Genomic DNA, 54,317 nt, shown 5'->3' on the forward strand with positions numbered 1-54,317 from the left:
AAGACACCACTTTGACCCTCGGTTTCTCGAACCAAAAGGACAAAACCAACTATTTCTGGGGTTCTTCGATGGTCGGCCAGGACGGCCATCACTTGAACCTGCCGCGCTCCTACAACCCAGGGACCAGCTGGGAGAACAAGGACCAGGAGATCAACACGGTGTTTGCCGAGCTGCGTCAGCGCCTGGCCAACGACTGGAAACTGCAGATCAACGCCAACTACGCTGAGCAGGACGCGCTGTTTTCGGGCTCCTATCAGTCGCGCTGGGTCAATAACACCCTGGCGCGCACGGTCTACCAGGCCTCTTACGATGAAGACCAGGCCGGCGTCGACGCCTTCGCCAGCGGCCCCTTTCAGGCCTTCGGGCGTACCCACGAATTGGTGGTCGGCGCCAGCCGCCGCATCTATGACATGACCACCCACAACTACAGCCCGTACAACTTGAACTGGCCGCTGACGGCGGGCAAACCGGATTTCGTCCACACCACCAACGACCGCGACGTCACCACCCAGGACGGCGTCTACCTCACCACACGCCTGAGCCTGGCCGACCCGTTGAAGCTGATCCTCGGCGCCCGTCTGGACTGGTATGACTACGATGCCCATGGCAGCAACGATGGCGATTACCATGTAACGCGCAACCTCACCCGCTACGCCGGACTTATCTACGATCTGGACGACCACCACTCGGTGTATGTCAGCTACAGCGACATCTTTACCCCGCAGAGTGACAAGGACAGCACCGGCACACCGCTCAAACCGATTGTCGGCAAGAATTATGAGGTCGGTATCAAGGGCGAATACCTGGGCGGCGCATTGAATGCGAGCGTCGCGCTGTTTCGTGTAGACCAGGAAAACCGTGCCGTGGCGGTGGTGGTACCGAACTGCCCGCAGGCATCCTGCGCGATAGCCTCAGGCGAAATTCGCAGCCAGGGTATCGACATGGAACTGCAGGGCGCATTGACCCCCAATTGGCAGGTTGGCGGCGGCTACACCTATGCGCGCACCCACACCATCAAGGATGACGCCAACCCGCAAAATGTTAACAAACAGTTCGACACCGACATCCCGGAACACTTGTTCAAACTGACCACCAACTACCACTTCCAGGGCGCTCTGGAAAAACTCCGCATAGGCGGCAACGTCTACTGGCAAAGCCGTTTGTACAACGACTTCAAAGTCGCGGACGGCAGCACCTACCGCCTCAAGCAAGGCGCCTATGCCGTGACCGACCTGATGGCTGGCTACCAGGTCAACCAGCATCTGGACCTGCAGCTCAATGCCAACAACATCTTTGATCGCACCTATTACCAGTCCATCTCCAACTCCGTGAGCTACGGCGGTGACTCCTACGGCGCCCCGCGCAATATGATGGTGACCGCCAAATATAGCTTCTGATCCTGTTTGTATTTTCGGTCGCCCACTCGGGCGACCGCTCTTAAGTCTTCCTGTCCACTGCCGATAACGATTTGTTACAGCTGATCCGGCAAAAAAACCCTGATACCTGCTTTGCTTTTTACCGGCGGCCCATCGTGGCACGCCGCATGCTTTGTTCCTGGCTCGACCACATGGAGTAAAAGTGAATGCCCGCACGCGCACGCTTCCTGGAGCACTACCGCAAAGCCGACCGCATCATGCTGGCGTTGATCTGGCTGATGTTTCTATTCTCCCTGGGCCTGGCCTTCTGGCACGACACCTGGCTGCAAGCCGTGCTCGTCGGCGGCGGCGCCAGTGTGGTGCTTACCCTGCTCTATCGCGCCCTCAGTGGCACCCGTTTGATGCGCTGTTTGCTCGGCGCCGGCCTGATGGTCATGGCCGCGCTGCAGATCAACCAGGCGCAGGGCCTGATCGAAGCGCACTTCGGTATCTTCGCGCTGCTGGCGGTGTTGACGTTTTACCGCGACTGGCTGCCGATCCTGGTGGCCGCAGTGACCATCGCCGTCCACCACGTGGTGTTTCACGCGTTGCAGCACCAGGGTTTCCCGGTGTTTGTGATGGACCATCATGGCGGCTGGAACATGGTGTTCGTGCACGCCTTTTACGTAGTGATGGAGACGGTCGCCCTGCTCTACCTCGCCATTCATAGCCAGGCCGAGGCGGTCGAAAGCCAGGAGATGCTGGAAAAAATGCTCGCCGTGACCTCCCAGCTCACCGTTGAAACCGCCCAGGGTGAAGGCAAGGCGCATGTGTCCCTGGCCAAGCGTTTCGACCACTTCCTGCAGCAGATCACCCACCTGATCGATGGCGTGACCCGTGACTCCCAGGGTCTCGGCCAACTCGGACAGGCGTTGGCCAGCGCCAGCGGCACCCTGGAAACCGGTGCCCGCCATCAGTTGGCGCAAATCAACCAGATGACCGGCTCCATGCAGCGCATGGAAGACGCCACCGGCCACATTACCCTGCACGTGGAACAAGCCGTGGAACATGCGGGCAAGGCCAGCCAACAGATTGCACGAGGCCAGGACAGTGTCGGTCGCGCCCAGCATGAAATCACCCAATTGGCCTCACGTATCAACGGCACCAATGAGACGGTGCAAGGCCTGGCCACGCAAGCCGAACAGATCGGCTCGGTACTCGAAGTGATCAGCAGCATCGCCAATCAGACCAACCTGTTGGCGCTCAACGCCGCCATCGAAGCCGCTCGCGCCGGCGAGCAAGGCCGAGGTTTTGCGGTGGTCGCCGACGAGGTCCGCAGCCTGGCGCAACGCACCGCCGTCTCCACCCAGGAAATCAAACAGATCATCGAGGGCCTGCAACACGGCAGCCGCCAGGCCGTCGAGGCGATGCACGACAGTCAGGCCGGCGTGGCGCGCTGTGTGCAGGACAGCCAACTGGCGGTGGAAATGTTACAGGCCGTAGGTGCCGACATCGCGCATATCGACGAGCTGAACGGACGAATCGTGACGACCACTCGCGAACAGACCTCGGCCAACCTGGAGATAGTCGGGCGCCTGCAGTCTGTGCAGAGCATTGCACAAAGCACCGCGGATGATGTGGAAACCCTGGCGCGCAGCAGTGAGCGGTTGCCGCCGATCGCGGTAAGGCTGGATGCGTTGGGGAGGAGGTTTCATCCGTGACGATTGCCGTTGATGCCGTGTTGCTGCGGCCATAACGCTGTCACACCGAGCGAGGTTCAACGCATAGCTAGCCACACGAATCATGATGATCCATCGCCAAAATAATGGCATAGTGATATCATCAAAAAATCACCTCTGCCTTCCAGCAAAGGTGACGAATAACTGCGTGCTTTTTCAAGAGCCCTCTCTATCGCGCAGAATGCCTGCTTAAGAAAATACAGTTGAAAGGACGCACGATGAGAAATCAAAGCCGGAAGATTGAAATCTTCCTAAAGGATGGCTTCCAAGTCGGCACTATCAAGGCTGGCGATGTTGATACGGTGTTAAGAGCAATCGAAGGACACTCAGCGCCGTCGCCAATTATATTTAAACAGGGCGATGACGTATTGAAAGGGGTGTACTCGGAAATCACCTCAGGTTTAATCGTGCCCTTGGACCAGGTCCGCACGCAATACTTCCATAAAGAACAAATCCTGGTGTACGCCAAGGGTGTAAATCTTTTTTAGCCTGCTCATTACAGCAACACCCCACTGTTCCAGTGGCGAATTCACCTGCATTCCCCAGGGAAAGACAAAGGATTGACAATGCCTATCTTCAAATATTACCGGCCCAACCACTATTTTGAAAAAGCCATTCGTTATAATGAGCTTTACTTTTCTGCCAACCATGAATTGAACGACCCCAATGATCTTAAGGCAACCTACTACTTCGAAGACAGCCCTGAGTTGTGGAAGCGTCTACTCTCGTCAGACTCGATTAGCCCGGTATGGAATATTTCACTGCATGTATCATGCAATGACGACGAATTAATCTCGCAACTGAACAGTTTATTTAAAGACGTTGAAATCGATTCACTGACGGGTTCAGTACGCGAAACAATCAAAAGCAAAGAGCCAGAACTCAAGGACCTGTTTGAACGCTCGATCATTGACAACACTGAACATAACGACTCCGACTTTTCACAGAAATCATCTAAAAAAGATCGTGCCAGCCTGTGCGTCCTGATAATAACTGAGTTACTCGCCAGAGCAATCAATCATAATTTCTACAGCGTGTCTTTTTCAAAAAACGCTTTGGAACTGAAGATGTGGGCTCACTACGCAGATGGGTTTAAAGGTTGCGTACTGATCTACGGCGGGGCCGATGGCCCTACTATAAACCTGCGACCACACCTTATGTCTGATACGCATCAGGTCTACCCGCTGCGCGAAGTTAAATACATAGACTCAAGCAAGAAGATCCCCCTGCTGGAATGCGCAACGAAAGGCAAAGCCAAGGTGGAGGAAGCCTTCCTGCAAAAAAATTCATTTTGGGACTATGAAAGTGAACTAAGAATTTTCACCATCGAAGAAATTAAAACGCACTTCATGGCTGCCAGTGACCAAACACCGAAAAACCCGAGGCAGCGTATTTTTCATCACGGGACAAATTTTATCGTCGGTGTCATATTTGGTCCTCGCGTTGAAGATTCCTATCAACGGGCCGTTGAAGCAACGCTGGCGAGCAACAGGCAGTACGCCGATGAAAAGCTGCCCTTCTTCTCTTTCAACACCGTTTTGGACCCGCAGGGTCGACTGGAAATAAGCACGGCCGCAAAAGTCATTGACCAGACCCTCTTCAGGCAAATCTTTGAGCATGAAGAAAAGCAAAAATTGCTGCAGGGGCTCGGCATTATCAATGCCAGTCGGTGAGGCCAAACACTGTAAACAGGCCGTTCATCCGGCCCACGCCGAGCTCAATGAGGTTGCGCCCTCCACCGCTGGCAACCGATCAGAGTGCGCAGCTGGGTAGGTAGGAAATGAGACGGGTCTATTTTTAATCAACTACACTCGTCTTTTTCTGTTTTTTGCCCTCGCGCCGCTTTTTTACAGGTTCAAAACGATGCCTGTGACACGCGCAAAAATCACGAGTGCTTATTGAAATAACGCTCCATGCGTGTGACATGAGCGGCCTTCTCTGCACGCGTAATAACCCGGGCGATCGCATCCAGACCCGGATAAACAAGCGCTAAGTAATGCCCGCTTTTTGCAGCGTGCGTTTCAGTCGCTTCATGTCACTGTTGACAATGAATTTGTGCACAGGCCCAACCGGCAACATGTACACGCGCCCAAAGGTGTTATGGGTGATCACCGATGAGGTAATCGTGAACTCGCGGTCGCTGACAGAAAGGCAAATCATCACATCCAGGTGCCGGTCGCGCTCGGTCAGCACCAGCACCTCGAGAGCGCTGTGTTCCACCAGAAAAAAGTCCAACCGCTCGCCCGCCTGCACCGCATTTCTCGGTGTGCCGGAAAACCCACCGATGCGTTTCACACCAAACAGCGAAGAAATCCCGTCGCGGATCCGAAAAGCCAACGGCATCGGCCACCCGCGCTCGGCGGTCACAATGTTCCAGGCTTCCAGTGCGGTGACATCAGTTGGCAACATGACCGACCTGCGGTCGTAGTAGTCCAGCTCTGCCGGTGTGCCCAGTGTGTAAACAACATCCGTGTTAGCCAACTATTATCTCCTTGAAAAGCGCGGGTCGTGACAGGTCTGAATGGTAAGTAAAGCGCGATACGAGCGCTTGCGGCAACACTCAAGACAAACGCACGCTACGGGACCCGCATCGACGCGGGTCCCGTAGATCTTTCAAGCTGAAAACGCGCGCACCGACGGCTTATTCCGTGGCCTCAAATGCCTTGTGAAATTGCACAACACCTATTGGTAACTCACCACCAAAACTCAAGCTTTGGAAGTATTCCTGTGGAACTCCAGGCAGCTCCAGCCCCGCGTGAGCCTTGAAGCCAAAGCGACCGTAGTAGCCAGGATTGCCCAACACGACACAGCCATTTGCACCTTTGCCTTGCAACTTGGCAAGCGCGGTTTTCATCAAGGATGAACCAATCCGCAGGCCTTGGCGTTCAGGCAATACGGATATCGGCCCCAGCCCATACCAACCCGCAGCGCCGGAAGACACGGTAACTGGGGAAATGGCGATGTGCCCGACGATTTCATCATTCACGACCGCCACCAGCGAAACGGTTAATTGCCCGGCTTGGCGCAGTGCATCGACAATGAATTGCTCGGTGTGGCTGGAATGCGCTTCGCTCTGGAATGCCTCAGTTGTCACTGCGGATATACGTTTACTGTCTTCAGGTAGTTCATTGCGGATATTCAGGCTCATATTCAAGTGCTCTCGGGTGTCTTGATCAATCAGGCCGCGTAGCGTGCGGAACAGATCGGTAGTTTTTGTGTATTGGTCGCCATAGGTCAGGTTAAACGCGTAATCAAAACCAACTGGGTTGATGCCTTGGTTGTGCTGCAGGATCGTTTCCAGCTTGTCCAGCGCTTTCACAGCCAGGGCCTCAGGGGAGCCGGCGTTTTCGTAGTCCTCCCACAGCGTCATTATTTGCGTGCGCAAACCTTCATCCAGCGAACGCGTGAGCTGTAAGAGGTCGGCGCGCTCTTGCTCGGTTTTATCTGGAAAGTCGTTCTTGCTCACAGCGGGAATATCGCCGCTTATGGCCTCACCCAGATCATGAATCAGGCAAAGCTTGAGCACTTTCAACAGATCAAGGCCTTTGAGTTCGTCAGCGAACACCATCGCCATCAGGCTTAATCGCCAACTATGCTCGGCCGTACTTTCCTGGCGACCGGATGAGGTGTGGGCACTTCTGAGCACACTTTTGAGTTGCTCCGCTTCGCGCAGGAATTCCAGGCGCCCTTTGAGTGTTTCAATGTTCATGACAACTCCGATAATTAACGGTTATCCAGTTGCGGACGCACCGCCTGCAACCCTGACTTGTTCACACGATAAGGCTGGCCGTCTATGGACTTGAGCAATCGCTTGGCCCTTAGTTTGTTAAACACGCTGAGCGTGCAGTCAGCAAGCAAATAGCCTTCTCGGGTATAGCATTCCACCGCCCTCACCCGACCTGACGCGTCGCGTTGGTGTGAGATGCGGCCGCCTTTTGCGAGGACGTGCAGCGTCCGTTGTTCCGATTTGGAAATATTCATACTGTCCACCTAATAAGTCTCAGGACGGGGTGAACGCTGCGTCGTTACTAGGCGCTGTTTTTCTGCAATACGAAAAACTGATAGCCGTAGTCATCCAGAAAGCGCTCGTGGATATCAATCTCTTCCTTGATGTCTGCCAGAGCATTTGAGGAAAAGTCGCTTGCAGATACTTCTGCAACCTTTTTACGCAAGGGCGCCACGTAGTTTTCCCACGCGTGGCGACTCAAGGCAAAACTGTGCAGGAGCCGATAACCCAGGGGGACCATGTTGGAAACTCGGTCCTGAAGCGTGGTCATGTCTGGATAGTTTTTCTTCCAGAATGAAAACGCTTCAGCGTGCGGGCTATCGGTTAACCAGATCAAATCACTGACCACCAGAAAACCATGCGGCTTGATCAACCGTCGCCAGCTTTTGAGCGCATGCCCAAAGCCCATGATGTAAGCACTGCCTTCGGCCCAAATGGCATCAAATGAACCGTCTTCAAAGGGCAATTCAGTCATGCTGGCGCACAGGAGCCGGATACGCTGTTCCAACGCATTGGCCGCGACGGCCGCCTGCACGTGGGCCAGGCTGTATTCGTCGTTGTCCACGGCGGTAACCTGCCCTTGGGTATGCTGTGCCAGTAACAGCGTGCTCACACCCCGGCCGCAACCGATGTCCAGCAGCGTCTTCGGAACAGCGGGCAATGCATTCAGGGCTGCCAATGTGTCTTCGGCAGAGCCCGGCCCCAGGCGATCCAAACTATCAAAGAGTCGCTCGAAATCGGCCATATAGTGGTCATGTTCATTCATATCCTTTGATAACCACTTCAGGCGCAACGCCTGCTTTTCGTTGAAGCCCTGTTTGAGCAACCAGCCCAGATGCGCGCCTGGGGCCTGGTTCTCCAACGCCTGGTGCCAGCCACGCATCGAGGCTTGCCCCAGCATGGCTGCGAGCAGATCCCGGGATTGTTGTTTCTGCGCAATCTCGTGTTCCAGCGTCTGTAACCGCTCAAGCAACAATGCCCTGTCGATACGCGTGTCCAGGCACGCCTGGCACTCTTTCAACGTCAGCCCACCGGCTTGCAGCTGCTGCAGCAACTTCAACTGTTGCAGGTCATGCGTCGAATACGCGCGATACCCATTGGCCTGACGCTTGGAGCTGATCAGCCCCAGCTTTTCGTAATAGAGCAGCGTCGAACGGCTTAAACCCACTTTCAGCGCCAACTCGGAAATACGATACATAACCTGTCCCTCGATCCATGGCGTCCAACATAAACTATGAAGCTATAGACAGGTAAAGGGGCAAATTTGCCGAAATGGTGTTTTTATTGCGGCCTTTTCTATGCGGGTAGAAGTCCGGTGTGTGGATTGTCCAATCCCCTCAAGACCCCTTATCCTCTTCGGTCCCGCTCGACCCACTCCGGAGCCGCCATGGACCTCGCCACGCTCGCCCTCTTTCTCCCCGCCTGCTTTGCCCTGAACATGGCGCCCGGCCCCAACAACCTGTTGTCCGTGAGCAATTCCACGCGTTATGGCTATCGCACTTCTTGCCTTGCGGGTATTGGCCGTTTGCTGGCCTTTGCCGGCATGATCGCCCTCGCCTCTGCCGGTTTGGCGGTGGTGTTGCAGACTTCGGAGCTGCTGTTCTACGGGATCAAGATTCTCGGTGCGGCGTATCTGTTTTATCTGGCGTTCCAGTTGTGGCGGGCTAATCCGCAGAGAGAAGCCGAATCAGCGACGGGCAAGGTGGGATTGTGGGCCTTGGCGCGTCAGGAGTTTCTGGTGGCGGCCGGCAACCCTAAAGCCATCCTGATCTTCACCGCGTTCCTCCCGCAATTCGTGGTGCCCGGCCAACCGATCACCCCACAATTCGCGCTGCTGGGTGCGATGTTCCTGGGTTTGGAATGGATAGCGATCAGCGCTTACGCCTACATGGGCACGCACATGCGCCGATGGTTTGCCGAACCTGGCGGCAAGCGGCTTTTCAATCGCTGCTGCGCCGGGTTGTTGTCGGCGGCGGCGACGGTGCTGCTGATGGCGCGCAGGGCCTGAGGGTGGCTCCGCGCACTCAACTAACATGGACACCCTGAATAGAGAGAACGCGACATGACCCGAACCGAACTCGCCGACTTTTACCAAGGCTACATCGACTGCCTCAACCGCCAGGACTGGGAGCACCTGGGACACTTCGTCCACCCGCAGGTGACCTACAACGCCAGCCCCATCGGCCTGGCAGGCTACCGCGCCATGCTGGAACGCGATTTTCGTGAGATCCCCGACCTGGTGTTTCGCATCCAACTGCTGGTAGCCGACCCGCCGACCGTCGCCAGCCGGTTGAATTTCACCGTGAGCCCCCGAGGTGAATTCTTCGGGCTGCCGATCAATGGCAGGACGGTGACCTTCGATGAAAACGTATTCTACGAGTGCCGGGATGCGAAAATTGCGCAGGTCTGGTCGGTCATCGACAAAGCCGCAATAGCTCTACAGCTGATACCCGGTAAGCCTTGATCAACCGTCGTCTAGACTCTCTACACCCAATCAACCCGTGGAGACCCAAGATGAACAAAAACACCCTCTGCCTCTGGTACAACGGCACCGCCCTGGAAGCGGCGAAGTTCTACGCCGATACTTTCCCGGACAGCGTGGTGAAGGCCGTACATCACGCCCCCGGCGACTTTCCGGCGGGCAAGCAAGGCGATGTGTTGACCGTCGATTTCACCTTATTGGGCATTCCCTGCCTGGGCCTGAATGCTGGCCCGGCGTTCCCGCACACCGAGGCGTTTTCGTTTCAGGTGGCCACGGACGACCAGGCCGAAACCGACCGCTATTGGAATGCCATTATCGACAACGGCGGCCAGGCCAGCGCCTGCGGCTGGTGCAAGGACAAGTGGGGCGTGTCCTGGCAGATCACCCCGCGCGTCTTGTCTGCGGCGGTAACGCATGCCGACCCGGCCATCGCCAAGCGTGCGTTCGAGGCAATGATGACCATGACCAAGATTGACGTGGCTGCTATCGAAGCTGCGGTAGCGGGTGATTGAAGGCACCAAAGATCCAATGTGGGAGCGGGCTTGCTCGCGAAAGCGATCTTCCAGACAGGCAGATGTTGACTGACCCACCGCATTCGCGAGCAAGCCCGCTCCCACAGTTGACCGAGTCGCTTGCCTATTACCCCCTGCGGCGGGGTTGACACATCCCGTCACATCCCCTGAAGATGGAGATCTTATTCAGGGTGTGCCAGCGCATGTCAGCAGCGTCTTTCGTTAACCTTTCCGTCATTGGCTTGTTTGCCAAGGCGCAAGGTTGCGTTGCGCACGCCCTCAAATCGAAGAAACAGTCGCTCATGTGACCGGGGCGCGCTGTCCCGTCAGATGAGCTGACAGGACATTGAGCGCGACGGACCACTCCTCCTTCTGCACAATCCCCTCTGGCCTTCTGACGGTGACTTTAGCGGTCAACCATCAGGAGAAAGTGCATGTCATCGTTTCAAGGTATCTGGGTGCCCGTGGTCACGCCGTTTCAGGATGGCGCCATCGACTTTATCGGCCTGCACCGGCTGGTCAGCCACCTGCTGGAAAAACACGTGGCCGGGATCATGGTCTGCACCACCACCGGAGAAGCCGCGGCGTTGAGCCGTCAGGAGCAGCTCGCCGTGCTCGATGCTGTGCTGCAATGGGTGCCCGCGCAGCGGGTGGTGATGGGGCTGGCGGGCAGCAACCAGATTGAACTGCTGCACTTTCAAAGCGAAATTCTCCAGCGCCCGGTCGCCGGTCTGCTGGTGCCCGCGCCCAGTTATATCCGCCCTTCCCAGGCTGGCCTTGAGGCGTTTTTTCGCACGGTGGCGGATGCGTCAAGCGTGCCGATTGTCCTCTACGACATTCCCTACCGCACCGGCGTAACCTTCGAGCAGGCTACGTTGTTGAACATCGTCAAACACCCGCGAATCGCTGCGATCAAAGATTGCGGCGGCGACCTGGCCAACACCTTGGCGCTGCTGGCCAGTGGTGACGTGGATGTATTGTGCGGCGAAGACATCCAGATCTTCAACGCGCTGTGCCTGGGCGCCAGTGGCGCGATTGCAGCCTCGGCGCATGTGCGCACCGAGGCCTTTGTAGCGCTGTGCCAGCAAGTGCGCGATCACCAATTGGCCGAGGCCAGGGCGACGTTTTTCACGCTGTTGCCGCTGATCAACACTCTGTTTATGGAGCCCAACCCGGCGCCGGTCAAGGCGGCGTTGGCCTTGCAGGGCTTGATCGGCAGCGAGCTGCGCGCGCCGATGCAAGCGGCCAGTGCGCGTGTACAGCAGGCGTTGGGCGAGCTGCTGTAAACGCCCTGTCGGGTTCATGCGCCAAAAAAAGACATCCAACGGACCGCCCGGTTGCGACCGGCGCGATCCCGGCCTATGTTCCAAGGCACGCGTTTACTTTGCTGCTCCACCTCTGTCTGCTCGCAACCAAGGTGAATTCATGCCCAGCCTTCCTCGTCCCGCCGTGCTTGAGCTGATCGGCAACACGCCGCTGGTCAAGGTCAGCCGTTTCGATACTGGCCCTTGCACGCTGTTTCTCAAGCTTGAATCACAGAACCCCGGAGGTTCGATCAAGGACCGCATCGGCCTGGCGATGATCGACGCCGCCGAACGCGACGGCCGCCTGCAACCGGGCGGCACCATCATCGAAGCCACCGCCGGCAACACCGGCCTGGGCCTGGCACTGGTCGGCCGGGCCAAAGGCTACCGTGTGGTGCTGGTGGTGCCCGACAAGATGTCGACTGAAAAGGTCCTGCACCTCAAGGCCATGGGCGCCGAGGTGCATATCACGCGCTCCGACGTGGGCAAGGGCCATCCCGAGTATTACCAGGATGTGGCCGCGCGCCTGGCCAACGACATTCCCGGTTCATTCTTCGCCGACCAGTTCAACAACCCCGCCAACCCGCTGGCCCACGAAACCAGCACCGCCCCGGAAATCTGGGCGCAAACCCAGCATGATCTGGACGCGATTGTGGTCGGCGTCGGTTCGGCCGGCACCCTCACCGGGCTTACGCGCTTCTTCAAACGCGTGCAGCCCGAACTGGAAATGGTGCTGGCCGACCCGGTGGGCTCGGTGATGGCCGAATACAGCCGCAGCGGCAGAATGGAAACGCCCGGCGCCTGGGCCGTGGAAGGCATCGGCGAAGACTTTATCCCCTCGATTGCCGACCTCTCCAGCGTGCGCCATGCCTACTCCATCAGCGATGAAGAAAGCTTCGACCACGCCCGCCAGCTGCTCAAGGCCGAAGGCATCCTCGGCGGCTCATCCACCGGCACCCTGCTTGCCGCCGCACTGCGTTACTGCCGCGAACAAACCGAGCCCAAGCGCGTGGTCACCTTCGTCTGCGACACCGGTACGCGCTACTTGTCCAAGGTCTACAACGACCAATGGATGAACGACGCGGGCCTGTTGCAATACAAACACTACGGCGACCTGCGTGACCTGATCGCGCGGCGCTTCGAAGACGGCCGGGTGATCAGCGTGAGCCCCGACGACAGCTTGCTCACCGCCTTCCAGCGCATGCGCCTGGCGGATGTCTCGCAACTGCCGGTGCTGGTCGATGGCCGTGAATTGGTCGGCGTCATCGACGAATCCGACATCCTGCTGGGCCTGCATCAGGACGCCACACACTTTTCCATGGTGGTGGCAGACGCCATGAGCAACACCTTGCACACCCTGGCCCCCAGCGCCAGCCTGGCTGAGCTGCAAGCGGAACTCGATCGCGGCCTGGTCGCGATTATTGCCGACACATCCGGCTTCCATGGCCTGATCACCCGCGTCGACCTGCTTAACCACCTACGGAGATCCCTTGCATGAGCTTGCCCGATAAAAGCGCGTTTGCCACCCGCGTGATCCACGCCGGGCAATCCCCCGACCCGACCACGGGCGCGTTGATGCCGCCGATCTACGCCAACTCCACCTATTTGCAAGACAGCCCCGGCGTGCACAAGGGTTTTGATTACGGACGCTCCCACAACCCCACGCGGTTTGCCCTGGAACGCTGCGTCGCCGACCTCGAAGGCGGCAGCGCGGCGTTTGCATTTGCTTCCGGGCTGGCGGCGATTTCCACCGTGCTGGAACTGCTGGACGCCGGTGCGCATATTGTCTCCGGCAACGACCTGTATGGCGGCACGTTCCGCCTGTTCGACAAGGTGCGCCAACGCAGCGCCGGGCACCGTTTCAGCTTTGTCGACCTCAGCGACCTGTCGGCCTTTGAAGCCTCGCTGCAGAGCGACACGCGCATGGTCTGGGTCGAGACCCCGAGCAACCCGCTGCTGAGCCTCACCGACCTCAGCGCCATTGCGCGCCTCTGCCGCGATCGCGGCATCATCTGCGTGGCCGACAACACCTTCGCCAGCCCCTGGATCCAGCGCCCACTGGAGCTGGGCTTCGACATCGTGGTTCACTCCACCACCAAATACCTCAACGGCCACTCCGACGTGATCGGCGGCATCGCCATCGTCGGCCACAACCCGGACCTCGCCGAGCGCCTGGGCTTTTTGCAAAACTCGGTCGGCGCGATTGCCGGCCCGTTCGATGCGTTCCTGACCCTGCGCGGGGTAAAAACCCTGGCACTGCGTATGGAGCGCCATTGCAGCAACGCCCTGGACCTGGCCACCTGGCTGGAACGGCAGCCGCAAGTGTCGCGGGTGTACTACCCAGGCCTGGCCTCGCACCCGCAGCACGCACTGGCGCGCCAACAGATGCGCGGGTTTGGCGGGATGATTTCGGTGGACTTGAACAGTGACCTGGCGGGTGCTACACGTTTTCTCGAAAACGTGAAGATTTTCGCCCTGGCCGAAAGCCTCGGCGGCGTGGAAAGCCTGATCGAACACCCGGCGATCATGACCCATGCGAGCATTCCAGCGGCGACGCGGGCGCAGTTGGGGATCGGCGATGGGTTGGTACGGTTGTCGGTGGGGGTTGAGGATGTGGAAGATTTGAGAGCTGACCTGGCCCAGGCGCTGGCCCTGATCTAACCCCACACGATCGTTCCCACGCTCTGCGTGGGAATGCATCCTGTGACGCTCCGCGTCACCAAGGCAACAGCGGGACGCGGAGCGTCCCATGCGGCATTCCCACGCGGAGCGTGGGAACGATCAGCCAGCGATCAGTCAAACTCGGTCAACTGTGGGAGCTGGCTTGCCTGCGATAGCATCACCGCGGTGTAACTGATACACCAAGGTTTCTGCATCGCACATGATCGTTCCCACGCCCTGCGTGGGAACGCATCCCGTGACGCTCCGCGTCACCAAGGCAACAGCGGGACGCGGAGCGTCCCATGCGGCATTCCCACGCGGAGCGTGGGAACGATCAGTCACGATCAGTCAGGCTGAAGTGACCTTGGCCCGCGCCGAATGCAGTTTTTTATAGCTCTCGATCAAGCGCAAATGCCGATCCAAGCCTTCCAGCTTCATGCTGGTCGGGGTCAAGCCATAAAACCGCACACTGCCGTCCACCGAACCCATCACCGCATCCATCCGCTCGTTACCGAACATGCGGCGGAAGTTGGCCTCGTAATCGGCGAGGTCCAGGTCGTCGTCCAACTGCATCTCCAACACCGCATTCATGGCCTGGTAGAACAGGCCGCGTTCAGCGGTGTTGTCGTTGTATTGCAGGAACATCTCCACGCACTCCTTGGCCTCCTCATATTGCTGCAAGGCCAGGAAGATCAGCAGTTTCAACTCCAGGATGGTCAACTGGCCCCAGGCCGTGTTGTCGTCGAACTCAATGCCGATCAAGGTGGTGATGTCGGTGTAATCGTCCAGCTCGCTTTCGATCAGACGCTCGACCAACGCCTGCAGCGCCTCCTCGTCAAGGCTGTGCAGGTTGAGGATATCGGCGCGGAAAAACAGCGCCTTGTTGGTGTTGTCCCAGATCAGGTCGTCCACCGGGTAGATTTCCGAGTAGTCCGGCACCAGGATCCGGCAAGCTGTAGCGCCAAGGTGTTCGTACACCGCCATGTAGGACTCTTTACCCATGCCTTCGAGAATACCGAACAGAGTGGCGGCCTCTTCGGCGTTGGAGTTTTCACCTTCGCCCGAGAAGTCCCACTCGACAAACTCATAGTCCGACTGCGCACTGAAGAAGCGCCACGACACCACGCCGCTCGAGTCGATAAAGTGCTCGACAAAGTTGTTTGGCTCGGTCACTGCCTGGCCTTCAAAAGTCGGCTGCGGCAGGTCATTCAAACCCTCAAAACTGCGGCCCTGGAGCAGTTCGGTGAGGCTGCGCTCCAGCGCCACTTCCATGCTCGGGTGCGCGCCGAACGAGGCGAATACGCCGCCGGTGCGCGGGTTCATCAGGGTGACGCACATCACCGGGAACTCGCCGCCCAGGGACGCGTCCTTGACCAGTACCGGGAAACCCTGGGCCTCAAGGCCTTCGATCCCCGCGACAATGCCGGGGTATTTGGCCAGCACCTCTGCGGGCACATCCGGCAAGGCGAACTCGCCTTCGATGATCTCGCGTTTCACCGCGCGCTCGAAAATCTCCGACAGGCACTGCACCTGGGCTTCAGCCAAGGTGTTGCCCGCGCTCATGCCGTTGCTGAGGTAAAGGTTTTCGATCAGGTTGGACGGGAAATACACCACCTCGCCGTCGGACTGGCGCACGAACGGCAGTGAAACGATCCCGCGTTGTTCATTGCCCGAGTTGGTGTCGAACAAGTGCGAGCCACGCAGCTCGCCCTCACGGTTGTAGACCTTCAGGCAATAGGCATCGAGGATTTCACTCGGCAGCTCATCCTTGGGCCCAGGCTGGAACCAGCGCTCGTCCGGGTAATGCACGAACGGCGCGTTGGCCAGCTCCTCACCCCAGAACTGGTCGTTGTAGAAGAAGTTGCAGTTCAGTCGCTCGATAAACTCGCCCAACGCCGACGCCAGTGCGCCTTCCTTGGTCGCGCCCTTGCCGTTGGTGAAACACATCGGCGAGTGTGCATCGCGGATATGCAGCGACCACACGTTGGGCACGATATTGCGCCACGAGGCGATTTCAATCTTCATGCCCAGGCCGGCGAGAATGCCGGACATGTTGGCGATGGTCTGCTCCAGCGGCAGGTCCTTGCCGGCGATGTAGGTGCCTGCCTCGGAGGTGGAATGGGGCATCAACAACGCCTGGGCATCTGCGTCGAGGTTTTCCACTTCTTCGATGACAAATTCCGGCCCGGCCTGCACCACTTTCTTTACCGTGCAGCGGTCGATGGAACGCAGGATGCCCTGGCGGTCCTTGTCGGAAATGTCCGCCGGCAACTCGACCTGGATCTTGAAGATCTGGTTGTAGCGGTTTTCCGGGTCAACGATGTTGTTCTGCGACAGGCGAATATTCTCGGTTGGAATATTGCGTGTTGCGCAGTACAGCTTCACAAAGTACGCCGCGCACAACGCCGACGAAGCCAGGAAGTAATCGAACGGACCCGGGGCCGAACCGTCGCCTTTGTAGCGAATCGGCTGGTCGGCAATCACCGTGAAGTCATCGAACTTGGCTTCAAGCCGAAGGTTATCGAGAAAGTTGACCTTAATTTCCATGCGGGCACACCAGAATAACGAGCTAAACAAATTGGCCGCCATTATGAAGATTTTCGCCGGGAAGTCTCAGGGTTTTGCGAATCGGCTGCCGATCGGTGCCCGTTCAGCCGAGGCGGATCGACAGTTCGATGTCATCGGCAAACGGCACCGACAGGTAACCATTCCCAGGTTCGCGCACGTGCGCCAGGTATTCAGGGCAGTAGTTGGTGTTGTCAGCCACCACCAGCGCGCCCGGCCGCAGGTGCTTCTCTACCAGGTTCAACACATCGCCATACAGCGACTTGGCGCCATCGAGCAGCAGCAGGTCGACCGATGGCGGCAGGTTTGTCGCCAGTGAAACCAGGGCGTCGCCTTCACGCACTTCGATCAGGTCGCTGACGCCGCCTTCAATGAAATGCTCACGGGCCAGGGCGATCTTTGACGGTTCGAATTCGCTGCCGATCAACACGCCGCCGCCGTTGTCGCGCAGTGCGGCAGCCAGGAACAAGGTGGACAACCCAAACGAGGTGCCGAACTCGACAATGGCTTTTGCATGGCTGCTGCGGGCCAGCATATAGAGCAGGTTGCCGGTGTCACGCGATACAGGCAGCCACAAATCCTTGAGCATCGTGTAAAGCTCAAGGTACTCGGTTTTGCTGTGCATCAGGCGGTTGCGCTCTTGCGGCGACACAGTGTCGATGAGCGGACTGGTCGCCGCATTGGCTTGGGCGTAGAGGCGTTCGATCAAGGCGGCAAGAGGCGCGGTAGTCAGAGTGCTCAGGGTGGTCATGATTGATTTCCGTTGGATGGGGACTAAGATGCGACTAATTCGTCGCATTAAAAGTATGCGAGGGATTCATCGCCTTCGCTATTCGCGTTCGCCCAGCGCTCGGAGCCCACAATGACCACCCGCCAGACGCCCCGTATTGCCTCGCGCAAACAGCCACAACAGGCACGTTCCACCGAGCTGGTGGCGGCGATTCTCGAAGCCGCTATTCAGGTTTTGGCCAAGGAAGGCGCCACGCGTTTCACCACCGCGCGGGTCGCGGAAAAAGCCGGCGTGAGTGTCGGCTCGGTGTATCAATATTTCCCCAACAAGGCCTCGATCCTGTTTCGATTGCAGAGCGATGAGTGGCAGCAGACCACCCAACTGCTGCGCGACATCCTCGAAAAAACCGCCGTAGCGCCGCTGACCCGCCTGCGCACCCTGGTGCATGCATTTATCCACTCCGAATGCGAAGAGGCGCTGATGCGCGGTGCGCTGCACGACGCGGCGCCGCTGTACCGCGATGCGCCGGAAGCCGTGCAAGTGCGCGCAGCCGGCCGGCAGGCCTTCGAGACCTTCATGCTCGAGTTGCTGCCCGAGGTGCCCGACGCAACCCGCGCACTGGCGTGCGACCTGATCCGCAGCACGCTGGGTTGCGTGGGCAAGGACTTTTCCTCCAGCCCGCGCACCGCTGCCGAGATCGAGGTGTATGCCGATGGCATGGCGGCCATGTTCAGCGCTTATGTGAATGCACTCAATCGGCCCTGATTGTTTAACAAAGCCGTAGCGCAAGGTTCACACGGCGATTGAAGGCACCAGCGCTCGATGGGAGTATCGGCGACTGTGGGAGCTGGCTTGCCGGCGATGGCGGTGGGTCAGTCACCGATGTATGCACGGATAGACCGCTCTCGCAGGCAAGCCAGCTCCCACTTTGGATCGATGCGCATCGTGCAAATGAGCTTCGAACAACAGCCCTGTTTAAGCACGCCCAATCGCTGCTATGTTTCGCCTCTGACCCAGCCAAAGGATGTGCCATGGAACCGTTAGCCACAAACGCCGCATTGGTGATCATCGACATGCAGCAAGGCATGCACGACCCCAAGCTGGGGCGCCGCAATAACCCCGACGCCGAGGTGCAGATACGGCACCTGCTGGGTGCCTGGCGGCAGTCCAAGCGCCCCGTGGTGCATGTAAGGCATATGTCCCGCAGCCAGGGCTCGGTGTTTTGGCCAGGCCAACCGGGCTGTGAGTTCCAGCCGGCACTGGCGCCGCTCAAGCATGAGCATGTGGTGGAAAAAAACGTCCCGGATGCGTTCGCCGCCACCGGCCTGGAGCGCTGGCTGCATGGGCGTGGAATCCGGCAAGTGGTGATCGTTGGGGTGATCACCAACAACTCTGTCGAGTCTACGGCGCGCTCCGGCGGCAACCTGGGTTTTGAGGTCGCCGTGGCGGCGGATGCCTGCTACACCTTTGATCAAACCGATTTGTCGGGCCGCCTCTGGCCTGCCGAGGATGTGCATGCACTGTCGCTGAGCAACCTGGCGATGGATTACGCCAGGGTTATCGACACTGCCGATATCCTGAACATGCTTTAAAAAACGCCTGCCTGCACGAGCATGTCGACAAGCCCTTCCGGCCATACCGTGTCTGCCGTCGATCGCAGCTCCTCAATCGACCACCAATGATGATCCGTCATGACCTGGGCTTCCTGCGCCGTCCATTCGTCTCGCGAAAGACGCTCGTTTTTCGCCGGAACAACAAAGTACTGTTCAATGGCCAACACGGTTTCGCCACTGGGCAGCATCAGCTCAAATCGGCGGTCTGCTACCGGCGCTTGCACGTCACTGACCACAATGCCGGTCTCTTCGCGCAGCTCACGGATCGCCGCCGTGTGGAAGCTCTCCCCGGCTTCGACGCCGCCGCCGGGTGTCGCCCAGTAATTCCTGCCGGCCAGCGCACCTTTGTTGTGGACGAACCGAAACAGCAGCACTTTTCGCGCAGGGCTGATCACCAGCAGCCGCGCGGCTTGACGTTCACGCATGGGCAGCAGCCCTTTCGCCCAGACGCTCCACCAGCCTGACCAGATAACCATCCGGGTCCTGTACCAGAAACTCACGCTGCCCGACCTCGACTTCGCCCGCCCGGTACCACACGTCTTTGCTGGCCTTGAACACCGGGCGTGCCGCCCTCTCCAGCCGTTGAATGACTGGAAGCACCGCCACGACATCAATCTGCAGGTTCATGCCGCGCCCAAACGGGCGTTCCAACGCCGCCGTGAGCCATTGATTGGCGCGTGGGTCGACTTGCTCAAGCATCACCTGGGCGCCGTCCAGGTCAAGATACGCGAAGCCGTCTTCCAGGCGTTGATAAGCCACCGTGAACCCCAGACAACCGACCCAGAACTCAAGGCTGCGGTTCAGGTCGGTCACCATCAATTCCGGGACCAGATTATTTCTTTGCATCATCCAGCTTCCATGGCGGATTTGAGTAACTGCGCGATCGTGTTGCGCAACTCACCGTGTTGATCTTCAGCCTAAGGTGGCGCGGTTTTCCACTCGTAGAACCACACCGGCATCTTGCGTTTGTCCTCCGGCTCCGAGGCGTAACGCGGGAAAATATGGCAATGCAGCTCCGGTTCCGAGTTGCCCAGAATCTCGTAGTTCATGCACATCGCCCATCACCGCCCAGCCTGAGGCCATGCGGCAAATAACCTTATCGTTGGCGCCGTTGCGGGCGAGCGCTACACGTTCCGTGATCAGTGGCATGCCTCGTCCCTAATGAGCAATATCGAAGGCATCTTAACGGTGAAAACACCACGGGGCTCAACAGTTTCAACCTGGCGAGCCGCCATACTTGGAGAGGTTAACTTTTCAGGACAAAAACATTTTTTGTTGTACACAAAATAAAGCTAAAGCTTTATAACCCTCAGGCCGAAACAGTCAGTGATATCAAATCGCCTCTTCGCCCGATGGTCGTCTCGATGAAAATAAAAAACAAGCTCGTGCTCGCGTTCGTCTCTGTCGCCTTTATTCCGGTCAGCCTGGTTGCGGTTATCTCCGTCATGAACACGCGGACTCAAGCGGTTGATCAGTTTATTGATGGCAGCACCCGCGAAATACGTCAGATCGATGGCAATATCCGGCAATTCTTCGACGGCACCTTGCAGAACGTCGATCAAATGTCCGCTGATCCTGTATACACTTCCGTGAACACTCTAAAGGATTATCAACCTGCAAACGCCGCGAGCCAACCAATGCCCGCCCAGGCGCAGCAGGTAATCGACCAGTTTGCCCGTTTCGGCGCCACCCACCCTTCCGCTGCCATTCTGTCCATCGGCCTTGAAGACGGCACCTACGCCAAATGGCCCGATGACCCCCAGCTGGCCAAGTACGACCCGCGCACCCGCCCCTGGTACAAGGCCGCCATGGCCAGCCCCAACAAGACCGTGCGCACGCCGGCTTACTACTATGACAAGGATGATGTGGCGCTGGTGGGCACCGCACGTGCGCTGCTCGACAGCAGCGGCAAGGCCAAGGGCGTGTTCGTGGTCAGCGTGTCGCTGAAGAACCTCACCGAATTGCTCAAGAGCATCAAGCTGGGAGAAAGCGGCTACGTGATGTTGATCGAGGACGGCGTGGTGCTGGTCGACCCGCGCAACGCCGCACACAACTTCAAGCCGCTCAAGGACCTCGGCGCGCCGTATGCGCACCTGGCCGAGACGCCCCAGGGCTCAACCGAGGTGGTCATCGACGGCGTGCGCTACATGGCCAACGTGTGGACCTCGCCGGGCCTGGGCTGGCGGTATGTGGGGCTGATCGAATACAACGAAGTCATGGCGGCGGCGACGCGCATGACCTACCTGACCACGGCAATCGTGGCCGTGCTGGTGCTGATCTTCGGACTGATCGCCGCGGCGTTTTCCAAGGTGATCGTCAAACCGATCGGCCAGGTCAGCACCGGCTTGCAGTCCATCGCCCAGGGTGAAGGCGATTTGCGTCATGAGCTGCAAGTACAGGGCAAGGATGAAACCGCCGAGCTGGCGGGCTGGTTCAATAAATTCCTCGCCGCAATCCGTCAGCTGATCCAGCATATTGGCGCGGCCTCCACCAATCTTCAGGACGCGTCACGGGTCAACAGTGAAGTGGCGCACAACATGAACGAAGCCGCCGGGCGCCAGCGTGAGGCAGTGGAATTGGTGTCTACCGCGTTCAACGAAATGGTCGCCACCGCCAACGAGGTGGCGCGCTCGTGCAGCGGCGCGGCGGAGTCGGCCGAGAACGGCCATCGCCGTGTGGCCGAAGGTAAACAGCAGATCGAAGTCACCACCGATAACGTCAACCGCCTGGGCCGCCGCCTGACCGAGTCTTCCCAGGCCATGGTCGAGCTGGAAGCCGGCAGCCGCAGCATCAACCAGATCCTCGGCACCATTCGCGCCATCGCCGAACAGACCAACCTGCTGGCCCTCAACGCCGCCATCGAAGCCGCCCGCGCCGGCGATCAGGGCCGTGGTTTTGCCGTGGTGGCCGACGAAGTGCGCGCACTGGCCAAGCGCACCTCCGACTCCACCGGCGAGATCGAGCAACTGCTCGGCACCCTCGGCAGCAAGACCGAAGAAGTCACCCAGAAGATGAGCAGTTGCCTGGACCTGTCCCGCGCCAGCGTGTCGTCCATCGAAAACGCGCGGGACAGTTTCGAGGGCATCCAGTTGTCGGTGAACGAGATCCGCGACCAGAACCTGCAGATTTCCGCCGCCGCCGAGGAACAACACAGCGTGGCCGAAGAGATCAACCGGCATATCCAACAAATCTATGACGAGGCAAGGTTGGTGGAGAGCCTGGCCAATGCTGCGCAGGATGATTCGGGGCGGTTATCGAGCCTGTCGCAGGAGCTGAATGGCCTGGTGGGGCGCTTTAAATCCTGATGTGCGCAGCGTAGGTAAAGTGAGCCTGAGTGCCACATTACCTGCCTATGCCTGCCGTCTATACCTGCTGTGAAACCATCCACGCGATAAAGGTTTGCAGTCGCACGCTGAAGGGCTCGCCCTCGGCGCTTGGGTTGCGCGCCTCGAACAGGAAATACGCGATCTGGATGCGCATCGCGGGGTGGTGCTGTACGAACAAGGCAACGTGCTCTTCGAGGGTGTACGGCCAGGGCGCGTCGGGCGCGCGCAATATGTTGGTCACTCGAATCAGTTTGCGCGCCGCTTCGCGCTGCAGCCGCAGGCGTTCGGTTGAAGTATTGGCCTGATGGATGAGGTTAAGATAGCCGCTCAGCACGGATTCAAAATCACCATTCAACGCCAGGGCGATTTCGCGCGAAGGCTGGAAGCGTTCAAAGCGCAGCGAAAGATCCTCGCCCCACACACAACGGCAATGATGCTTGAGCCAGAAACCCCATTTATTTGCGTTTTCAGGCGCCAGCACTTCGGCGCGGTGGCCGATATCGAAGTCGATCTTGGTGACCTCCGGGTGGCGTTGCTCCAGGCTCTGGCGCAGCGCTTGCAGGTGGGCCAATACCGATGCATCCGGCGGCTCGAGCAGAATCAGGCTAAGGTCCAGGTCCGATTCGCCGGGGCTTGCTTCGCCCCTGGCGACACTGCCATACACATAAATGCCGTCCAGCCCAGACTGGGAGAGGCTGGCGCAGACATCCGCCAGCAGCGACTCAAACTCAGGCTGGAAGGCGGCATTGTCGAGCGTCAGCACACAGCCCTGGGCATCCACACCGGTCACCGTACTCATGGGTGATGCACCTCGATGACCAGGCCTTCGGCTTCACTCGGTACACAGAAATGGCGGGTGATCAGGTCAAACTCGGCGTCGGTGGCGGCGAAATCATGCTCGCCCTGGGCATTGCGCGCATGCAAACGGCTGCGGCAGGTGGCGTCATCCAGCTCCACATAGTGCAGGCAGTGCGGCGCTTGCGCCGCCTGGGCCAAACTCAGCAGCCACTCGCGATTAGCCAGCGTATTGGCAGGGAAGTCCAACACCACGCTGATGCCCGCTTGCAGCACGTTGATCACCAACGGCCCGAGCACACCCCGAATACGCTGGGCGCAACTCACGTAATCGGCAATCGAGCGGACTTCGCCGGGGTAAAGTGTGGCGAGCCAATGGTCTTCGCTCAACAGGATGGCGGCGTGTTCAGCGGCCAAAGTGTTGGCCAGGGTGGATTTGCCGGAGGCGATCTTGCCGCACAGCAGGTGCAGGGTTGGCATGGACAGGGTTCCTTTTGTCAGGCCCTGAAGCATGCCAGATTTCAGGCCTCTGCATGCCGCAAACCAAAGAGCCGTACGTTTCTATACACGCCTTGGCGGCACTGAAGAACCCGGCAGCCGTCGCACGCTGGTGCGCGGTGGCGTGACGCTGGAAGAGGTGCGCTATGTGTGGACCCGTTAAGCCCCGGTCAAACCCTCAAATAATATTTCGACACGAATTACGCTGAACTATCCGCCAGGCTCCAGGCTCCTTCCCTATGCGCTGCCCCGCCCCGGGGCGTTGGATAAAACAAGGAGCCGCGACCCCATGACCACCCTTCCCGCCTACCCACTCGTCAGGCCTGGCCCGCTGCATTCGACCCTGTTGGCCGGCACCGTGCCGTTGTTTCTGGGCGCGTTGCTCAGTGACATCGCCTACGGCCAGACCTATCAGATCCAATGGGCCAACTTCGCCTCCTGGCTGATCGCCGGAGCCTTGGTGTTTTGTGGCTTTGCATTGTTGTTCGCGCTGGTCAACCTGGTGCGCGCCGAGCATAAAGGCGGACGCCCCGCCGCGTACTTCCTGCTGTTGCTGATCACCTGGGTACTCGGGCTGTTCAACGCGTTTCAGCATGCCAAGGACGCCTACGCCATGATGCCTGTGGGCCTGGTGCTGTCGGTGATCGTGACGGTTCTGGCGATCGTTGCCACGTGGATCGGCCTGACCAACCTGCGCTCGGGAGCTGCCAAATGAACCCACTCCATACGCTGACCTTACTGAGCGCGGCCCTGCTGCTGAGCGCCTGTGGCGACGCCGGCGACAAGACCCAGGCACGCGGCCCCGACCCCAAACTGCCCGCGCAACAGAGCAGCCTGCTGCCGAGCATGAAGATTGCCGAACCGACACCCTGGGGCGAGCAAAAACCCACAGTGCCGCAAGGCTACAGCGTCACCGCTATCGCCACCGATCTGGCCATCCCACGACAAACCCTGGTGCTGCCCAACGGCGATATCCTCGTCGCCGAAGGCCGTGGCGGCAGTGCGGCCAAGCTCAAGCCCAAGGACGTGATCGCCAGCGTGATCAAGGCCCAGGGCAACACCAAGGTCAAGAGCGGTAACCGCATCACGTTGCTGCGCGATGCCGACGGTGACGGCAACTACGAACTCAAAACCGTGTTTGCCGACAACCTCAACGCGCCCTACGGCCTGGCTTTCGCCGACGGCAAGCTGTACGTGGCCAACCAGGATGCCCTGGTGCGCTTCGACTATGCCGACGGCCAAACCAAAGCCAGCGGCCCGCCTGCCAAAATCACCGACCTGCCGGCACAGATCAACCATCACTGGACCAAATCCCTGGCCGTCAGCGAAGACGGGCGCCAACTCTATGTGGGCATCGGCTCCAACAGCAACATCACCGAGCGCGGCATGGAAGTGGAAATCGACCGCGCCATGGTCTGGCAGATCGACGCGGCCACCGGCGCACACAAGCCCTACGCCACCGGCCTGCGCAACCCGACCGCACTGACCATTCAGCCGGGCTCGGGGCAGTTGTGGACGGTGGTCAACGAACGCGATGAACTCGGCCCCGACCTGGTGCCGGACTACCTCACCTCGGTGCGCGAAGGCGCCTTTTACGGCTGGCCCTACAGCTACTGGGGCCAGAACGTCGACCCGCGCGCGCAACCGCAGAACCCGATGAAAGTCGCAGCCGCGATCAAGCCGGATTACAGCCTGGGCTCCCACGTTGCCGCGCTCGGCGTGGATTTTTCGATCCCGGCCATGGGTGAACAATTTGCCGACGGCGTGTTTGTCGGCGAACACGGCAGCTGGAACCGCGACAACCCGGTGGGCTACAAGGTGATCTTTGTGCCGTTCAGCAACGGCAAGCCGGCGGGCGAACCGATTGATTTCGCCACCGGCTTTCGCGGCGATGACGGCAGGACCCGTGGCCGCCCGGTGGGCGTGACGGTGGACCCCAAAGGTGCGCTGATCATTGCCGATGACCTGGCCAACACCGTTTGGCGGGTGACGCGCAATCAGTAACCCGCTACAGCAAATGTGGGAGCGGGCTTGCCCGCGAAGGCGTTGTGACAGTCACCCGATGGATTGACTGATTCACCGCATTCGCGAGCAAGCCCGCTCCCACACAGGAACTAACGATTACCCGTGGTCACTCACAAATCCGTGATTTCCTTATGGCGCGGCACCAGCGCTTTCATCACGCTCCACGCCACCAGGTACGCCAGGGCACAGATCGCAAACATGATCATGTAGCCGGTGTGAATGTCGTTGATGGACTTGTAGTAGTCGAACACCCAGCCACCGATCTTGGTCATCACCACACCGCCCAAACCACCGGCCATTCCGCCGATGCCGACCACCGACGCCACGGTTTTTTGCGGGAACATATCCGACACGGTAGTGAAAATGTTGCACGACCACGCCTGGTGCGCCGAGGCGCCCACGCCGATCAGCAACACCGGCACCCAGAACCCGAGGTAACCGAACGGTTGCGCCAGCAACACCACCAGTGGGAACAGCGCGATCACCAGCATGGCTTTCATGCGGCCGTCATACGGGGCATCACCCCGCGCCATAAAGTAGCTGGGGAACCAGCCGCCGCCGATACTGCCGACCATGGTCATGCTGTACAGCACGGCCAACGGCATCACGATGTCCGCGCCTTTCATGTTGTATTGCGCCGACAGGTAAGTGGGCAGCCAGAACAGAAAGAACCACCACACGCCGTCGGTCATGAACTTGCCGAAGGCGAATGCCCAGGTCTGGCGATAGGTCAGCAGCTTGAACCACGAGACTTTTTTCGGCGTCGCTCCTACAGGCTCAGGCGCGAAAGGCTGTACGGTCTGGTCACTGCGGATGTAGGCCAGTTCTTCGGCGGACAAACGCTTTTGCTGCTCCGGTTTCTCATAGAGCATCGACCACACCGCTACCCACACAAACCCGAGCATGCCGATCACGATAAACGCGGCTTCCCAGCCCCACATGCCGGCAATCAGCGGCACACAGATCGGCGCCAGGATCGCCCCCACGTTGGCGCCGGAGTTGAAGATGCCGGTGGCCAGGGAGCGTTCTTTCTTTGGGAAATATTCGGCAGTGGCCTTGATCGCAATCGGGAAGTTACCCGCCTCGCCAATCGCCAGCACCGCGCGGGAGAGCATAAAGCCGGCAATCGATACCGGAATCACCGCCAGGCCGATGGCGGCGCTGAGCGAGGCAATCCCCGCGCCCATCGGCACCGAGAACGCATGCATGATCGCGCCGGTGGACCAGATGGCGATGGCCACCACATAGGCAGCCTTGGTGCCGATCTTGTCGACAAACCGCCCGGCAAACAGCATGGAAATCGCATAAACGAACTGGAACACCGCCGCGATGTTGGCGTAGTCGGTGTTGCTCCAGCCAAATTGGGTCGACAGTTGCGGCGCCAAGAGGCTGAGCACCTGGCGGTCGAGGTAATTGACGGTGGTGGCAAAGAACAACATCGCGCAGATGGTCCAGCGATAGTTGCCGACGGCCTGGCCGACGCGGTGGGCGTTGATGGGCTCATTCAAATTCATGGCATCACTTTTTATTTTTGTTAGATAGGACATATGTAACGTCATATGTCGTCGTACAACTGCGACTTTTATAGCCGGGCGCCTTGGCGGTGTCAATCTGAAAGATTGGCGTTTACTCAGGTATTACACGGGCGTGCAAACAATCAGCGCAAAGCAGTTGTAGGACGACGAATGCTAAACACCCGGCTAGGCGCCTTGCCGGGTACATCGTCGAGCAGGCCGTAGGGCTGCATGCCGAGCTTTTCCAATACACGGATCGAAGCCGCGTGATCAGGCCGCACCAGGCCGAAAACCTCCGGCAGATTCAGTGTCTGGAAGGCCAGCGCCAGCGCATCCCGACCCAGCTCGGTGGCGTAGCCCTGCCCCCACGCCTCCACCGCGAAGCGATAACCCAGGTTGATGCGCCGCTCGGTCAGGTAATTAAGCGGCGCTATGCCGCCAAAACCGATGAGGTGTGCGGGCTGTTCCTTGCGGGCAATCGCCCACCAGCCATAACCCTGGGTGGCCCATTGTTCCAGCCAGTGGTTGAGCACGCGCCGGGCGTGCTCCAGGTTGGCCATCGGCCCGGCAGGATTGAACAGGTTTGTCTGCGGGTCACCGAAGATCGCGAATAATCGCTGCACATCGTTGGCTTCTGGCTTGCGATAGATCAGCCGTGGAGAGATGTCAGGCATGCGCACAATTCCTTCTTGAAGCTATAAAGTTCAACCCATCGGCAAAAAAACGCAAATAGCGGTGAATTATTTGGTGTCGGCTTGTATCTGAAGTGACAGAGCGGTGCCATCGCAACGATGGCACCTCCCCTGTTCAGTTTTAGAGTGACCCGCATGAAATTACGTAAGAAAAGCGTCAAACCCATTGGTTTGAAAGACATCACCATCGTCGACGATACCAAGGTGCGCAAGGCGATCACCGCCGCCGCACTGGGTAATGCCATGGAGTGGTTCGACTTTGGTGTGTACGGGTTCGTCGCCTACGTGCTCGGCAAGGTGTTCTTCCCCGACGCTTCGCCCAGCGTACAAATGATCGCTGCCTTGGGCACCTTCTCCGTACCCTTCCTGATTCGCCCGCTGGGCGGCCTGTTCTTCGGTGCCCTGGGCGACAAGTACGGGCGGCAGAAAGTATTGGCCGCCACCATCGTGATCATGTCCCTGAGCACCTTCGCCATCGGCCTGATCCCCGGCTACGCCTCGATAGGCATCTGGGCGCCGATCCTGCTGCTGTTGTGCAAAATGGCCCAGGGCTTCTCGGTGGGCGGTGAATACACCGGCGCGTCGATCTTTGTCGCCGAATACGCGCCGGACCGTAAACGCGGGTTCCTCGGCAGCTGGCTGGACTTCGGCTCCATCGCCGGCTTCGTGCTCGGTGCCGGCGTCGTGGTGCTGATCTCGACAATCCTCGGTGAAGCCGACTTCGAGGCCTGGGGCTGGCGCCTGCCGTTCTTCCTGGCCCTGCCGCTCGGCATCATCGGCCTCTACCTGCGTCACGCGCTGGAAGAAACCCCGGCCTTCCAGCAGCACATGGACAAGCTCGAACAAGGCGACCGCCAAGGCCTGACCCACGGCCCCAAAGTCTCCTTCAAGGAAGTCGCCACCCAGCACTGGCGCAGCCTGCTGACCTGCATCGGTATCGTCGCGGCCACCAACGTGACGTACTACATGCTGCTCACCTATATGCCCAGCTACCTGTCGCATAACCTGCATTACAAAGAAAACAGCGGTGTGCTGATCATCATCGCGATCATGGTCGGCATGCTGTTTGTGCAGCCGTTCATTGGTTTTGTGAGTGACAAGATTGGCCGCAAGCCCTTCATCATCGCCGGCAGCGTGGGCCTCCTGTTCCTGTCCATTCCGGCGTTCATGCTGATCACCAGCGGCAAGATCGGCCTGATCTTCGCCGGCCTGTTGATCCTGGCGGTGGTCCTCAACTTCTTCATTGGCGTAATGGCCTCGACCCTGCCGGCGATGTTCCCCACGCACCTGCGCTACAGCGCGCTGGCCAGTGCCTTCAACGTCTCGGTATTGATCGCCGGTGTTACTCCCACCGCAGTGGCCTGGCTGGTGGAAAGCACCAACGACCTGTACATGCCCGCTTACTACCTGATGGTGTTTGCCGTGGTTGGCCTGATCACCGGCCTGACCATGAAGGAAACCGCCAACAAGCCCCTGCGCGGCGCCGCGCCTGCGGCATCGGACATGGCAGAAGCCAAGGAAATACTGCAAGAGCACCACGACAATATCGAGCAGAAGATCGAAGACATCGACACTCAGATTGCCGAACTGGAAGCCAAGCGCCAGAACCTGGTGCAGCAGCACCCACGCATCAACTGACTACTGACCCGGTGTGGCGGCCCCTGCCGCCATGCCTTTGGAGTGCCTGAACATGGTTCCAAGCGTCACCGCAGCACATTCGCTACTCAGCGCCGACGAACGCGCTGCCATCGCCGAAATAGAAGCCACCACCAGCATCCTGCAACTGGTTACCCGCCTGACCGGCATGCGCTTTGCCGGCATCGCCAAGTTCACCGACCTTGAGTGGGTCGTCTGTTCGGTGCATGACACCGCCGACATGGGCATCCACGTCGACGACGTGCTCGACCTCGAAACCACGTTGTGCAGTGAGTTCTGCATCAACCCGCAGACCCTGTTCATCCCGCAGATCAGCCACAACGGCCGCTTCGCCGCGCGCCCGGTGGTCAAGCAGTTCGCCATCGAAAGCTACGCCGGTGCGCCGATCTTCCTGCCCGATGGCCGCCTGTTCGGCGCGTTGTGCGCGCTGGATTCGCGAGCGATGCTGTTTGAAGACCCCAATCTGCCGGAAACCCTGAGCCTGTTTGCGCGGCTGATCGGCTGTATTTTCTTCGCTAACTTGAGCTCGGTTGATCACTAACGCCAACTGCCGCGCGTCGTAGCCGCGCGGATAACCTTAAAGAAAACGCGCCGTCCCAGCGCTGTGAGAATCAATCAATGCGACGAGCCTTGCCGTAGCAGAACCCACCAGGTAACCGTGCGGGTCATGCCACTGGACCAATACGGAGTGAAGCTTGGTGTAAAGTTCCGGCTCGGCCACGGTGCCCGCATTGATGCACGCCAAAACAGGACCACCGCTCATGCCTTCAGGCTCGAGAAGACTTATGAGCGTCACGCCATTGCTACAAACCAAATCTTCGTTTTCAAGCTCATAGAGTCTTGCATCCGGTATCTGCGTGCTGGTTTGAATGTCCCTGACTTCCAGGCGCGTAGAAACCGGCAAAGCAGTGAGCGCACCATTGGGCCGTAAATCCGCAGGAAACCCTACGACCACGACATGATGAGCAGCGTTGGAAAAAATCCCCAAATCACGGCCAATAGGAAGTCGCGTCAAGCCGGCCATGGCCTGTTCCAACTCTTCATCCAACTCAAAAAAACCAATGTCGTCTTGTTCGCTATAATAAAATTTTCGGTGAGCCAGCGAATAACGCTGTCCTCTGATTTCAATAGACGCGCACGACTTTGCATCCTCTTTGAAGTTATGGAGCGCGGACACAAAATAGCTTTTACCCTCAAAACTCCCCAGAAAGCCTGTACCCAGCACATCCAATGGAACGAGGGCAGAAAAATCCCTGATCGCCAAAACAGCCTGCCCGCCATGCTGGCCAATTTTGTCGAGTTCCTTCAATAGCTTATTCATTTCAGTCTCAATAGTTGAATGTCAGAATCGTACCCGCTGGGGGGTAATTAACCAGGTTGACGTAGTGTTGGAGCAACCCTTCCAAATAAGGCGTTCTTTCCGGGAAATAAAACTTTACGCCGGTGTTTGCCGGAACATCGAGGATGCGGCGAAAAACTTCTTGGTGCGGATGCACTCTCCCATCAGCAAGAAATACGTAATTGGAGCAGGACCATTGGGACAGCAAGGCAGCCGTCGTATTTGCATTGCTGCCATGGTGCGACACTTTGACGAGTTCATAATGCGGCGTTGAATTCGGGTAGAGTGTATCGAGCGCGTCACTCACGACAGATGGCCAGGCATCGCCTAAAAACAACCATGAGCGCCCGTTGAATCTTACCTCAAGCGCAAGGCTCAGCAGGTTCGACTTTGATGAGTCTTCCTTGAATTCGTCGGCCGTGCCGTGCAAATCCGCGTACGCGCGAAACGGTCTACGCACGCTGATATTTCGTGGAGGGGGCAATTCGACGACCGTCCCGACACCATACTTGGATACGTGTTTTTCGATCGGCGAAAGATAGACCAATTCAATCTGGCCGTCATACACAGTTTCGATCTGCCCCGCGCACACGACGCGCGAATTATAAGTCGTCTTGGTCGCGGAAAGCTTGCGTGCCTGTCGAGGTGATATCTCAGCCAGCCCCGACAAGTTCCGAAGTTTATCCACCATCATCGATGAATTGAAAATCAGATCATTGATAACCAACGCACGCCCCTCAGACAGCAAGTACAGAAAACCGCCAATATGATCATCATCGTGATGCGTAACGATTGCCAGATCAATAATGCCATTGGGTACCAACGCCAGAAGAGCGTTGTACGTTTTCTCGACCTTAGCATCAGGGCGACTGGGCCCTGCATCAATCAGCATGTTAAAACTTGCATCGTTGAACTGCAGCAAGATGCAATCACCCGCCCCAACAGGCAGGAAAGAAATTTTTAAATTACGGGAACTGTCCAACTGCCTCACTACTCCATCCGGCCCCATCTAGGGGGTATGCCTGTTATCTGAAAAACTGACTCGGCGTCTTGCCAAACTGCTTCTTGAACATACTGGTAAAGGCGCTCGGGCTCTCGTAACCCAATTCGATGGCGACATCGATTATCTTCTGCCCCACCGCAATGCGCTCCAGCGCCAGCAGCAACCGCGCTTGCTGGCGCCATTGGCCGAAGGTCAAGCCGGTTTCCTTGCGAAACAGACGCTGGATGGTCTTCTGGTCCAGCTCAAGCCGCCCACTCCAATCCTCCACCGTCGAGGCATCCCCAGGGTCCTGCTGCAGCGCCAGGCAAATCCGGTTGATACGCGGGTCGCCCGGTTGTGGCAGCGACAGCGGCAACGCCGGCAGAATCGCCAGTTCATCAAGGATCAGGTGCATGATCCGCGCATCGCGTGAATCCTCGGCATACGGCGGCTTCAAACTCACCGACGCCTTGATCAGCTCACTCAGCAACGGCGAAACGCTCACCGCCTTGGTCTCGGTCGGCAGGTTCGGGAACGCATCGGGGCGCACAAACACACTGCGCATTTTCAACGGGCCCACACAGCGCAACGAGTGGACCTGCCCGCACGGCATCCAGAAGCCACGATTGGACGGCACCGTCCACTGGTTGTGCGCCGAGTGCACCACCATCACGCCCTCGATGGCGTAAAGTAACTGGTGCTTTTCGTGGCTATGCTCGGGGATCACCCAGTTTTCGGGGTAATCGGTGGCGGAACTGATCACAGCCCAGTCGCCTGCGTCGATTTCCTGCAAAAATTCATTCAGTGGTTTGATCATTTCGCCCTTTTTGCGACAGTTGCCTCCCGAATTTCGTGAGACAGGCATTGGCACCGAATTTAGCATAACCGCTGAAACAATTAGAAATGGGTGGCGGGCTCAAGTACTCGCCACCTCAGTTTGCTGCCCTGTATGGAATGCCTGCATGACGACCGTTACCGCGTCACCCGCCGCTGCAACCACTACACCCCAAGTGAGCCCCTTGGTCATGCGCGTCCTCGGCGCCTGCGCCCTGGCCCACCTGATCAATGACCTGATCCAGGCCGTGCTGCCTTCGATCTACCCGATGCTCAAGGCCAACTACGGGCTGAGCTTCACCCAGGTGGGCCTGATCACCCTGACCTTCCAACTGACTGCCTCGCTGCTGCAACCCTGGATCGGCTACCACACCGACCGCCATCCCAAGCCCTGGCTGCTGCCGGCCGGCATGGTGTGCACCTTGATCGGCATTCTGATGCTGGCGTTTGTCGGCACCTTCCCGGCGATTTTGCTGGCGGCGGCCCTGGTGGGCGTCGGCTCGTCGACCTTCCACCCGGAAACCTCGCGCGTCGCGCGCCTGGCTTCCGGCGGGCGTTACGGCCTGGCGCAATCGACCTTCCAGGTCGGTGGCAACACCGGCAGCGCCTTCGGCCCGTTGCTGGCGGCGGCAATCATCATTCCTTACGGCCAAAGCCATGTCGCCTGGTTCGGACTGTTCGCCGTGTTTGCGATTCTGGTGCTCTATGGCCTGAGCCGCTGGTACCGCAACCACCTCAACCTGTTCAAGCTCAAGCAAGGTGGCAAGGCGACTCATGGCCTGTCCAAAGGCCGCGTGACCTTTGCCCTGGTGGTACTGGCGCTGCTGGTGTTCTCCAAATACTTCTACATGACCAGCCTGACCAGCTACTTCACCTTCTACCTGATCGAGAAGTTTCAGCTGTCGGTGGCCAGTTCGCAGATGTACCTGTTCCTGTTCCTTGGGGCGGTGGCCGTGGGCACCTTCGCCGGTGGCCCGATCGGCGACAAGATCGGGCGCAAGAAAGTCATCTGGTTCTCGATCCTCGGCGCTGCGCCCTTCACCCTGGCCCTGCCCTACGTCGACCTGTTCTGGACCGCGGTACTCAGCGTGGTCATCGGCTTTATCATCGCCTCGGCCTTCTCGGCCATCGTGGTCTTCGCCCAGGAACTGGTACCGGGCAATGTGGGGATGATCGCCGGTATCTTCTTTGGCCTGATGTTCGGCTTCAGCGGGATTGGCGCCGCATTGCTGGGCTTGCTCGCTGACAACCATGGCATTGAGTACGTCTACAAGATCTGCTCGTTCCTGCCACTGGCGGGCATCCTCACCATATTGCTGCCCTCGACCAAAGGCGTTTAAAACGTATCTATTAGCCGCCTTGGGCCTACAAAGCCCAGGCGGCTTTTTACATAAAAATACAGAACCGTCCTACCTGCAATTGGAACTCAATCATCGCTAAAGCCACTGACTTAACGCAACTGGGCAGTGCCTGTTTTCTTTGAGTCTGATGAGGATAACGAATGATTATTTCACCACCTGCGATACATCACTCCCTGTACTCGATTAATTCGGATAGTCCACCGACGAACAACGAAGTGGCTGACGCGCCGATTGCCATCAGAACTAAACGCGGGATCGCTGACAAATATCGTCTATGGCCACAAAACTCGACCATTACCATTGCCTTCATGGACACTTCTCCCGCCCATAGAGCGATCATACAAAAACACATTGAGAAAAATTACGCACCCCTGATTAATTTGAAGCTCAAGTTCGTAGAGGGTACCCAAGGCGATATTCGCATATCGACCAGCGCAGATATAGCGGGTGACTGGTCCATCGTTGGGACGGGGGCGTTAAGCGAGCCCGCCAATGAGCCGACGATGCATTTGGACCCTCATAAAGCCGAAGACATATTTAAAATGAATATTCTTCATGAGTTTGGTCACGCGTTGGGATTGCGTCACGAACATAAACATCCGGACAGAACACTGGACTTCAACCTGCCCAGGTTATACGAACTTTATAAGAAAAAGTTCAACTTAGACACAATAGACGTTCATGAGCAAATCCTTGAAAAGCTGAAGCCTGCGGACATCATAGCCTCCGATTACGATCCGAAGTCCATCATGCATTACAACCTGAGCAGGCTGATACTCTGGAAGCAGAAGACAACGGGCTACAACTTCACGCTTTCTAACAACGATAAAGCCCTTCTACGATCCATTTATCCACGCCCCGAACCTGAGTCTGTGCCTGTGCGGCGACCACGCTGAGGTTTAAGGCGCGCCGATTGACTGGCTGACACATGCATCGAAACATACAGCAGCCTCACTTCCGAGGTACCGACTTTCTCGCGTAAAATTCAAGCATTGCGGGCGTCGCGGCACTCGCCAGACGCGTTGTCTCGACGCCCGCTCGTACCACTAAAGGTCGTAATTGACCGCCACACTTCTACCGGTTTTCACCGACGCCAACGCGCAATCCGCCAGATGCAACGCATACAAGCCATCACGCACACTGGTCGGTAACGCGCGGCCAGCGCTCAGTGCATCAATGAACTGCGCCAGCTCATTACGATAAGCATCGGCATAACGTTCGAGAAAAAAGTGCTGCAACGGCTCCAGCGCTTCGGTGTGGTCGGCACTCCAATGGCGCAACGTACTGGGACGGTGGTTGTCGGTGAGCAGCACGCCCGTGGCGCCGGACACTTCTACACGCTGGTCATAGCCATACACCGCCTGACGGCAGCAGTTGATGTGGCATTGCTTGCCGGAGGCGGTGCGCAGCAGCACCATGACACTGTCGTAGTCGTCGATGTCTGCCAGGCTCGGGTCCACCAGGCGGCTGGCGAAGGCACTGACCTCCACCGGTTCCTCGCCGAGCAGGTGGCGGGCGGTGTCGAAGTCATGGATGGTCATGTCGCGCAGGATGCCACCGGAGTGTTCCAGGTAGTCACGCGGCGCCAGGCCGGGGTCGCGGCTGGTGATGATCACCTGGCGCACGGCGCCGATCTGGCCGGCGTCCAGCGCCTGGCGCAGGCGCAGCATGTCGGGGTCAAAACGCCGGTTGAAACCGAGCATCACCTTGCCGCCCAGGCGTTCGACGGCCTGGGCAGCGCTGCGGGCCTTGGCGATATCCAGATCGATCGGCTTTTCGCACAGCACCGCCCTGCCTGCGGCCACCGCCGCCAGCAACAGGTCGATATGGGTGTCGGTGGGCGTGCCGATCACCACGGCATCTATGTCTTGGCGGGCAAGCACGGCGGCGCAGTCATAGGCCGCTTCGCAACCTAATTGCGTGCTGAGCGCGTCGACGCCTTCGCGCCAGGGGTCGGCCACCAGCACCAGCGTGGCGTTGGGGTGAGCGGCGACGTTGGCGGCGTGGATTTTGGCGATGCGCCCGGCACCTAAAACGGCAATACGTAGCATGGTCGAACTCCTGGCGTTGTTATTGAGGGAGCTTCAGTCCGGCAGGTTGAACGGTGTAACGATCTGCACCTGTGACGGCGCAATCGGCCCGGCTTTCCATAGCCGGTGGTGTTGCAGGATGTGCAAAAACACGCTGCGGGCATCGATTTGCAGGTTGTGGTCGATGATCGCGGCGACTTTTTCTTCCAGCAGCAGCTGGCGGTTTTCTTCGTCCAGGTCATGGCCGATAAACACCTCCAGCGGGCGCTCGAGGGCGGCGAAGGCGTCGACAATCGCGCGGTTACCGCCGCCGACGCTGTACACCGCCTTGAGGTCGGGGTGTTGCTTGAGGGCCTGGGTGACGCGCTCAAAGGTGCGGTCGTACACGCCGTAGCCGCCGCTGATATCCAGCACCCGCAGGTGCGCGGCACGCCCACGCAGCCAGGCGCGAAAGCCCATCTCGCGTTCTTCTTCACCACGGAACAGTTCGCTGCCGATCACCACCGCCACATCCTGAGGTTGCGCCGGCAGCCAGCGCGACATCAGGTAGGCCGCGGTCTGGCCGGCGGTGCGGTTGTCCATGCCCACATAGCCAATGCGCTCGCTTTGCGGCAGGTCAGTGACCAGGGTCACCACCGGAATGCCCGCCGCGATCAACTGCTTGACGGCCTGATTCACCGCCGGCTCATCCGCCGCCTTGAGCACCACGCCCTGGCTGCCGGTATCGAGGCAGCGCAGCAGTTGGTCGTGCATGGCCTGGGGTTCGATTTCTTCAAACAGGTGAAAACGCGGCGCGATGCGAAACGGCGCCAGGCTGCCCAATTGCGCGGTGATTGCCGCTTGCACCGCCGCGCTGAAGCGCTGGGGCGTGTGCATGATCACATCGACGTGAAACGTGCGCCCCACCGCCAGGCCGTTTTTTTCCTGGGCCTCCAACTCATCCAGCGCCTGCTCGATGCGCCGAGAGGTTTGCGCATGCACGCTGCCACGCTGGTGCAACACGCGGTCGACCGTGGCTTTGCTCACACCGGCCTGGGTGGCGAGTTGCTTGATGGAGAAGTGTTTTGCGCGTTCGAGCATGCGGTTCGCCTGAGGTGTTTTTGAGGTCTTTTTTGGGCGTTACTGAGGTTTTGCAATGCTAGTCTCAGTTTTGCCCGGCGTCGAGCCGGGCCGACAAAACAACAAAAAATTCAGGAGAACCCCATGCCTCACACCGATCTCGCCAGCGCATTCAACGGCCAATACTTTGTCGTCACCGGCAGCACCCAGGGTTTGGGCGCTGCCGTGGCGCATACCCTGGCGCAGCGTGGCGCTGCCGGGCTGATCATCTGCGGGCGCCGCCGCGCCGAGGGCGAAGAACAGGTCCGGCAACTGGCACAGCTCGATTGCCAGGCATTTTTTGTCGAGGCCGACCTGGAAAACGTCGAGGATTGCCGTGCGATCATCGACGCGGCACGCACCCACTTCGGCACCTTGCACGGGCTGGTGAACTGCGCCGGCATGTCGGATCGCGGCACCATTCTCGACACCTCGCCCGAGCTGTTTGATCGGCTGTTTGCGGTGAACGTGCGGGCGCCGTTTTTTCTGATGCAGGCAGCACTCAAGCTGATGATCAGCACCGGCGTGGAAGGCGCGGTGGTGAATATCCAGAGTGTCACCGGGCATGGCGGGCAATCGTTTTTAAGCGCCTATGCGGCGTCCAAGGGCGCGCTGGCGATATTGACCAAGAACGTGGCGTTCAGCGCATTGCGTAATCGCATCCGCGTGAATGGCCTGAATATCGGCTGGATGGACACGCCTCACGAGGATCAGATCCAGCGCCAATACCACGGCGCGCAGGACGGCTGGCTGGCCGAGGCCGAACGCGCACAGCCGTTCGGACGGCTGCTCAAGCCCGAAGAGGTGGCGCAAAGCGTGGCGTTTTTGCTCTCGCGTGAAGCCGGGATGATGACCGGCTCGGTGATCGACCTGGAGCAAGGCGTGGTCGGCTGCACCGACAGCGGCAGCCCGCAACCGCACCAGGCGCTGAGCCTGCCGGAAGGTGTGTGATGTCGGCGTTCGTGACCGGCGCGGCGGTGCGCCTGGCGGATTTCAGCCGCATCTGCACCCAACGGACCAGCGCCGAGGATTACCCGCTGTGTGCCGAAGTGGTGAGCAATGTGCCGATCTATCAGGCCGGCACTTTACGCAACAGCGAACGCCTGCGCGTCATGGATGAGCTGCACCGCCTGTTCCGCGACGGGCCTGGGGTGATGGTGGTGCGCCAGGCCTATGAAGACCTGGCGGTGGTCGACCGCCATAGCCAGGTATTCGAGGCGATCTTTGCCCAGGAGGCTGCGCAAGGCGTGGCCGCCGACCATTTTGCCCAGGCCGGCAGCAACGGGCGCATCTGGAATTCCCTGCAAAAAGCTGCGCTGCAGTCGCCGGAATCGTTTGCCGAGTACTACGCCAACCCGCTGCTCGGTTTGATCGCCGAAGCGTGGCTGGGGCCGAGCTTTCAGATGACCGCGCAAGTGAACGTGGTCCACCCTGGCGGGCAGGCGCAACAGCCGCACCGTGACTATCACCTGGGCTTTCAGACCACTGAGGTGGTTGAACGCTTTCCGCTGCCGCTGCATCTGTTGTCGCAATACCTGACGCTGCAAGGCGCGGTGGCCCATTCGGATATGCCGCTGGAAAGCGGGCCGACCCAACTGCTGCCCTTCTCCCAGCAATACCCGCTGGGTTACCTGGCCTGGCGCCGCGCGGAGTTTATCGATTACTTCCAGCAGCACGCCGTGCAATTGCCGCTGAACAAGGGCGACCTGTTGTTCTTCAACCCGGCGCTGTTCCATGCGGCGGGCACCAACCGCACCACCCACCACCGGCGCATGGCCAACCTGCTGCAAATCTCTTCGGCGTTCGGCACGCCCATGGAAGCCCTCGACCGTGACCGCATGATGCTGGCGGTGTACCCGGTGTTGCTGGCCAACCCTGCGTTGAATGCCGAAGCGGTGATCGCCTGTACGGCCGACGGTTATGCCTTCCCCACCAACCTCGACACCGACCCGCCCTTGCACGGGCTCGCACCGCAAACCGGGCAGCAATTAATGCAACAAGCCCTTAACGAACGCTGGCCCTATTCGGACTTCGCCGCTGCCGTGGCGCAGCTGCGGGCCAAGCGCCAGGCGTGAATCCCACTGCTTTTACAACAACAAAAAGAACGGAGCATCACCATGAAGAAGCAACTTCTCGCAGCACTGCTGACCCTCGCTGTTGCGCCCTGGGCCTGGGCCGATATGCGTATCGGCGTGAGCATCGCCCAGGTCGACGATGTGTTCCTCGCACAGATGCGTGACTACATGGCCGCCCACGCCAAGGAGCTACCCGGCGTGACCTTGCAATTTGAAGACGCCCAGGGCGATGTGGTGCGCCAGCTCAACCAGGTGCAGAACTTTACCGCTCAGGGCATGGACGCAATTATCGTCAACGCGGTGGACACGGCGGCCACGCAGAAAATGACCGTCAATGCCCAGCAGGCCAAGATCCCGCTGGTGTACGTCAACCGCCGCCCGGAGTTCAAGGACGTGCCCCCGGGCGTGGGCTATGTCGGCTCGGATGAGATCAAGGCCGGGGAAATCCAGATGCGCTACCTGGCAGAGAAAATGGGTGGCAAGGGCAACCTTGCGATCATGCTCGGGCTGCTGTCCAACAACGCCACGCACAACCGCACGCTGGGGGTGAAGACGGTGCTCAAGGACTACCCGGATATCAAGATTGTCGAGGAGCAAAGCGCCGAATGGCAGCGCGGCAAGGCGATTGACCTGATGAACAACTGGATTGTGTCCGGACGCAAAATCGATGCCGTGGCCGCGAATGCCGATGAAATGGCGATTGGCGCCGCCATGGCGATCAGCCAGGCGGGCATGCAGCCGGGCAAGGATATCCTGGTGGCCGGCAGCGACGGCGGCGCAGCCGGGCTGGACGCGGTGAAGAAGGGCCAGCTGCTGGTGACGGTGTATCAGGACAATAAGGGCCAGGCCGTCGGCTCGATTGATCTGGCGGTGAAGATGGTCAAGAAGGAACCCTATGTGGCTGAGCTGACCATTCCTTATCAGCAGATCACCAAAGACAATTACCAGGCGTTTTTGAACCCCTAACCCATACCCTGGTGGCGAGCGGGCTTGTCACAAGAGTCGGCTCGACCCTAGCGTTCTGTTTGACGCGTGAACCCATTCACTACGATATAAAGCAACGGCCCCACCGAAACAAACACCGCCGTCAGCGCGAAATACGGCAGCACAGACACCACCGACCGCCCGCGCCCACGCGCATCCCGATACATCCACACACACGCCAGCACTGCCATCAGGTACAGGTCAATCACCACCTGCGCGGTGTCCGGCCGCGACATCAACTGCCGCCCGAAGGCCAGCAGCGATTGCTCGGCGGTGAGCATCGTCGCCAGCGTATACAGCGAAAATCCAACCAACCCGACCAGGGCAATAGAGGGTCTGTGCATGGTCTCGTCCTTGAAGTGAATGAAGCTCACCATAGTGATAAGGTCGTGGCCCTCGCAATGACCTCACAGGTTATGAACCCACTATGGAAAGTACTGCCGGCGACCAGCTGCGCCAACTGCGTCGCCACGCCAAGCTCAGCCAGCTGGACCTGGCCCTGATCACCGGCGTTTCGCAACGCCACCTCAGTTACATCGAAACCGGTCGCGCCAAGCCGAGCCCGGGCATGCTGCACAACGTATTGACCGCGCTGGATGTGCCGCTTGAGCAATGCAATCGCGTGTTCCTCGCCGCCGGTTACGCGCCACGCTACACCGCCACCCCGCTCGCCTCACCGGCCATGGCCGCGATTCGCGAAGCCGTCAGCCATGTGTTGCACGCCAACAACCCGGCCCCGGCGATTCTGCTGGACAGCCAGTGGCAAGTGCTGGCGGCGAATGCCAGTAGCGGCGTTCTGTTTCAACTGGTGGGGCTTGAACCGGATGCGGCAGACGGGCTGAACCTGCTGACCACGCTGCTGCAAACCGGCGGCTTGGGCGACCATCTGATCAACGCCGAAGAGATCCGCACGCTCGCCTGGCAACGCGCCAGCCGTGAGGCGCTGGGCAATCCCGAGTTGGCGGTTTTATTAGCGAGCCTGCCGACGCCCACCCACACCGAACCGCCCGAACACATGCCGCCCCTGGCGCTGACGCGCATCCGCTCACCCCGGGGCGAACTGAGCTTTCTGTCGACCTTCACCACGTTCGGCATGCCCCAGGACATCACCCTCACCTCGCTGCGTATCGAGCATCTGATTCCGGCTGACGAGCCGACGTGGCAAGTGATGCGCGCCGCCTACGCGGAGCATGCCGCGCTGGTTTTGTGAAATATCTGTCCGTAGACTGCCGCCATACCTCCCACTTGAAGGCGGCGAAAAAAACGTGATGCAAGTTACCGAAGTCTCCATTGCCCAACTGCGCGCGGCGCTTGAAACCGGCCAGACCACTGCCGTTGAACTGGTAAACGCCTACCTGGCGCGGATCGATGCCTATGACGGCCCGCAGACCGCCACCGCCTTGAACGCCGTGGTGGTGCGCAACCCCGAAGCCCTTAAAGAAGCCGAGGCGTCCGATGCGCGCCGGGCCAGGGGCGAAACGTTGGGGCCATTGGACGGCATTCCCTATACCGCCAAGGACAGCTACCTGGTCAAGGGCCTGACGGCCGCATCCGGCAGCCCGGCCTTTGCCAAGCTGGTCGCGCAGCGCGACGCCTTCACCATCGAACGCCTGCGAGCGGGCGGCGCCATCTGCCTGGGCAAGACCAATATGCCGCCGATGGCCAATGGCGGGATGCAGCGGGGTGTGTATGGCCGTGCCGAAAGCCCTTACAACGCCGACTACCTGACTGCACCGTTTGCCTCCGGTTCGTCCAACGGCGCAGGCACTGCTACGGCGGCAAGCTTCGCCGCCTTTGGTGTAGCTGAAGAAACCTGGTCGAGCGGGCGCGGCCCGGCGTCCAACAACGGTTTATGCGCCTACACGCCGTCCCGTGGGGTGATTTCGGTACGCGGCAACTGGCCGCTCACGCCGACCATGGACGTGGTGGTGCCCTATGCACGCACCATGGCCGACCTGCTGGAAGTGCTGGATGTGGTGGTCGCCGAAGATCCCGACACCCGTGGCGACCTGTGGCGCCTGCAACCCTGGGTGCCGATCCCGAGCGTGGCGTCGGTGCGCCCCGCGTCTTACGCCGACCTGGCTGTGGGCAGCGAAGCCCTCGCCGGTAAACGTTTCGGCGTGCCGCGCATGTACATCAATGCCGACCCCGAGGCGGGCACCAGTGAAAAGCCCGGCATTGGCGGGCCGACCGGGCAGAAGATCAACACCCGCGCCAGCGTGATCGACCTGTGGGAGGACGCACGCCAGGCGCTGCAAGCCGCCGGTGCTGAAGTGATCGAGGTGGATTTCCCGCTGGTGTCCAATTGCGAAGGCGATCGCCCTGGCGCGCCAACCGTGTTTACCCGTGGCTTGGTTTCCAAGGAATTCCTGCACGACGAATTGTGGGAGCTGTCGGCCTGGGCTTTTGACGACTTCCTGCGCGCCAACAACGACCCGACGCTCAACCGCCTGGCGGATGTCGACGGGCCGAAGATTTTCCCGCACGACCCGGGCACCCTGCCCAACCGTGAAGATGACCTGGCCGCCGGCATGGACGAATACGTGCGCATGGCCCAGCGCGGCATCACGCCGTGGAACGCGATCAGCACAGTGCCGGACGGCCTGCGCGGCCTGGAGCAAACCCGGCGCATCGACCTGGAAGACTGGATGGACAGGCTTGGGCTCGATGCGGTGCTGTTCCCGACCGTGGCCGATGTAGGCCCGGCGGATGCCGACGTGAATGAAGCCAGTGCCGACATCGCCTGGAGCAATGGCGTGTGGGTCGCCAATGGCAACCTCGCCATCCGCCACCTCGGCGTGCCCACCGTCACCGTGCCGATGGGCGTGATGGCCGACATCGGCATGCCCGTCGGCCTGACCTTTGCCGGCCGGGCGTACGATGATTCGGCGCTGCTGAGCTTCGCCAGCGCGTATGAGGCCACCGGCAGCAAACGCCTGATTCCGCCACGCACACCGCCGCTGTAAACATTGTGGGAGCTGTATTTCACATCAACCCATGCAGAGCCACAACGGCCTGAACGAGGTCAACCTGTGGGAGCGGGCTTGCTCGCGAAAGCGTCGGGTCAGGCGATGCATCAGGTGACTGATACACCCTCTTGGCGAGCAAGCCCGCTCCCACAGTTTGACTGTATTTCAAGTCGGGCGATGTGAGTGCTGGCTGTGCTTCAGATCAGGCCATGTAGGGCACGGCGATCAGCAGGACGGCGGTGCCGTGGGCCAGTGCTGCGGGCAGTACGCCGTAACGCATGCGCACCAGCGCGCAGGCCAACCCTTCAAGCAGGGTGAACAGCAACACCGGCCAGCCCAGTTGGGTAACGCTTAAGGCCAGGAACGCGTGGCAGGCTGCAAAGGCCACGCCGCTGATCAATGCCGCGCGCAATGGCGAAACCTGTTGCTCCAGATAACCCTGCAAAAAACCGCGAAACAGCACTTCCTCCAACGCATTGGCGCCATAGGCCAATACCACCATGCCCGGCAGCCACACCCAGTAGCCGTGGAGCTGGCTTGCATCAATGCCTTGATAAACCCGCAACGGCACGCCGATCAAACAGCCGACGACGATGCCTGCCGCCATGCCAGCCCACGGGTTGCCAAGGGTCCAACGCATCAACCGCCACAACTCCGGTGCCAGGCGTGAAAGCAGCATGATCAGCAGCACCGACAGCCCGCCGAGCACCGCCAGCACGAAGGCATTGCCACTGAACGCAATCTGCGCATCGCGGCTCACCGCCCACATGCCCAGCGGCGTCATCACGTCGCGCATCAGCACAAACGCCGCCAGCAGGATCAGGATGCGCATCGCCACCTGCGTCCTTGGCGTCAACGCGAACCACGCGCCAAACAGCAGCAGCCCCGGCGCCAAGTGCAGGCCGTAGTCGATCAGTACCTCGAGCCCTTGGGTGATCATCGCCGGTTCAATCGTGTGCAACAGCGATCATGTCGATCTCGACGGCCGCCGATTTGGGCAACTGCACCACCCCCACCGACGTGCGCGTGTGCACACCGGCAGCCCCGAGGATTTCGTGGAACAGGTCCGACGCGGCGTTGGCCACTTCACTCTGCTGATCAAAGTCTTCGGCGCTGCGTACATACACGGTGATACGCGCGAGGGTCTTGACCTGATCCAGCGAACCCAGCGCCTGCTTGAGCAACCCCAGGCAACGCAACGCGCTGATACTGGCAGCGATTTGCGCCTGGGCCAGGGTCAGGCTTTCACCAACCTTGCCCGGCAACATAAGGGTGTCACCGACACGCGGAATCTGGCCGCTGATGTACAGGTGGTTGCCATCGCGCACCAACGGCGTGTAGTTGCCACCGACTTTGAATTCTTCCAACCGGTAGCCGATGCGCTCTTGAGCAGCCTGGTATTTTTCGTCGCGGGTCATGGGCGTGTGTCCTCGTTGCGGCGTTGCCACTCATCCACCACATCGCCCAGGGTTTTGGGCAAGTCGTTGCGGATCCAGGCCATGAACGGCCGGTCGAACTTGAACGTCGGGCCACAGTGTTCAAGCATGAAACGGCGAACGTTCTGGGTATTTTTGTAGTGAGGGGTCACGGGAGTGGCGCGGGTGATGACGTCGCTGTGCCAGTCAAAATCCATGTTGTCTCTCGGGAGGTTTGTTAGTTGCGCAGTAGCATAGCGATCGGCTTGTCGGGCTGGAAGCGACAAGGTGTGCCGCCCGCACTTATTTGATGTGTTGAGACGTCGTACAAGAGCCCGAGTTGTTTATAACGCCATCAAGGCTAATCTTTTCGAGATATTTCAAAATTTCACTTTCTTTCCCGCTCGAAAATATTGCATGGTTGTATGATAACTTAACTTGTCGTGTTCACCCCCAACAACAATAAGGAAACACCCATGCCAAACGTCAAAGTGCTGATCGGTTTTCTGTGCCTGTTCACCGGCTACGTCGCAGCTGCGCCTGCTCCCGCCGAAAAGGATGTGGCCCAAGCGGTCGACCAACTGACCCAAGCCATGCTGCACCTGGACCTCAAGGCGCTGCACGCCCTGACTTCCGACAAGCTCACTTATGGCCACTCCAGCGGCAAGGTGCAGAACAAGGCGCAATTTATCGCTGACCTGGAAACCCACACCAGCGCGTTCAAAACCCTCGAAATGCAAAACCAGACCATCACCCTGGACGGCGACACTGCGCTGGTGCGTAACCACTTTCACGCCCTGGCCGTGAACAGCGGCGTCGAAGTGCCGACCGATATCGACAACTTCCAGGTCTGGCAGAAGCAAAAAGGCCATTGGCTGCTGATCGGGCGTCAGGCGTACAAATACTGACGCCAAGCGGTGCGGCTCACCACTGCACCGCTTCCCGGACCTTCAGCAGCGCCTCACCCAGCGCGGCCATGCTCACCGAACCCAGTGCCAGGCGCAGCGCGTGCGGCACCGTGGCTGAAACCGCGAACGGCTCGGCGGTGGACACGGAAATCGCCTCGCGCTGTAAGGCCATGGCCACCTGATCGGCTCGCGCCTCGTCCCCCAGCGGCAACCACAAAAAATACGAAGACGGGTGGCTGATGTAAGGCACGTCTTTGAGCACCTGCGCAGCCAAGGCTTGGCGTGCCCGTGCATCCTGGCGCTTTTGTGCTTCGAGTTTCGCGACAGTGCCGTCCTCGATCCAGCCCACCGCAATTGCGCTCATTACACCGGGCACGTTCCAGGTGGTGGCCATGATCGTGCGCTCCAGCTTTTTTACCCAGGCTGGCGGCGCGGCGATAAACCCGACGCGCAACCCCGTAGCGACGCTTTTGGAAAGCCCGCCCACGTACACCGTGCACTCAGGCGCCAACGTGGCCAGCGGTGGTGGCGCGTCTTCGGCCAAAAACGCGTAGGCCGCGTCCTCAATCAGCATCAGATGGTGCTCACGCGCGATGGCGATCAGTTGCTCGCGTTGCCCAAGGCTCATCACCCACCCCAACGGGTTATGCAGGGTTGGAATGCTGTACACCGCACGCACCGGGCGCTTGCGGCACAGCGCGTGCAGAAACGCCAGATCCGGGCCGCTGGCGGTGGCCGGAATGGCGACGATTTCCAGGTGCAGGGTTTCGGCCAGCACCTTGAAGCCTGAATAGGTCAGCGCATCCACGGCAATTACATCCCCAGGCTTGAGCAACGCCATCATCGTCACCGCCAGGCCGTGCTGGGCGCCGCTGACCATCAGCACCTGCTCCGCCTCAACCGTCAGGCCTCGGTTCAATAGATGCCGTGCCACGGCAGCGCGCTCGTGCAACCGGCCGGCATGGGGCTGGTAACGCAACAGCGCTTCCAGGTCGCCCGACAGTGCCAATTGGCGCAGAGCGGTGCGCAGCAGGTCTGCCTGACCGGGCAGCGAGGGGTAATTGAAGTTCAGGTCGAGCATGCCGGTGGCCACATTCATCTGCCCACTGCCCTGCCCCGGCGGCAACGCGATTTCCCGCACAAAGGTGCCGCGCCCGGTTTCGCCGCTGACCAGGCCCATGGCTTCAAGCTCGGTGTACACCCGGCTCGCGGTGACTAACGCCAGGCCATGTGCAGCGGCCAATTGCCGGTGCGTGGGCAGGCGTGTACCGGGCGCCAGTGCGCCGCTGCGGATGTCTTCGGCAAAGGTGTCGACCAGCGACTTGTAGCGGGCGCGCGGCATAGGCGGTGTATCCATGACAATTTTTTGATTGTCTTAATCCTGGCCCCTAGGATGGTGTTTACGCAACCACCTAGTTCGAGCCCTCACCATGGAACGCACCTCAAGCCTCACTGCGCCGCACAACATCACCCAAGGCTGGATCAACGGGTTTATCGGCGTGGTGATCTTCAGCGGTTCACTGCCAGCCACGCGCCTGGCGGTGATGGAGTTCAACCCGGTGTTTCTGACCATGATCCGCGCCGCCATTGCCGCCGTGCTCGGCGTGCTGTTGTTGTGGCTGTTCAGGGAAAAACGCCCTGCACGCCATCAATGGGGGCCGCTGGTGATCGTCGCCCTGGGTGTGGTGATCGGTTTTCCACTGCTCACGGCACTCGCGCTGCAATACGTGACGTCCGCGCACTCCATCGTCTTCATCGGCCTGCTGCCGCTGGCCACCGCAGTGTTTGGTGTACTGCGTGGCGGCGAGCGCCCGCGCCCGGTGTTCTGGCTGTTTTCGATCCTTGGCAGCCTGCTGGTGATGGGCTACGCCGTTGCCCAAGGCTTGAGCGGCGCGCCGGCCGGTGACCTGCTGATGCTGTTGGCCGTATTGGTGTGCGGCCTGGGATACGCCGAAGGCGCCACGTTGTCGCGCAGCCTGGGCGGCTGGCAAGTAATCTGCTGGGCGCTGGTGGTGTCGTTGCCGGTGGTGGCGCCGTTGAGCGTGATGCTGGCGCCGGCCACCCTCTCGGGCATCAGCCTGCCGGCGTGGCTGAGCCTGGGCTATGTGTCGTTGTTCAGCATGCTGATCGGCTTTGTGTTCTGGTATCGCGGCCTGGCCCAGGGTGGCATCGCTGCGGTCGGCGAGTTGCAGTTGCTGCAACCGTTTTTCGGCCTGGCCCTGGCGGCGGGCCTGCTGCATGAGCAAGTCAGCCTGGGCATGCTGCTGGTGACGGTTGCGGTGATCGGCTGCGTGGCCGGGGCCAAGCAGTTTGCCCGTTAGCGCTGCGGCGCAACCATCTTGAATTTGATGTTGATGTCATTGGACACCACGCTGTTGCCCGCCCATTCACCCTCACCAATCTTGAAGTCGCTGCGCTTGAGGATGAACGCGCCGTCAAACACGCCGATGCCACTTTGCTCCTTGAGCTGCACATCAATATCCACCGGACGCGTGATGCCCCTGATCGTCAGGTTGCCGCTGATTTTGTAGCGATTATCGCCCAGCGCCGTGGCGCCATTGGACTCATACACGCCCACAGGATAGGCCGCGGTGTCGAACCACGCCGGTTCCTGCAATTGGGTATTGGCGTCCTGGCTGCCGGCGTCGATGCTCGCCAGTTGGATCTTGAGCAACGCATGGGCCGCCTCGGGCTTTTGCGTGTCAAAGGTCAGGGTGCCTTCAAAGTCGCTGAAAGTGCCATACACCCGCTGCCCGAATTGCTGGAAGGTAAAACTGATCTGGCTGGCGGTGCGGTTGACGTCTTTGTATTCCACCGCCTGCGCGTTGCCGAGAAACACACCAAGGAGCACCGCCAGGCTTACACACGGGGGCATTCGACGCTTCATGCAACACTCCGCAAGACAAATGAACAGATGTGCTGAGCTAACACGCCATGCCATGGTTTTATTCCCTTTCGCAGCGTGCCCTGCTAAACAGAGTAGTCGCCAAAACAAACAATAAGGACTTTGCATGCACACCCCTTCCCTGCAGGACATCACCGCGCCCGACGGCATCTGCTACGGCTGCGGCGGCAGCAACCCCCATGGCCTGCACATCAAAAGCCGTTGGGATGCCGATGGTATCCATGTGATCGCCGAGCACCTGCCTGAAGCTCAATACAGCGGCTGGCCGGACCTGGTCTACGGCGGCCTGATCGCCATGCTGGTCGACTGCCACTCCAACTGGACGGCCATGGCCTACCACTACCGTAATGAGCAGCGCGAGCCCGGCAGCCTGCCGCGCATCGACTGCGTGACCGGTAACCTGGGGATCAAATTCATCAAGCCCACGCCCATGGGCGTCACGCTGACCCTGCGCGCGCGTGTTGAAGGCGACGTGGGGCGTAAAAGCCGCGTGGTCTGCGAGGTGTATGCCGGTGACGTGCTCACCGCCCTCGGCGACTCGGTGTTCGTGCGCGTCGATACCCGGCAACTGTCGGATTCCGCCCATGGCCGCGAACGTTGATCCTGGTCTACAGTGATCACCACCGCTAATCGAGGACTGCTCCGATGACTCGTCTCACCGCGAAAGACTTCGCCCCCGAACTGCTGGAACTCTACGACGGCTACGCCCACGGCAAGCTCAACCGCCGCGAATTCCTCGACCGCGCCGCGCTGTTCACCTTCGGCGGCCTCACTGCTTCTGCCCTGCTGGCAGCCCTGAGCCCCAACTACGCGCTGGCCGAACAGGTCAAATTCACCGACCCGGACATCGTCGCCGACTACATCACCTACCCCTCGCCCAAAGGCAACGGCACCGTGCGCGGCTACCTCGTACGCCCGGCCAAGGCCAGCGGCAAACTGCCCGCCGTGGTGGTGGTGCACGAAAACCGTGGCCTTAACCCCTACATCGAAGACGTCGCCCGCCGCCTGGCCAAAGCCGGCTTCATCGCCCTGGCACCCGACGGCCTCACCTCCGTGGGCGGCTACCCCGGCAACGATGAAAAAGGCGTGGAACTGCAACAAAAAGTCGACCCCACCAAACTCATGAACGACTTCTTCGCCGCCATCGAATGGTTGATGCACCACGACAGCAGCACCGGCAAAGTCGGGATTACCGGCTTCTGCTATGGCGGCGGCGTGACCAATGCGGCGGCGGTGGCGTATCCGGAACTGGGCGCAGCGGTGTCGTTCTACGGCAGGCAGCCGGATGCGAAGGATGTGCCACGTATCAAGGCGCCGATCATGCTGCACTATGGCGAGCTGGACACGCGCATCAACGAAGGTTGGCCGGTGTACGAGAAAGCCTTGAAAGCGGCGGGCACGACCTATGAGGCGTATATCTACAAAGGCGCCAACCATGGGTTTCATAATGATTCAACGCCACGGTATGACGAAGTGGCGGCAAATCTGGCGTGGGAAAGAACCCTCGGCTGGTTCCACAAATACCTGGCCTGACCACGATCCGAACTGTGGGAGCTGACTTCTTGTGGCGAGCGGGCTTGCCCCGCGTTGGGGCGCGAAGCGGCCCTGACACCTCACGACGCGATACATCTGGAAAACCGCGTTGACTCTCCTGGGGCTGCTGCGCAGCCCAACGCGGGGCAAGCCCGCTCGCCACAACACCCCGCCTCTCAGCTTTGATCGGTGTTGCCTGATCGACATGCAGTGTTAAAGGCCAGCAATCCATATCCCTTTAACTTGCAGGAAGTTTCCTAGACAATCCTTTGGCCTTGCGCCTGCTCACGCCACTCGCTAGCCTTCGCTCTGTCGCTGCCTATCAGCGAACAGGTGTGGAAACCTGAAACAAGTAGGCCCCTTATCAGGAGCTTATGCATGAGCAATACAACGCGCTTCACCCCCAGCCGCGAAATACTTGAACGCGCCCTGAGCCACTACTTGCAACCCACCTCACCGCAGTCCTTTACGGTGCATCACGACCTCAGCTTCGAAGACGCCCTCGCCCAACTCTGCGACCTGCTGCGCTGCGCAGCCGCCACCGCAGCCGACACCACCCAAGGCCTGACAGGCTATCAACGCCACATGGCCGGTGCCACCGAACACCTGATCGACATGGCCCAAACCCTGGCCGACCGTGCACTGGAGTGCCTGCAACCCAAAACCTGCTGACACACCACAAACCAACTGTGGGAGCTGGCTTGCCTGCGAAGGCGGTGTGTCAGTGCGGGATTAATGGCTGATACACCGCCGTAGGCAGCAAGCCGAACTGAGCACTTTCCCTCATGAGCCAATTTGCCGATTCAGGAAGGTTTTTTCAACAGTTGTAACTTAATGAGTTTTAGAAGGAAGAATCGGGGGCCCCTCAGGTTCTGACCCCAGTTTTTCCTTCCAAATTCGCCTCTTCCTATAAAACCATTAGTACCATCAAACATCCTGCGTCAATATACTTATAAACCTATCAAATGCCTGAGAAACAGACTCCCCCTCTTCTGGAGAGAGCAACACATTCATAACCTGATAATCAATGGTCAAGTCATATATATCAATACTCACCCAACCTTTAGACCAAAATTCGACAGTCCCTAGCTTATTGAACCCTTCCAGCTCTATCCTTTCAAGGCCACCAAAATCTCCATCAGCAAATGATGAGTACTCTAGAGAAAACCCCTTCAAACGTGGTTTTACGCTTTCATCAAACCAAGAGCTATCCATAAGAGCTTTCACTTCTTATCTAGAATCTCTATATAAAAAAGGGTACAGATTTTTTCTCCATGCTTAGAAAATAGCAACCTGCAGATGGGTGGAAAATAAATTTGTTCCCTACTCCGCATCAAGCAGTGCCGGACTTCCCGTCGTCATAGATGTCGGCAAGACTGCGTACCTTGGTCAAGTTGCCGGTTTGAATCACGATGGTCTTGGCGAACATATCGCCGAGGCGGGTTCTGGACTCAAGAAAAATCCACACCCAGTCGATGATCACCAGCACCCCGGCATTGCGGGTGAATGACTGAGAAATGCGGCAGCCCTTACGGGTTTTACGGTCGACGACCGCGATGCTGAGCAAGCGCTTGCCCAGGCTCTGGCCATTGGGCAGCGCGTCTGCGAGCAAGAGGTAGGCAAAACCTGCGAAAAACGCCGCAATGAACCCGCCCTTGGCCGTCACGGCGGGGACGGACGCCGACAGCACCTCGGCGCCGAACTTGACGATGAAAAAAATCAGCACCGCGATGCCAGAGTCGATGATTCGGGCCAGCAGGCGACGGCCGATGCTGGCCAGAATAGTCGGCCGTTTAGCGGGGGTAATTGCGTCCATACGGTGTCACTCCGACTTATGTAAACAGCAACAACGGCCAAGCTCAGCGCCCGGCCGCCTCAAGCGCTTTTTAACTCACTTGCTTTCTTTTGCAATGGTACCCAACGACGCGTCCTTGACCAGATAACGGCCTTCCACATCGCTCAGCACTTTGAGGCTGTTGCGCGCCACGGCGAAGCCCATTTCGACTTCCTGCTTGAGGTAAACCACCTCACCGGCCTTGACGTTGATCGGCATGTCAGCCCAGTTTTCAGCTTTGGAACTGATCACGTGCTGGCCCGGCGACACGAAGAAATAAATGTACTGGTTACCACGGTTGTAACCCATCTCCGAGTCGGCTTCCTTGTCATCCAGGAACACGTTGAACCGCACCATCATCCCCACGTTGCTTGGGCGCACGACATACACCAGGCCTTTATCGGCGACGGCGGCCTTGGGCAACGAGTAGTTCGCCACGTCAGCCTGCATCTTCTCCACCGACGGCGTCGAGGAGCAGCCAAACAGCGTGGCCAGGGACAATACAACAGCAGCTTTGCAGAACAGCTTGATCATGTACTTCTTCCTTGTGGTGTGACGGTAGAGCGGGTTGAGAGCGCCAGCGATTGGCCGGCGCGGGTTCTTTGATGCGTTTAATCATCGCCAGGGTATCGGCCGCGGGGACGAATACGTGAAGCGTTGTGCGTGGCCAAGACTTTGATGCCTTGCGGGGGGTTGGGCGCGGGGCCTGTAGTCCGGCCCGTCGCCCATATGGCGATCAGGTTTGGCGACCTAACAAGAAAGTGCAAAAGCAACCCGCTTCTTTTATTTAGTTTTCCGAGGTTCTTTGTTGCTTAAATAAATCGGTCTCTTTTTCGATGAGGTATGCCATCAAGCTCAGAGCTTAGGGGGAATTTGTGGGGATCCCTTAGGATCCCGCCCCCTTTTACTTCAACTAAATTTTAATAAAAACAGAGTAAGCCGGACCAAGCTCATTTCTCAAACATTCGACCAATAGCTCTCCCTCCAGCTTAAACTTACGTTCTAACCCTTCGTTCTTGAAGCCCGAGTTTGGCGGGTAATCAGGATCCAATGTTTCATCGTAAGTAGCAGCCCATTCTAATAGCCGAACCTGGAGCTCTTCAGATATCGGTAGTTCGCTAGGAGCTATATCCCGATATTCACCAGGGGACATATTCCAAAGAGGATAACACTGATAATCCGCCATCAACTTTATATCTTTCACTTGACACTACCCCTTGGATTCGCACCGACGATGAATCCGTTTCCTCCCACAGTCACAGCGATGTGCTGCGTCTGCCCGTTAACTGTTAGCTCATAAATTGGCCGCCCAGCTCCGGTGCCTTGATAACCAACGAGCTTACCCTCAGAAACTGCCTTCATTACAGCCCCTGGAATCTGAGCATTCGACACTCCCATCTGAGCGAACTGACTACCATGCTCCTCGATAATGTGTTGCAACCCCGCTTTTGAGTTTCCAGTCTCTAAGAAAAGAACCTGTCCGCTAGGACTTCGAGCCGTTGCAACAACATTTTCAGGGGTAAATTTCACGCCCTTAGCAGATAATTCATCAAGCAAAGATTTGTTCAGAGCACTTTTTGCTCCAGCAGACTCAGCTACGACCTTAGCGCCAGCCCCCAGCCCTCCCGAAAGAACGATACCAGCAACTTCCGCATTCGTAGCTTGGGTCGTTTTCTGCACCGTCAGACGTAGATCATCCTGATTTTTATCTATGAAGCCTTGAACAATCTCCTTCTCCTTCGGATTCAGATCACCGCTAACGTCATAGGTGTCGAGTGCTTTCGTACCACCTTCGACATCCGTTCGCAACGCATTACAGCTTGAGTAATCCTCGCAAGCCAGCATCTGTCTGCCGGTTTTAGTATCACTGAAGCCCTCATATTTCGCGGTGACCTTCGATCGACATGCATCGGGATCTCCCGCCCCCCGACATCCTTTTAAGTCTTTCACCAAATCATCTACTTCTGGATGATTCAGATAGTTGTACTGGGTCGCAGTACCCGCCACCCACGCTCCAGTCTGCAGGCTTTTCGCATCAGCACCATCTAGTACCGAAGCCGCAAGCACACCAATCAACTGCGAGTTCATGACCAGCAAACCTTTCTTCTGGTCATCGGGCATATCGGCGTAGTTCTTGGCGAGGCTATCTACCAATGCTTCAGTTACGCCAGCCGCCAGGACGCCTGTGCGGAAATCGCCTCCAGAAGCCTCAGCTGCCAACCCGCCCATCAAGGCATGCAACCCAATCTTGGTAATGCCACCCTCTGTAAACCGGCCCTTGGAAACATCTCCGACCAGGTTAAATCCATAAGCCGCAAATGCATTGGCCAAGCTATTTTGCAACGCGTCCCCAAGACGGGCTTCCCCTCCGAGCGCGCGATCCACCAAGACTGATGTACCGTTTTGCAGTACCTGGTTGGCCGTGAACTGCCCCACCCCTTGCCAAGTACTCAACGGACTTGTGGTAGCTACCGCGCCAGTGTTGGGTAGTGCGGTGGAAGTACCGGTCTGGGTGCTGGTCCACTTGTCATAAACACCAGCAGTCAAGCCAGCAGTGACACCGGACACCACATAGCC

Annotated in this window: 56 protein-coding genes and 4 pseudogenes (1 of these 60 cut by a window edge); 31 read left to right on the top strand and 29 right to left on the bottom strand. The window is 59.1% G+C overall.

Annotated elements, in window-relative coordinates:
• From BLV67_RS27630 to BLV67_RS27645, 4 genes are all read left to right on the top strand, one after another.
• Window positions 1-1,397, top strand: the 3' portion of a protein-coding gene (locus tag BLV67_RS27630; protein WP_065931582.1) for a TonB-dependent siderophore receptor. 766 nt of this gene lie to the left of the window's left edge; the window shows 1,397 of its 2,163 coding nt (coding positions 767-2,163); its start codon lies beyond the left edge, outside the window; it ends in the stop codon at window positions 1,395-1,397.
• A 974-nt stretch (window positions 1,398-2,371) separates the two neighbouring features.
• On the top strand, window positions 2,372-3,076 hold the full coding sequence (locus BLV67_RS33765; protein WP_256122277.1) for a methyl-accepting chemotaxis protein: 705 nt from the start codon (window positions 2,372-2,374) through the stop codon (window positions 3,074-3,076).
• Window positions 3,077-3,312: 236 nt separating this feature from the next.
• Entirely contained in the window at window positions 3,313-3,582 is a 270-nt protein-coding gene (locus tag BLV67_RS27640) for a hypothetical protein (protein WP_069787355.1), read from the top strand.
• Between the two features lie 78 nt (window positions 3,583-3,660).
• A complete protein-coding gene (locus BLV67_RS27645) occupies window positions 3,661-4,767 on the top strand; it encodes a DUF2971 domain-containing protein (protein WP_069787354.1) in 1,107 nt (368 codons plus the stop codon).
• 316 nt (window positions 4,768-5,083) lie between these two features.
• Here the strand turns inward: BLV67_RS27645 and BLV67_RS27650 are convergent, their stop codons facing one another.
• The 5 genes and pseudogenes from BLV67_RS27650 to BLV67_RS27665 all read right to left on the bottom strand — a co-directional run bounded on the left by BLV67_RS27650 (window position 5,084) and on the right by BLV67_RS27665 (window position 8,298).
• Window positions 5,084-5,575, bottom strand: a complete 492-nt coding sequence (locus tag BLV67_RS27650; RefSeq protein WP_069787353.1) for a DUF2867 domain-containing protein — start codon at window positions 5,573-5,575, stop codon at window positions 5,084-5,086.
• A 160-nt stretch (window positions 5,576-5,735) separates the two neighbouring features.
• Window positions 5,736-6,242 (bottom strand): GNAT family N-acetyltransferase, encoded by a 507-nt coding sequence (locus BLV67_RS33435; protein WP_244160792.1) that lies wholly within the window; start codon window positions 6,240-6,242, stop codon window positions 5,736-5,738.
• A 3-nt stretch (window positions 6,243-6,245) separates the two neighbouring features.
• Window positions 6,246-6,803: pseudogene (locus BLV67_RS33440) on the bottom strand (HD domain-containing protein); the annotation flags it as partial.
• A 14-nt stretch (window positions 6,804-6,817) separates the two neighbouring features.
• Entirely contained in the window at window positions 6,818-7,075 is a 258-nt protein-coding gene (locus BLV67_RS27660) for a YjhX family toxin (RefSeq protein ID WP_074854559.1), read from the bottom strand.
• Between the two features lie 47 nt (window positions 7,076-7,122).
• Complete coding sequence (locus BLV67_RS27665) at window positions 7,123-8,298, bottom strand: MerR family transcriptional regulator (protein WP_069787352.1); 1,176 nt, start codon at window positions 8,296-8,298, stop codon at window positions 7,123-7,125.
• 189 nt (window positions 8,299-8,487) lie between these two features.
• Here BLV67_RS27665 and BLV67_RS27670 point away from each other — a divergent pair, with 189 nt between their 5' ends.
• From BLV67_RS27670 to BLV67_RS27695, 6 genes are all read left to right on the top strand, one after another.
• On the top strand, window positions 8,488-9,108 hold the full coding sequence (locus BLV67_RS27670; RefSeq protein ID WP_069787351.1) for a LysE family translocator: 621 nt from the start codon (window positions 8,488-8,490) through the stop codon (window positions 9,106-9,108).
• 54 nt (window positions 9,109-9,162) lie between these two features.
• Window positions 9,163-9,564, top strand: a complete 402-nt coding sequence (locus tag BLV67_RS27675; protein WP_069787350.1) for an ester cyclase — start codon at window positions 9,163-9,165, stop codon at window positions 9,562-9,564.
• A gap of 50 nt (window positions 9,565-9,614) precedes the next feature.
• Window positions 9,615-10,094 (top strand): VOC family protein, encoded by a 480-nt coding sequence (locus BLV67_RS27680; RefSeq protein ID WP_069787349.1) that lies wholly within the window; start codon window positions 9,615-9,617, stop codon window positions 10,092-10,094.
• 434 nt (window positions 10,095-10,528) lie between these two features.
• Entirely contained in the window at window positions 10,529-11,380 is an 852-nt protein-coding gene (gene dapA, locus BLV67_RS27685) for a 4-hydroxy-tetrahydrodipicolinate synthase (protein ID WP_069787348.1), read from the top strand.
• Between the two features lie 139 nt (window positions 11,381-11,519).
• Window positions 11,520-12,896, top strand: a complete 1,377-nt coding sequence (locus BLV67_RS27690; protein WP_069787347.1) for a pyridoxal-phosphate dependent enzyme — start codon at window positions 11,520-11,522, stop codon at window positions 12,894-12,896.
• The gene (locus BLV67_RS27695; RefSeq protein ID WP_069787346.1) at window positions 12,893-14,059 is read left to right on the top strand and encodes a cystathionine gamma-synthase; all 1,167 of its coding nucleotides are present in this window, start codon (window positions 12,893-12,895) and stop codon (window positions 14,057-14,059) included. The genes BLV67_RS27690 and BLV67_RS27695 overlap by 4 nt, the downstream gene beginning before the upstream one ends.
• 348 nt (window positions 14,060-14,407) lie before the next feature.
• On the opposite strand, the gene BLV67_RS27700 is transcribed toward BLV67_RS27695, so the two are convergent.
• Together BLV67_RS27700 and BLV67_RS27705 are read right to left on the bottom strand one after the other, a co-directional pair.
• Window positions 14,408-16,606 (bottom strand): OsmC domain/YcaO domain-containing protein, encoded by a 2,199-nt coding sequence (locus BLV67_RS27700; protein WP_069787345.1) that lies wholly within the window; start codon window positions 16,604-16,606, stop codon window positions 14,408-14,410.
• Window positions 16,607-16,709: 103 nt separating this feature from the next.
• Window positions 16,710-17,366: an O-methyltransferase gene (locus BLV67_RS27705; RefSeq protein ID WP_069787521.1), complete on the bottom strand. Its 657-nt coding sequence runs from the start codon at window positions 17,364-17,366 to the stop codon at window positions 16,710-16,712.
• 120 nt (window positions 17,367-17,486) lie between these two features.
• Here BLV67_RS27705 and BLV67_RS27710 point away from each other — a divergent pair, with 120 nt between their 5' ends.
• Together BLV67_RS27710 and BLV67_RS27715 are read left to right on the top strand one after the other, a co-directional pair.
• Window positions 17,487-18,119 carry a TetR/AcrR family transcriptional regulator gene (locus BLV67_RS27710; protein ID WP_069787344.1) on the top strand — a complete coding sequence of 211 codons (633 nt, stop codon included), beginning with the start codon at window positions 17,487-17,489 and terminating at the stop codon, window positions 18,117-18,119.
• Between the two features lie 266 nt (window positions 18,120-18,385).
• Entirely contained in the window at window positions 18,386-18,946 is a 561-nt protein-coding gene (locus BLV67_RS27715) for a cysteine hydrolase family protein (RefSeq protein WP_069787343.1), read from the top strand.
• On the opposite strand, the gene BLV67_RS27720 is transcribed toward BLV67_RS27715, so the two are convergent.
• From BLV67_RS27720 to BLV67_RS27730, 3 genes and pseudogenes are all read right to left on the bottom strand, one after another.
• Complete coding sequence (locus BLV67_RS27720; RefSeq protein WP_069787342.1) at window positions 18,943-19,392, bottom strand: NUDIX hydrolase; 450 nt, start codon at window positions 19,390-19,392, stop codon at window positions 18,943-18,945. The two genes, BLV67_RS27715 and BLV67_RS27720, sit on opposite strands and share 4 nt — an antisense overlap.
• Window positions 19,385-19,816 carry a bleomycin resistance protein gene (locus tag BLV67_RS27725; RefSeq protein ID WP_069787341.1) on the bottom strand — a complete coding sequence of 144 codons (432 nt, stop codon included), beginning with the start codon at window positions 19,814-19,816 and terminating at the stop codon, window positions 19,385-19,387. The genes BLV67_RS27720 and BLV67_RS27725 overlap by 8 nt, the downstream gene beginning before the upstream one ends.
• A pseudogene (locus BLV67_RS27730) lies at window positions 19,813-20,116 on the bottom strand (hypothetical protein). Before BLV67_RS27730 ends, BLV67_RS27725 begins: the two are co-directional and overlap by 4 nt.
• A 296-nt stretch (window positions 20,117-20,412) precedes the next feature.
• On the opposite strand from BLV67_RS27730, the pseudogene BLV67_RS33770 reads away from it, so the two are divergent.
• Both BLV67_RS33770 and BLV67_RS33775 read left to right on the top strand, forming a co-directional pair.
• Window positions 20,413-21,417 (top strand): annotated as a pseudogene (locus tag BLV67_RS33770) (cache domain-containing protein); the annotation flags it as partial.
• A gap of 87 nt (window positions 21,418-21,504) precedes the next feature.
• Window positions 21,505-22,272: a methyl-accepting chemotaxis protein gene (locus tag BLV67_RS33775; protein WP_371919082.1), complete on the top strand. Its 768-nt coding sequence runs from the start codon at window positions 21,505-21,507 to the stop codon at window positions 22,270-22,272.
• Between the two features lie 58 nt (window positions 22,273-22,330).
• On the opposite strand, the gene BLV67_RS27740 is transcribed toward BLV67_RS33775, so the two are convergent.
• Together BLV67_RS27740 and BLV67_RS27745 are read right to left on the bottom strand one after the other, a co-directional pair.
• Entirely contained in the window at window positions 22,331-23,092 is a 762-nt protein-coding gene (locus BLV67_RS27740; protein ID WP_069787339.1) for a nucleotidyltransferase domain-containing protein, read from the bottom strand.
• Window positions 23,089-23,568 carry a P-loop nucleotide/nucleoside kinase family protein gene (locus tag BLV67_RS27745; protein ID WP_069787338.1) on the bottom strand — a complete coding sequence of 160 codons (480 nt, stop codon included), beginning with the start codon at window positions 23,566-23,568 and terminating at the stop codon, window positions 23,089-23,091. Before BLV67_RS27745 ends, BLV67_RS27740 begins: the two co-directional genes overlap by 4 nt.
• Before the next feature lie 31 nt (window positions 23,569-23,599).
• Here BLV67_RS27745 and BLV67_RS27750 point away from each other — a divergent pair, with 31 nt between their 5' ends.
• The 3 genes from BLV67_RS27750 to BLV67_RS27760 all read left to right on the top strand — a co-directional run bounded on the left by BLV67_RS27750 (window position 23,600) and on the right by BLV67_RS27760 (window position 25,590).
• Window positions 23,600-23,749 carry a hypothetical protein gene (locus tag BLV67_RS27750; RefSeq protein ID WP_341865597.1) on the top strand — a complete coding sequence of 50 codons (150 nt, stop codon included), beginning with the start codon at window positions 23,600-23,602 and terminating at the stop codon, window positions 23,747-23,749.
• A 126-nt stretch (window positions 23,750-23,875) separates the two neighbouring features.
• Complete coding sequence (locus BLV67_RS27755; RefSeq protein ID WP_069787337.1) at window positions 23,876-24,301, top strand: DUF2231 domain-containing protein; 426 nt, start codon at window positions 23,876-23,878, stop codon at window positions 24,299-24,301.
• Window positions 24,298-25,590, top strand: a complete 1,293-nt coding sequence (locus BLV67_RS27760) for a PQQ-dependent sugar dehydrogenase (RefSeq protein ID WP_069787336.1) — start codon at window positions 24,298-24,300, stop codon at window positions 25,588-25,590. The genes BLV67_RS27755 and BLV67_RS27760 overlap by 4 nt, the downstream gene beginning before the upstream one ends.
• A 131-nt stretch (window positions 25,591-25,721) precedes the next feature.
• Here the strand turns inward: BLV67_RS27760 and BLV67_RS27765 are convergent, their stop codons facing one another.
• Together BLV67_RS27765 and BLV67_RS27770 are read right to left on the bottom strand one after the other, a co-directional pair.
• Window positions 25,722-27,125, bottom strand: a complete 1,404-nt coding sequence (locus BLV67_RS27765; RefSeq protein WP_065931600.1) for an MFS transporter — start codon at window positions 27,123-27,125, stop codon at window positions 25,722-25,724.
• Window positions 27,126-27,268: 143 nt separating this feature from the next.
• Window positions 27,269-27,799 carry a GNAT family N-acetyltransferase gene (locus BLV67_RS27770; RefSeq protein ID WP_069787335.1) on the bottom strand — a complete coding sequence of 177 codons (531 nt, stop codon included), beginning with the start codon at window positions 27,797-27,799 and terminating at the stop codon, window positions 27,269-27,271.
• A 153-nt stretch (window positions 27,800-27,952) separates the two neighbouring features.
• Here BLV67_RS27770 and proP point away from each other — a divergent pair, with 153 nt between their 5' ends.
• Together proP and BLV67_RS27780 are read left to right on the top strand one after the other, a co-directional pair.
• Complete coding sequence (gene proP, locus BLV67_RS27775; RefSeq protein WP_065931602.1) at window positions 27,953-29,455, top strand: glycine betaine/L-proline transporter ProP; 1,503 nt, start codon at window positions 27,953-27,955, stop codon at window positions 29,453-29,455.
• Between the two features lie 52 nt (window positions 29,456-29,507).
• Complete coding sequence (locus tag BLV67_RS27780; protein WP_065931603.1) at window positions 29,508-30,014, top strand: GAF domain-containing protein; 507 nt, start codon at window positions 29,508-29,510, stop codon at window positions 30,012-30,014.
• A 36-nt stretch (window positions 30,015-30,050) separates the two neighbouring features.
• On the opposite strand, the gene BLV67_RS27785 is transcribed toward BLV67_RS27780, so the two are convergent.
• From BLV67_RS27785 to BLV67_RS27795, 3 genes are read right to left on the bottom strand one after another with little or no spacing between them, the layout of a single operon-like run.
• Window positions 30,051-30,794, bottom strand: a complete 744-nt coding sequence (locus BLV67_RS27785) for a hypothetical protein (RefSeq protein WP_065931604.1) — start codon at window positions 30,792-30,794, stop codon at window positions 30,051-30,053.
• Between the two features lie 7 nt (window positions 30,795-30,801).
• Window positions 30,802-31,794, bottom strand: coding sequence for a ComEC/Rec2 family competence protein (locus tag BLV67_RS27790; protein ID WP_163005518.1), 993 nt, complete (start codon window positions 31,792-31,794; stop codon window positions 30,802-30,804).
• Between the two features lie 43 nt (window positions 31,795-31,837).
• Complete coding sequence (locus tag BLV67_RS27795) at window positions 31,838-32,659, bottom strand: AraC family transcriptional regulator (RefSeq protein WP_065931628.1); 822 nt, start codon at window positions 32,657-32,659, stop codon at window positions 31,838-31,840.
• Between the two features lie 97 nt (window positions 32,660-32,756).
• Here BLV67_RS27795 and BLV67_RS27800 point away from each other — a divergent pair, with 97 nt between their 5' ends.
• Both BLV67_RS27800 and BLV67_RS27805 read left to right on the top strand, forming a co-directional pair.
• Window positions 32,757-33,968 carry an MFS transporter gene (locus BLV67_RS27800; protein ID WP_069787334.1) on the top strand — a complete coding sequence of 404 codons (1,212 nt, stop codon included), beginning with the start codon at window positions 32,757-32,759 and terminating at the stop codon, window positions 33,966-33,968.
• A 161-nt stretch (window positions 33,969-34,129) separates the two neighbouring features.
• Window positions 34,130-34,885, top strand: coding sequence for a M12 family metallopeptidase (locus BLV67_RS27805; RefSeq protein WP_069787333.1), 756 nt, complete (start codon window positions 34,130-34,132; stop codon window positions 34,883-34,885).
• Window positions 34,886-35,035: 150 nt separating this feature from the next.
• On the opposite strand, the gene iolG is transcribed toward BLV67_RS27805, so the two are convergent.
• Both iolG and BLV67_RS27815 read right to left on the bottom strand, forming a co-directional pair.
• Window positions 35,036-36,040, bottom strand: coding sequence for an inositol 2-dehydrogenase (gene iolG, locus BLV67_RS27810; RefSeq protein ID WP_069787332.1), 1,005 nt, complete (start codon window positions 36,038-36,040; stop codon window positions 35,036-35,038).
• 33 nt (window positions 36,041-36,073) lie between these two features.
• On the bottom strand, window positions 36,074-37,099 hold the full coding sequence (locus BLV67_RS27815; protein ID WP_058420454.1) for a LacI family DNA-binding transcriptional regulator: 1,026 nt from the start codon (window positions 37,097-37,099) through the stop codon (window positions 36,074-36,076).
• 123 nt (window positions 37,100-37,222) lie between these two features.
• On the opposite strand from BLV67_RS27815, the gene BLV67_RS27820 reads away from it, so the two are divergent.
• The 3 genes from BLV67_RS27820 to BLV67_RS27830 are packed head-to-tail and all read left to right on the top strand — an operon-like array spanning window position 37,223 to window position 40,158.
• A complete protein-coding gene (locus BLV67_RS27820) occupies window positions 37,223-38,068 on the top strand; it encodes an SDR family oxidoreductase (RefSeq protein ID WP_069787331.1) in 846 nt (281 codons plus the stop codon).
• Window positions 38,068-39,192, top strand: a complete 1,125-nt coding sequence (locus tag BLV67_RS27825) for a phytanoyl-CoA dioxygenase family protein (protein ID WP_069787330.1) — start codon at window positions 38,068-38,070, stop codon at window positions 39,190-39,192. Before BLV67_RS27820 ends, BLV67_RS27825 begins: the two co-directional genes overlap by 1 nt.
• Window positions 39,193-39,234: 42 nt before the next feature.
• The gene (locus tag BLV67_RS27830; RefSeq protein ID WP_069787329.1) at window positions 39,235-40,158 is read left to right on the top strand and encodes a sugar ABC transporter substrate-binding protein; all 924 of its coding nucleotides are present in this window, start codon (window positions 39,235-39,237) and stop codon (window positions 40,156-40,158) included.
• A gap of 47 nt (window positions 40,159-40,205) precedes the next feature.
• On the opposite strand, the gene BLV67_RS27835 is transcribed toward BLV67_RS27830, so the two are convergent.
• On the bottom strand, window positions 40,206-40,520 hold the full coding sequence (locus BLV67_RS27835) for a DUF2834 domain-containing protein (RefSeq protein ID WP_065931629.1): 315 nt from the start codon (window positions 40,518-40,520) through the stop codon (window positions 40,206-40,208).
• A gap of 83 nt (window positions 40,521-40,603) precedes the next feature.
• On the opposite strand from BLV67_RS27835, the gene BLV67_RS27840 reads away from it, so the two are divergent.
• The gene (locus BLV67_RS27840) at window positions 40,604-41,386 is read left to right on the top strand and encodes a helix-turn-helix domain-containing protein (RefSeq protein WP_069787328.1); all 783 of its coding nucleotides are present in this window, start codon (window positions 40,604-40,606) and stop codon (window positions 41,384-41,386) included.
• Window positions 41,387-41,441: 55 nt separating this feature from the next.
• Window positions 41,442-43,142 carry an amidase gene (locus tag BLV67_RS27845; RefSeq protein ID WP_069787327.1) on the top strand — a complete coding sequence of 567 codons (1,701 nt, stop codon included), beginning with the start codon at window positions 41,442-41,444 and terminating at the stop codon, window positions 43,140-43,142.
• Window positions 43,143-43,347: 205 nt separating this feature from the next.
• Here the strand turns inward: BLV67_RS27845 and BLV67_RS27850 are convergent, their stop codons facing one another.
• Genes BLV67_RS27850 through BLV67_RS27860 form a run of 3 tightly spaced genes read right to left on the bottom strand, consistent with a single transcriptional unit; the run spans window position 43,348 to window position 44,778 of the window.
• Window positions 43,348-44,085 carry a CPBP family intramembrane glutamic endopeptidase gene (locus tag BLV67_RS27850; protein ID WP_069787326.1) on the bottom strand — a complete coding sequence of 246 codons (738 nt, stop codon included), beginning with the start codon at window positions 44,083-44,085 and terminating at the stop codon, window positions 43,348-43,350.
• Between the two features lie 7 nt (window positions 44,086-44,092).
• Window positions 44,093-44,563 (bottom strand): RidA family protein, encoded by a 471-nt coding sequence (locus tag BLV67_RS27855; RefSeq protein ID WP_069787325.1) that lies wholly within the window; start codon window positions 44,561-44,563, stop codon window positions 44,093-44,095.
• Window positions 44,560-44,778, bottom strand: a complete 219-nt coding sequence (locus BLV67_RS27860) for a DUF6434 domain-containing protein (protein ID WP_056860200.1) — start codon at window positions 44,776-44,778, stop codon at window positions 44,560-44,562. The genes BLV67_RS27855 and BLV67_RS27860 overlap by 4 nt, the downstream gene beginning before the upstream one ends.
• 258 nt (window positions 44,779-45,036) lie before the next feature.
• Here BLV67_RS27860 and BLV67_RS27865 point away from each other — a divergent pair, with 258 nt between their 5' ends.
• Window positions 45,037-45,468, top strand: a complete 432-nt coding sequence (locus tag BLV67_RS27865; protein ID WP_056860201.1) for a nuclear transport factor 2 family protein — start codon at window positions 45,037-45,039, stop codon at window positions 45,466-45,468.
• 16 nt (window positions 45,469-45,484) lie between these two features.
• On the opposite strand, the gene BLV67_RS27870 is transcribed toward BLV67_RS27865, so the two are convergent.
• Entirely contained in the window at window positions 45,485-46,810 is a 1,326-nt protein-coding gene (locus BLV67_RS27870) for an aminotransferase-like domain-containing protein (protein ID WP_069787324.1), read from the bottom strand.
• Between the two features lie 88 nt (window positions 46,811-46,898).
• On the opposite strand from BLV67_RS27870, the gene BLV67_RS27875 reads away from it, so the two are divergent.
• The gene (locus tag BLV67_RS27875; RefSeq protein WP_069787323.1) at window positions 46,899-47,789 is read left to right on the top strand and encodes a DMT family transporter; all 891 of its coding nucleotides are present in this window, start codon (window positions 46,899-46,901) and stop codon (window positions 47,787-47,789) included.
• Here BLV67_RS27875 and BLV67_RS27880 read toward each other — a convergent pair.
• Complete coding sequence (locus tag BLV67_RS27880) at window positions 47,786-48,355, bottom strand: YceI family protein (protein ID WP_176727928.1); 570 nt, start codon at window positions 48,353-48,355, stop codon at window positions 47,786-47,788. The genes BLV67_RS27875 and BLV67_RS27880 overlap by 4 nt on opposite strands.
• A gap of 124 nt (window positions 48,356-48,479) precedes the next feature.
• Here BLV67_RS27880 and BLV67_RS27885 point away from each other — a divergent pair, with 124 nt between their 5' ends.
• From BLV67_RS27885 to BLV67_RS27895, 3 genes are all read left to right on the top strand, one after another.
• A complete protein-coding gene (locus BLV67_RS27885; protein ID WP_069787321.1) occupies window positions 48,480-48,974 on the top strand; it encodes a PaaI family thioesterase in 495 nt (164 codons plus the stop codon).
• Between the two features lie 44 nt (window positions 48,975-49,018).
• Window positions 49,019-49,906 carry a YghX family hydrolase gene (yghX, locus tag BLV67_RS27890; protein ID WP_069787320.1) on the top strand — a complete coding sequence of 296 codons (888 nt, stop codon included), beginning with the start codon at window positions 49,019-49,021 and terminating at the stop codon, window positions 49,904-49,906.
• A gap of 378 nt (window positions 49,907-50,284) precedes the next feature.
• Complete coding sequence (locus tag BLV67_RS27895; RefSeq protein WP_083269382.1) at window positions 50,285-50,578, top strand: DUF6124 family protein; 294 nt, start codon at window positions 50,285-50,287, stop codon at window positions 50,576-50,578.
• Window positions 50,579-50,833: 255 nt separating this feature from the next.
• Here the strand turns inward: BLV67_RS27895 and BLV67_RS27900 are convergent, their stop codons facing one another.
• The 4 genes and pseudogenes from BLV67_RS27900 to BLV67_RS33780 form a co-directional block, all read right to left on the bottom strand.
• A complete protein-coding gene (locus tag BLV67_RS27900; RefSeq protein ID WP_208604509.1) occupies window positions 50,834-51,133 on the bottom strand; it encodes a hypothetical protein in 300 nt (99 codons plus the stop codon).
• Between the two features lie 106 nt (window positions 51,134-51,239).
• A complete protein-coding gene (locus tag BLV67_RS27905) occupies window positions 51,240-51,722 on the bottom strand; it encodes an RDD family protein (RefSeq protein WP_069787318.1) in 483 nt (160 codons plus the stop codon).
• Window positions 51,723-51,797: 75 nt separating this feature from the next.
• Window positions 51,798-52,190 (bottom strand): DUF2846 domain-containing protein, encoded by a 393-nt coding sequence (locus tag BLV67_RS27910; protein WP_026013838.1) that lies wholly within the window; start codon window positions 52,188-52,190, stop codon window positions 51,798-51,800.
• Between the two features lie 1,517 nt (window positions 52,191-53,707).
• Window positions 53,708-54,317 (bottom strand): annotated as a pseudogene (locus BLV67_RS33780) (DUF637 domain-containing protein); the annotation flags it as partial.

Origin of the sequence: Pseudomonas salomonii (genome assembly GCF_900107155.1) — a bacterium.
Classification (GTDB): Bacteria; Pseudomonadota; Gammaproteobacteria; order Pseudomonadales; family Pseudomonadaceae; genus Aquipseudomonas; species Aquipseudomonas salomonii.

Bases quoted from the DNA above. Each gene is read 5' to 3' on its own strand.
- BLV67_RS27860 (WP_056860200.1), bottom strand. From the start codon at position 44,778: ATGGATTTTGACTGGCACAGCGACGTCATCACCCGCGCCACTCCCGTG.
- BLV67_RS27740 (WP_069787339.1), bottom strand. From the start codon at position 23,092: ATGAGTACGGTGACCGGTGTGGATGCCCAGGGCTGTGTGCTGACGCTC.
- BLV67_RS27880 (WP_176727928.1), bottom strand. From the start codon at position 48,355: ATGAAGCGTCGAATGCCCCCGTGTGTAAGCCTGGCGGTGCTCCTTGGT.
- BLV67_RS27725 (WP_069787341.1), bottom strand. From the start codon at position 19,816: ATGATGCAAAGAAATAATCTGGTCCCGGAATTGATGGTGACCGACCTG.
- BLV67_RS27895 (WP_083269382.1), top strand. From the start codon at position 50,285: ATGAGCAATACAACGCGCTTCACCCCCAGCCGCGAAATACTTGAACGC.
- BLV67_RS27770 (WP_069787335.1), bottom strand. From the start codon at position 27,799: ATGCCTGACATCTCTCCACGGCTGATCTATCGCAAGCCAGAAGCCAAC.
- BLV67_RS27800 (WP_069787334.1), top strand. From the start codon at position 32,757: ATGACGACCGTTACCGCGTCACCCGCCGCTGCAACCACTACACCCCAA.
- BLV67_RS27825 (WP_069787330.1), top strand. From the start codon at position 38,068: ATGTCGGCGTTCGTGACCGGCGCGGCGGTGCGCCTGGCGGATTTCAGC.
- BLV67_RS27660 (WP_074854559.1), bottom strand. From the start codon at position 7,075: ATGAATATTTCCAAATCGGAACAACGGACGCTGCACGTCCTCGCAAAA.
- BLV67_RS27670 (WP_069787351.1), top strand. From the start codon at position 8,488: ATGGACCTCGCCACGCTCGCCCTCTTTCTCCCCGCCTGCTTTGCCCTG.
- BLV67_RS27820 (WP_069787331.1), top strand. From the start codon at position 37,223: ATGCCTCACACCGATCTCGCCAGCGCATTCAACGGCCAATACTTTGTC.
- BLV67_RS27665 (WP_069787352.1), bottom strand. From the start codon at position 8,298: ATGTATCGTATTTCCGAGTTGGCGCTGAAAGTGGGTTTAAGCCGTTCG.
- BLV67_RS27885 (WP_069787321.1), top strand. From the start codon at position 48,480: ATGCACACCCCTTCCCTGCAGGACATCACCGCGCCCGACGGCATCTGC.
- BLV67_RS27830 (WP_069787329.1), top strand. From the start codon at position 39,235: ATGAAGAAGCAACTTCTCGCAGCACTGCTGACCCTCGCTGTTGCGCCC.
- BLV67_RS27710 (WP_069787344.1), top strand. From the start codon at position 17,487: ATGACCACCCGCCAGACGCCCCGTATTGCCTCGCGCAAACAGCCACAA.
- BLV67_RS27805 (WP_069787333.1), top strand. From the start codon at position 34,130: ATGATTATTTCACCACCTGCGATACATCACTCCCTGTACTCGATTAAT.
- dapA (WP_069787348.1), top strand. From the start codon at position 10,529: ATGTCATCGTTTCAAGGTATCTGGGTGCCCGTGGTCACGCCGTTTCAG.
- BLV67_RS27905 (WP_069787318.1), bottom strand. From the start codon at position 51,722: ATGGACGCAATTACCCCCGCTAAACGGCCGACTATTCTGGCCAGCATC.
- BLV67_RS27855 (WP_069787325.1), bottom strand. From the start codon at position 44,563: ATGACCCGCGACGAAAAATACCAGGCTGCTCAAGAGCGCATCGGCTAC.
- BLV67_RS27815 (WP_058420454.1), bottom strand. From the start codon at position 37,099: ATGCTCGAACGCGCAAAACACTTCTCCATCAAGCAACTCGCCACCCAG.
- BLV67_RS27795 (WP_065931628.1), bottom strand. From the start codon at position 32,659: ATGCCTGTCTCACGAAATTCGGGAGGCAACTGTCGCAAAAAGGGCGAA.
- BLV67_RS27755 (WP_069787337.1), top strand. From the start codon at position 23,876: ATGACCACCCTTCCCGCCTACCCACTCGTCAGGCCTGGCCCGCTGCAT.
- BLV67_RS27840 (WP_069787328.1), top strand. From the start codon at position 40,604: ATGGAAAGTACTGCCGGCGACCAGCTGCGCCAACTGCGTCGCCACGCC.
- BLV67_RS27875 (WP_069787323.1), top strand. From the start codon at position 46,899: ATGGAACGCACCTCAAGCCTCACTGCGCCGCACAACATCACCCAAGGC.
- BLV67_RS27640 (WP_069787355.1), top strand. From the start codon at position 3,313: ATGAGAAATCAAAGCCGGAAGATTGAAATCTTCCTAAAGGATGGCTTC.
- BLV67_RS33435 (WP_244160792.1), bottom strand. From the start codon at position 6,242: ATGAGCCTGAATATCCGCAATGAACTACCTGAAGACAGTAAACGTATA.
- BLV67_RS27745 (WP_069787338.1), bottom strand. From the start codon at position 23,568: ATGCCAACCCTGCACCTGCTGTGCGGCAAGATCGCCTCCGGCAAATCC.
- BLV67_RS27680 (WP_069787349.1), top strand. From the start codon at position 9,615: ATGAACAAAAACACCCTCTGCCTCTGGTACAACGGCACCGCCCTGGAA.
- BLV67_RS27645 (WP_069787354.1), top strand. From the start codon at position 3,661: ATGCCTATCTTCAAATATTACCGGCCCAACCACTATTTTGAAAAAGCC.
- BLV67_RS27785 (WP_065931604.1), bottom strand. From the start codon at position 30,794: ATGAATAAGCTATTGAAGGAACTCGACAAAATTGGCCAGCATGGCGGG.
- BLV67_RS27715 (WP_069787343.1), top strand. From the start codon at position 18,386: ATGGAACCGTTAGCCACAAACGCCGCATTGGTGATCATCGACATGCAG.
- BLV67_RS33765 (WP_256122277.1), top strand. From the start codon at position 2,372: ATGGAAGACGCCACCGGCCACATTACCCTGCACGTGGAACAAGCCGTG.
- BLV67_RS27700 (WP_069787345.1), bottom strand. From the start codon at position 16,606: ATGGAAATTAAGGTCAACTTTCTCGATAACCTTCGGCTTGAAGCCAAG.
- BLV67_RS27675 (WP_069787350.1), top strand. From the start codon at position 9,163: ATGACCCGAACCGAACTCGCCGACTTTTACCAAGGCTACATCGACTGC.
- BLV67_RS27780 (WP_065931603.1), top strand. From the start codon at position 29,508: ATGGTTCCAAGCGTCACCGCAGCACATTCGCTACTCAGCGCCGACGAA.
- BLV67_RS27850 (WP_069787326.1), bottom strand. From the start codon at position 44,085: ATGATCACCCAAGGGCTCGAGGTACTGATCGACTACGGCCTGCACTTG.
- iolG (WP_069787332.1), bottom strand. From the start codon at position 36,040: ATGCTACGTATTGCCGTTTTAGGTGCCGGGCGCATCGCCAAAATCCAC.
- BLV67_RS27765 (WP_065931600.1), bottom strand. From the start codon at position 27,125: ATGAATTTGAATGAGCCCATCAACGCCCACCGCGTCGGCCAGGCCGTC.
- BLV67_RS27760 (WP_069787336.1), top strand. From the start codon at position 24,298: ATGAACCCACTCCATACGCTGACCTTACTGAGCGCGGCCCTGCTGCTG.
- BLV67_RS27750 (WP_341865597.1), top strand. From the start codon at position 23,600: ATGCCAGATTTCAGGCCTCTGCATGCCGCAAACCAAAGAGCCGTACGT.
- proP (WP_065931602.1), top strand. From the start codon at position 27,953: ATGAAATTACGTAAGAAAAGCGTCAAACCCATTGGTTTGAAAGACATC.
- BLV67_RS27720 (WP_069787342.1), bottom strand. From the start codon at position 19,392: ATGCGTGAACGTCAAGCCGCGCGGCTGCTGGTGATCAGCCCTGCGCGA.
- BLV67_RS27695 (WP_069787346.1), top strand. From the start codon at position 12,893: ATGAGCTTGCCCGATAAAAGCGCGTTTGCCACCCGCGTGATCCACGCC.
- BLV67_RS27910 (WP_026013838.1), bottom strand. From the start codon at position 52,190: ATGCAGGCTGACGTGGCGAACTACTCGTTGCCCAAGGCCGCCGTCGCC.
- BLV67_RS27835 (WP_065931629.1), bottom strand. From the start codon at position 40,520: ATGCACAGACCCTCTATTGCCCTGGTCGGGTTGGTTGGATTTTCGCTG.
- BLV67_RS27865 (WP_056860201.1), top strand. From the start codon at position 45,037: ATGCCAAACGTCAAAGTGCTGATCGGTTTTCTGTGCCTGTTCACCGGC.
- BLV67_RS27870 (WP_069787324.1), bottom strand. From the start codon at position 46,810: ATGCCGCGCGCCCGCTACAAGTCGCTGGTCGACACCTTTGCCGAAGAC.
- yghX (WP_069787320.1), top strand. From the start codon at position 49,019: ATGACTCGTCTCACCGCGAAAGACTTCGCCCCCGAACTGCTGGAACTC.
- BLV67_RS27690 (WP_069787347.1), top strand. From the start codon at position 11,520: ATGCCCAGCCTTCCTCGTCCCGCCGTGCTTGAGCTGATCGGCAACACG.
- BLV67_RS33775 (WP_371919082.1), top strand. From the start codon at position 21,505: ATGAACGAAGCCGCCGGGCGCCAGCGTGAGGCAGTGGAATTGGTGTCT.